The organism is Thiohalocapsa sp. ML1, from assembly GCF_001469165.1.
Taxonomy (GTDB): domain Bacteria; phylum Pseudomonadota; class Gammaproteobacteria; order Chromatiales; family Chromatiaceae; genus Thiohalocapsa.
In genome coordinates this window covers 1-54922 of sequence record NZ_JABX01000040.1, presented here as the reverse complement: position 1 = coordinate 54922, position 54922 = coordinate 1, and the positions used below count along the sequence as shown (strand labels likewise).

49 protein-coding genes and 1 pseudogene are annotated in these 54922 nt (G+C 68.8%); 32 read left to right on the top strand and 18 right to left on the bottom strand.

The genetic code is table 11. From position 1 onward, the window contains the following. Window positions 1-759 (bottom strand): annotated as a pseudogene (locus tag ML01_RS20755) (ISNCY family transposase); the annotation flags it as partial. 730 nt (window positions 760-1489) lie between these two features. On the opposite strand from ML01_RS20755, the gene ML01_RS20750 reads away from it, so the two are divergent. The 7 genes from ML01_RS20750 (at window position 1490) to sbcB (ending at window position 7968) form a co-directional block, all read left to right on the top strand. Then, window positions 1490-2995, top strand: coding sequence for a circularly permuted type 2 ATP-grasp protein (locus tag ML01_RS20750; protein WP_058557297.1), 1506 nt, complete (start codon window positions 1490-1492; stop codon window positions 2993-2995). 177 nt (window positions 2996-3172) lie between these two features. After that, the gene (locus ML01_RS20745) at window positions 3173-4120 is read left to right on the top strand and encodes an alpha-E domain-containing protein (RefSeq protein WP_058557296.1); all 948 of its coding nucleotides are present in this window, start codon (window positions 3173-3175) and stop codon (window positions 4118-4120) included. A 262-nt stretch (window positions 4121-4382) separates the two neighbouring features. Beyond that, window positions 4383-4652, top strand: a complete 270-nt coding sequence (rpsP, locus tag ML01_RS20740) for a 30S ribosomal protein S16 (protein WP_058557295.1) — start codon at window positions 4383-4385, stop codon at window positions 4650-4652. A gap of 73 nt (window positions 4653-4725) precedes the next feature. After that, window positions 4726-5238: a ribosome maturation factor RimM gene (gene rimM, locus ML01_RS20735; RefSeq protein WP_058557303.1), complete on the top strand. Its 513-nt coding sequence runs from the start codon at window positions 4726-4728 to the stop codon at window positions 5236-5238. Window positions 5239-5310: 72 nt separating this feature from the next. Continuing rightward, window positions 5311-6090 (top strand): tRNA (guanosine(37)-N1)-methyltransferase TrmD, encoded by a 780-nt coding sequence (gene trmD / locus ML01_RS20730; protein ID WP_058557294.1) that lies wholly within the window; start codon window positions 5311-5313, stop codon window positions 6088-6090. After that, window positions 6087-6431 (top strand): 50S ribosomal protein L19, encoded by a 345-nt coding sequence (gene rplS, locus ML01_RS20725; protein WP_058557293.1) that lies wholly within the window; start codon window positions 6087-6089, stop codon window positions 6429-6431. Before trmD ends, rplS begins: the two co-directional genes overlap by 4 nt. Before the next feature lie 61 nt (window positions 6432-6492). Then, window positions 6493-7968: an exodeoxyribonuclease I gene (gene sbcB / locus ML01_RS20720; protein WP_254045340.1), complete on the top strand. Its 1476-nt coding sequence runs from the start codon at window positions 6493-6495 to the stop codon at window positions 7966-7968. 1780 nt (window positions 7969-9748) lie between these two features. On the opposite strand, the gene ML01_RS20715 is transcribed toward sbcB, so the two are convergent. The 5 genes from ML01_RS20715 to ML01_RS20695 all read right to left on the bottom strand — a co-directional run bounded on the left by ML01_RS20715 (window position 9749) and on the right by ML01_RS20695 (window position 13454). Continuing rightward, the gene (locus tag ML01_RS20715; protein WP_371258229.1) at window positions 9749-10567 is read right to left on the bottom strand and encodes a DUF2887 domain-containing protein; all 819 of its coding nucleotides are present in this window, start codon (window positions 10565-10567) and stop codon (window positions 9749-9751) included. Between the two features lie 797 nt (window positions 10568-11364). Next, the gene (locus tag ML01_RS20710; protein ID WP_058557292.1) at window positions 11365-11622 is read right to left on the bottom strand and encodes a DUF2442 domain-containing protein; all 258 of its coding nucleotides are present in this window, start codon (window positions 11620-11622) and stop codon (window positions 11365-11367) included. After that, window positions 11619-11876 carry a DUF4160 domain-containing protein gene (locus ML01_RS20705; RefSeq protein ID WP_058557291.1) on the bottom strand — a complete coding sequence of 86 codons (258 nt, stop codon included), beginning with the start codon at window positions 11874-11876 and terminating at the stop codon, window positions 11619-11621. Before ML01_RS20705 ends, ML01_RS20710 begins: the two co-directional genes overlap by 4 nt. Before the next feature lie 418 nt (window positions 11877-12294). After that, the gene (locus ML01_RS20700) at window positions 12295-12600 is read right to left on the bottom strand and encodes a transposase (RefSeq protein ID WP_082674494.1); all 306 of its coding nucleotides are present in this window, start codon (window positions 12598-12600) and stop codon (window positions 12295-12297) included. Further along, the gene (locus tag ML01_RS20695; protein WP_082674493.1) at window positions 12483-13454 is read right to left on the bottom strand and encodes a transposase; all 972 of its coding nucleotides are present in this window, start codon (window positions 13452-13454) and stop codon (window positions 12483-12485) included. Before ML01_RS20695 ends, ML01_RS20700 begins: the two co-directional genes overlap by 118 nt. 90 nt (window positions 13455-13544) lie before the next feature. Here ML01_RS20695 and ML01_RS20690 point away from each other — a divergent pair, with 90 nt between their 5' ends. Genes ML01_RS20690 through ML01_RS20680 form a run of 3 tightly spaced genes read left to right on the top strand, consistent with a single transcriptional unit; the run spans window position 13545 to window position 20005 of the window. Continuing rightward, on the top strand, window positions 13545-16325 hold the full coding sequence (locus ML01_RS20690; protein WP_254045339.1) for a multiheme c-type cytochrome: 2781 nt from the start codon (window positions 13545-13547) through the stop codon (window positions 16323-16325). A 58-nt stretch (window positions 16326-16383) separates the two neighbouring features. Beyond that, the gene (locus ML01_RS20685) at window positions 16384-18303 is read left to right on the top strand and encodes a CRTAC1 family protein (RefSeq protein ID WP_058557301.1); all 1920 of its coding nucleotides are present in this window, start codon (window positions 16384-16386) and stop codon (window positions 18301-18303) included. Further along, entirely contained in the window at window positions 18296-20005 is a 1710-nt protein-coding gene (locus ML01_RS20680) for a tetratricopeptide repeat protein (protein WP_156427887.1), read from the top strand. The genes ML01_RS20685 and ML01_RS20680 overlap by 8 nt, the downstream gene beginning before the upstream one ends. A gap of 92 nt (window positions 20006-20097) precedes the next feature. On the opposite strand, the gene ML01_RS20675 is transcribed toward ML01_RS20680, so the two are convergent. Then, window positions 20098-20424, bottom strand: a complete 327-nt coding sequence (locus tag ML01_RS20675) for a hypothetical protein (protein ID WP_216819243.1) — start codon at window positions 20422-20424, stop codon at window positions 20098-20100. Window positions 20425-20781: 357 nt separating this feature from the next. On the opposite strand from ML01_RS20675, the gene adk reads away from it, so the two are divergent. Together adk and ML01_RS20665 are read left to right on the top strand one after the other, a co-directional pair. After that, a complete protein-coding gene (adk, locus tag ML01_RS20670; RefSeq protein ID WP_058557285.1) occupies window positions 20782-21441 on the top strand; it encodes an adenylate kinase in 660 nt (219 codons plus the stop codon). 102 nt (window positions 21442-21543) lie between these two features. Next, on the top strand, window positions 21544-22653 hold the full coding sequence (locus tag ML01_RS20665; RefSeq protein WP_082674492.1) for a DUF4124 domain-containing protein: 1110 nt from the start codon (window positions 21544-21546) through the stop codon (window positions 22651-22653). 138 nt (window positions 22654-22791) lie between these two features. On the opposite strand, the gene ML01_RS20660 is transcribed toward ML01_RS20665, so the two are convergent. Then, window positions 22792-23241, bottom strand: coding sequence for a hypothetical protein (locus ML01_RS20660; RefSeq protein WP_216819242.1), 450 nt, complete (start codon window positions 23239-23241; stop codon window positions 22792-22794). Between the two features lie 250 nt (window positions 23242-23491). On the opposite strand from ML01_RS20660, the gene cbiB reads away from it, so the two are divergent. Beyond that, window positions 23492-24466, top strand: coding sequence for an adenosylcobinamide-phosphate synthase CbiB (gene cbiB, locus ML01_RS20655; protein WP_058557282.1), 975 nt, complete (start codon window positions 23492-23494; stop codon window positions 24464-24466). Between the two features lie 427 nt (window positions 24467-24893). On the opposite strand, the gene ML01_RS20650 is transcribed toward cbiB, so the two are convergent. From ML01_RS20650 to ML01_RS20640, 3 genes are all read right to left on the bottom strand, one after another. Beyond that, window positions 24894-25367 carry a coiled-coil domain-containing protein gene (locus ML01_RS20650; RefSeq protein ID WP_058557281.1) on the bottom strand — a complete coding sequence of 158 codons (474 nt, stop codon included), beginning with the start codon at window positions 25365-25367 and terminating at the stop codon, window positions 24894-24896. A gap of 50 nt (window positions 25368-25417) precedes the next feature. Continuing rightward, entirely contained in the window at window positions 25418-27676 is a 2259-nt protein-coding gene (locus ML01_RS20645) for a glycoside hydrolase family 9 protein (RefSeq protein ID WP_058557280.1), read from the bottom strand. Between the two features lie 129 nt (window positions 27677-27805). After that, window positions 27806-28840, bottom strand: coding sequence for a polysaccharide biosynthesis/export family protein (locus ML01_RS20640; protein WP_058557279.1), 1035 nt, complete (start codon window positions 28838-28840; stop codon window positions 27806-27808). Between the two features lie 259 nt (window positions 28841-29099). Between ML01_RS20640 and ML01_RS20635 the strand changes: the two genes are divergently transcribed. The 9 genes from ML01_RS20635 (at window position 29100) to ML01_RS20595 (ending at window position 40880) form a co-directional block, all read left to right on the top strand. Then, window positions 29100-29963: a transporter substrate-binding domain-containing protein gene (locus ML01_RS20635; RefSeq protein WP_058557278.1), complete on the top strand. Its 864-nt coding sequence runs from the start codon at window positions 29100-29102 to the stop codon at window positions 29961-29963. 579 nt (window positions 29964-30542) lie between these two features. Further along, window positions 30543-34100 carry a response regulator gene (locus ML01_RS20630; protein WP_058557277.1) on the top strand — a complete coding sequence of 1186 codons (3558 nt, stop codon included), beginning with the start codon at window positions 30543-30545 and terminating at the stop codon, window positions 34098-34100. Window positions 34101-34240: 140 nt separating this feature from the next. Next, complete coding sequence (locus tag ML01_RS20625; RefSeq protein ID WP_082674489.1) at window positions 34241-35689, top strand: Na(+)-translocating NADH-quinone reductase subunit A; 1449 nt, start codon at window positions 34241-34243, stop codon at window positions 35687-35689. 111 nt (window positions 35690-35800) lie between these two features. Next, on the top strand, window positions 35801-37021 hold the full coding sequence (locus tag ML01_RS20620) for an NADH:ubiquinone reductase (Na(+)-transporting) subunit B (RefSeq protein WP_058557276.1): 1221 nt from the start codon (window positions 35801-35803) through the stop codon (window positions 37019-37021). Further along, entirely contained in the window at window positions 37018-37818 is an 801-nt protein-coding gene (locus ML01_RS20615; RefSeq protein ID WP_058557275.1) for a Na(+)-translocating NADH-quinone reductase subunit C, read from the top strand. The genes ML01_RS20620 and ML01_RS20615 overlap by 4 nt, the downstream gene beginning before the upstream one ends. A 28-nt stretch (window positions 37819-37846) precedes the next feature. Beyond that, entirely contained in the window at window positions 37847-38509 is a 663-nt protein-coding gene (locus ML01_RS20610) for an NADH:ubiquinone reductase (Na(+)-transporting) subunit D (RefSeq protein WP_058557274.1), read from the top strand. Window positions 38510-38524: 15 nt separating this feature from the next. Continuing rightward, complete coding sequence (gene nqrE, locus ML01_RS20605) at window positions 38525-39133, top strand: NADH:ubiquinone reductase (Na(+)-transporting) subunit E (RefSeq protein WP_058557273.1); 609 nt, start codon at window positions 38525-38527, stop codon at window positions 39131-39133. Window positions 39134-39400: 267 nt separating this feature from the next. Continuing rightward, a complete protein-coding gene (gene nqrF, locus ML01_RS20600; RefSeq protein WP_216819241.1) occupies window positions 39401-40621 on the top strand; it encodes an NADH:ubiquinone reductase (Na(+)-transporting) subunit F in 1221 nt (406 codons plus the stop codon). A gap of 73 nt (window positions 40622-40694) precedes the next feature. Continuing rightward, window positions 40695-40880, top strand: coding sequence for a (Na+)-NQR maturation NqrM (locus tag ML01_RS20595; RefSeq protein WP_058557272.1), 186 nt, complete (start codon window positions 40695-40697; stop codon window positions 40878-40880). A 108-nt stretch (window positions 40881-40988) separates the two neighbouring features. Here the strand turns inward: ML01_RS20595 and ML01_RS20590 are convergent, their stop codons facing one another. Beyond that, window positions 40989-41288, bottom strand: a complete 300-nt coding sequence (locus ML01_RS20590; RefSeq protein WP_254045338.1) for a type II toxin-antitoxin system VapC family toxin — start codon at window positions 41286-41288, stop codon at window positions 40989-40991. Between the two features lie 44 nt (window positions 41289-41332). Between ML01_RS20590 and ML01_RS20585 the strand changes: the two genes are divergently transcribed. The 9 genes from ML01_RS20585 to ML01_RS29110 all read left to right on the top strand — a co-directional run bounded on the left by ML01_RS20585 (window position 41333) and on the right by ML01_RS29110 (window position 46316). Further along, window positions 41333-41785: a CBS domain-containing protein gene (locus ML01_RS20585; RefSeq protein ID WP_254045337.1), complete on the top strand. Its 453-nt coding sequence runs from the start codon at window positions 41333-41335 to the stop codon at window positions 41783-41785. Between the two features lie 323 nt (window positions 41786-42108). Continuing rightward, window positions 42109-42279 carry a hypothetical protein gene (locus ML01_RS29115; RefSeq protein WP_156427885.1) on the top strand — a complete coding sequence of 57 codons (171 nt, stop codon included), beginning with the start codon at window positions 42109-42111 and terminating at the stop codon, window positions 42277-42279. 82 nt (window positions 42280-42361) lie between these two features. Next, window positions 42362-42655 (top strand): DUF1778 domain-containing protein, encoded by a 294-nt coding sequence (locus tag ML01_RS20580; RefSeq protein ID WP_058557270.1) that lies wholly within the window; start codon window positions 42362-42364, stop codon window positions 42653-42655. Continuing rightward, the gene (locus ML01_RS20575; RefSeq protein WP_058557269.1) at window positions 42652-43191 is read left to right on the top strand and encodes a GNAT family N-acetyltransferase; all 540 of its coding nucleotides are present in this window, start codon (window positions 42652-42654) and stop codon (window positions 43189-43191) included. The genes ML01_RS20580 and ML01_RS20575 overlap by 4 nt, the downstream gene beginning before the upstream one ends. Before the next feature lie 88 nt (window positions 43192-43279). Then, the gene (locus tag ML01_RS20570) at window positions 43280-43507 is read left to right on the top strand and encodes a hypothetical protein (protein WP_058557268.1); all 228 of its coding nucleotides are present in this window, start codon (window positions 43280-43282) and stop codon (window positions 43505-43507) included. Next, on the top strand, window positions 43504-44025 hold the full coding sequence (locus ML01_RS20565) for a zeta toxin family protein (RefSeq protein WP_058557267.1): 522 nt from the start codon (window positions 43504-43506) through the stop codon (window positions 44023-44025). Before ML01_RS20570 ends, ML01_RS20565 begins: the two co-directional genes overlap by 4 nt. Continuing rightward, a complete protein-coding gene (locus ML01_RS20560; RefSeq protein WP_058557266.1) occupies window positions 44022-44264 on the top strand; it encodes a hypothetical protein in 243 nt (80 codons plus the stop codon). The genes ML01_RS20565 and ML01_RS20560 overlap by 4 nt, the downstream gene beginning before the upstream one ends. A gap of 136 nt (window positions 44265-44400) precedes the next feature. After that, window positions 44401-45672, top strand: a complete 1272-nt coding sequence (locus tag ML01_RS20555; protein ID WP_058557265.1) for an ATP-binding protein — start codon at window positions 44401-44403, stop codon at window positions 45670-45672. Between the two features lie 506 nt (window positions 45673-46178). Then, on the top strand, window positions 46179-46316 hold the full coding sequence (locus tag ML01_RS29110; protein ID WP_156427724.1) for a hypothetical protein: 138 nt from the start codon (window positions 46179-46181) through the stop codon (window positions 46314-46316). A 461-nt stretch (window positions 46317-46777) separates the two neighbouring features. On the opposite strand, the gene ML01_RS20550 is transcribed toward ML01_RS29110, so the two are convergent. The 6 genes from ML01_RS20550 to ML01_RS20525 form a co-directional block, all read right to left on the bottom strand. After that, window positions 46778-49153, bottom strand: a complete 2376-nt coding sequence (locus ML01_RS20550) for a Wzz/FepE/Etk N-terminal domain-containing protein (protein ID WP_058557264.1) — start codon at window positions 49151-49153, stop codon at window positions 46778-46780. Then, complete coding sequence (locus tag ML01_RS20545) at window positions 49150-50058, bottom strand: ExeA family protein (RefSeq protein WP_058557263.1); 909 nt, start codon at window positions 50056-50058, stop codon at window positions 49150-49152. Before ML01_RS20545 ends, ML01_RS20550 begins: the two co-directional genes overlap by 4 nt. A gap of 166 nt (window positions 50059-50224) precedes the next feature. Continuing rightward, complete coding sequence (locus tag ML01_RS20540; protein ID WP_156427884.1) at window positions 50225-50668, bottom strand: hypothetical protein; 444 nt, start codon at window positions 50666-50668, stop codon at window positions 50225-50227. Between the two features lie 9 nt (window positions 50669-50677). Next, window positions 50678-51829 carry a glycosyltransferase family 1 protein gene (locus tag ML01_RS20535; RefSeq protein WP_058557261.1) on the bottom strand — a complete coding sequence of 384 codons (1152 nt, stop codon included), beginning with the start codon at window positions 51827-51829 and terminating at the stop codon, window positions 50678-50680. Window positions 51830-52161: 332 nt separating this feature from the next. Continuing rightward, the gene (locus ML01_RS20530) at window positions 52162-53313 is read right to left on the bottom strand and encodes a glycosyltransferase family 4 protein (RefSeq protein ID WP_058557260.1); all 1152 of its coding nucleotides are present in this window, start codon (window positions 53311-53313) and stop codon (window positions 52162-52164) included. Beyond that, complete coding sequence (locus ML01_RS20525) at window positions 53313-54443, bottom strand: glycosyltransferase (protein WP_058557259.1); 1131 nt, start codon at window positions 54441-54443, stop codon at window positions 53313-53315. The genes ML01_RS20530 and ML01_RS20525 overlap by 1 nt, the downstream gene beginning before the upstream one ends. Before the next feature lie 187 nt (window positions 54444-54630). On the opposite strand from ML01_RS20525, the gene ML01_RS20520 reads away from it, so the two are divergent. Further along, window positions 54631-54922, top strand: a 292-nt coding sequence (locus ML01_RS20520; RefSeq protein WP_156427883.1) for a hypothetical protein, incomplete at its 3' end; no start/stop codon positions are given.

Below are 54922 nucleotides of genomic sequence, written 5' to 3'. Positions count from 1 at the left end.
GGTACGCGCGGTAGGTCGCTTGGATCTGCGCCTCGCGTGCAGCGCGCTTGTCCGCGGACTTCGCGCGCGAGCGCTTGCTCTGCTGCGTGCGGCGATACGCGCGATTGAAGCAGCGCCGGTTGTAGGCCGCTTGCCGCCAGTCGCTCAAGTCCTGCGCCTCACACAGTTGCGCGCAGGTGTCGATGACCTTGCGGACTGCGTCGAGCAACAGGTTGGTGTCGGTGGGATAGTGGACATCGGTTTCGACGACGAAAGAGTCAGCGCGGACGTTGAGCGCTTCGTCGGGACTTTTTTTACCAGGGCATGGCCGGCAGCGACGACGACTTGGTTGATGCGATCGAGGATATCCGGGGCGAACAGGCGCAGATTGTCCTTGAGCGTTTGCAGGCCGTAATGCGTGTCGTCTGCCCAGTCGCCGTGGCCGAGCATCTGGCGGATCGTGGCATGCTGGTTGGCCAGTTCCTGAATCCGATCGTAGTCGGCGTTCAGACCCAGTCGCAGCACGCCCAAGACCAGGATCTTCCATTGCTCCATGCCGGGCCGCCCCGTGTCGGGGTTCACGGCGCTCTGCCCATCGGCGCTGCGCGGCAGCACCGCGGCGAGGATCGCAAACACCTGCTCGCGCACCTCGGGCGTGACGTAGATGTATTGCAGACCGCGCAGAATCCGCGGAATGTCGTCGCGCGAGCGGGCGTCGAGCACGATCCGCGAGATATCTTGCTCGCCGAACTTCAGCTGCGGGTCGATGATCTGTCGCATAAGATTGAATGACGAAGTTTATGCGTCCATATTCCGCCGGTTGCGTAGTGGATGTCGAATGAACACCCGACCGCAATTCGACGCGCCCTAAAATCAACAAGTTGCGAGCCGCCGTGCCGCACAGCTCGCCATGACGGCGCCGGGCAGCCCCGCCGCTTCGACCATGGGGCCAGATTCTAAACCCTTGTAACGATGAGATAAAGCGCTTTCTCGGTCAGGCACTAACTATAGCAAGGCATGGGGGTATCACGGAGTTTGGCTCAGGGGTTTTTACCTGCGGTGCGCCGTACTTCGGACGAACGGTTCGCTGGGGCCAGCGAGAGGCCGGGCGGGCGCGGACTGCGCGGCCGGGCCGTGGCGGGTCGGCGGCGTCGGGCTCGCGAGCAGGTTGCAGGGCCTGGCTGCGCCGAGCGCCAAAAAGAAACGCCGCCCCGGCAAGCCGGCGCGGCGAAAGGAGGAGTGGATGGTTCCGCGGGCCAAATTAGCACCGAGGCGCGTGTGGGTACTTGATAATCCGCAACCGCCGGGTTTTTCGTCGGCCGCGGACCTCAGGATGGCGCGCCGGCCGCCCGCCAGCGCAAGTTAGCAATTGAGCAATGCCGTGCTCGGGCTGCACAATGCCCGACGGCGCGACTCGGCTGCCGGCCGCCCCACCGGCGCTGTCGGGGTGGGGCAGGGCGGGGCGTCGCGGACCTTGGCGAGGCAATCAGCAAACGGGCGGCTGTCAAAGATGCAACGAGCTTGGGGCGAGTATTCCTGCGAAGGCTTTTACGACGAGCTGATGGTCGGCCCCGCCTTGCCGCGGGCCGGCTGCGAGGCGCTGGCGGCGGATATCGACGCGTTGGGGCCGGACGAGCTTGCGGCGCGCCAGGAGGCGGCGGAGGCGTCCATCAAGGAGATGGGCATCACCTTCACGGTGTACTCGGAGGAGGGCGGCATGATCGATCGTGCCTGGCCCTTCGACGTGATCCCGCGCGTGATCCCGGAGGCGGAGTGGCGGCGCGTCGAGTCCGGCCTCAAGCAGCGCGTGCAGGCGCTGAACCTGTTCATCGACGACCTCTACCACGAGCAGCGCATCATCAAGGACAAGGTGTTCCCGCAGGAGGTGCTGGCGAAGTCCGTCAACTTCCGTCCGCAGTGCGTCGGTGTGGACCCGCCGCTCGGCATCTGGGCGCACATCTGCGGCTCGGACCTGGTGCGCGACCGCGACGGCACGCTGTACGTGCTGGAGGACAACCTGCGCGTGCCTTCCGGCGTGTCGTACATGCTGGAGAACCGGCTGGTCACCAAGCGCGTGCTGCCGGAGCTGTTCGAGCACTATGCGCCGCTGCCGGTGGACGACTATCCGAGCCAGTTGTTCGACACGTTGGCGGCCATCTCGCCGCGACCCGCGGAGTACCCGGAGGTGGTCGTGCTGACGCCGGGCATCTACAACTCGGCCTACTTCGAGCACTCCTACCTCGCGCAGCAGATGGGCGCGGAGCTGGTGGAGGGCCGGGATCTGTTCGTGGACAGCGACGACTGCTGCTACATGCGCACCGTGGATGGACCGGCACGGGTGGATGTGATCTATCGGCGCATCGACGATCTGTTCCTGGACCCGGAGGCCTTTGTCCCGGACTCCATCCTCGGCGTGCCGGGCCTGCTGCGGGCCTGGAAGGCCGGCAACGTCGCGCTGGCCAATGCCCCCGGCGCCGGCGTCGCCGACGACAAGGTGGTCTACGCCTTCGTGCCCGAGATCATTAAGTACTACTTGGATCAGGACGCGATCATCCCGAACGTGCCCACCTACCGCTGCATGGAGCCCGATGCGCTGGCGTACGTCACCGAGCACATCGCCGAGCTGGTGGTGAAGCCGGCCAACGAGTCCGGCGGCTACGGCATGATCGTCGGGCCGGCGGCGACGCAGGCCGAGCGCAACCGGTTCGTACAGCTCATCAAGAAGGACCCGCGCAACTACATCGGGCAGCCGACGCTCGGCATCTCCACGGTGCCGACGGTGATCAAGCGCGCGCTGGAGCCGCGCCACGTGGACCTGCGGCCCTTCATCCTGACCGCGGACCGGCAGAGCGTCACCATGGGCGGCCTCACGCGGGTGGCGCTGCGCAAGGGCTCGCTGGTGGTCAACTCCTCCCAGGGCGGCGGCAGCAAGGACACCTGGATTATCCCGGAGGGTGCCGGCGAGCAGCCCCGGGTGGAAGCGGCGCAGGCGCAGCAGTCGCAGGCGCAGGGATAGCGACAGGGGGTCTCGGACCGACAAGGGCGGGCATCGAACCCCGAGGGCCAAGGGCCGAGGGCCGAGGACGCTGCCTCGGCCCTCCGACCCTGGCCCTCGGCCCGTCGGCCCTTCGGCTCACGCCCCGCTCGGTCTGACACGTCGCCGCCTCATCAAACATCCGCATAGGAGCCCCGAATGCTCTCCCGAGTCGCCGAGAACCTCTACTGGCTGGCCCGCTATGTGGAGCGGGCCGAGAACACCGCGCGCATCGTCACCGTCAACGCCAACCTGCTGCTGGACCTGCCGAAGGGCGTCGCGCCGGGCTGGCGGCCGCTGGTGGACATCACCGGCGCGAACACGCTGTTCGAGGAGCACTACAAGGACTACGGCGAGCGCCAAGTGGTGCGCTTCCTGCTCGGCGACGAGCGCCATTCCGGCAGCATCATCACCGCGCTGGCGGCGGCGCGGGAGAACTGCCGCACCATCCGCGACATCGTGCCGCGGGAGTTCTGGGAGCAGATCAACGGCCTGCACCTGTTCGCGTCCGGCGAGCTCACGAAGGGCCTGGCCAAGACCGGCCGCCACCCCTACCTGCGCGAGCTGGTGCTGCGCTGCCAGACCCTCGCCGGGCTCCTGGACGGGACCATGCTGCACGACCAGGGCTTTGAGTTTCTGCGCCTGGGTCGCTACCTGGAGCGCGCGGACATGACCACGCGCATCGCCGACGTGCAGTCCGCCAACCTGCTGCCGGACGCCGACGGCGGCCGGCCCTACGACAACATCCAGTGGGTCAGCGTGCTCAAGTCCATGACGGCCTACCAGATGTACCGGCGCAGCGAGCAGATCCGCGTGCAGCGCGGTCCGGTGCTGCGCTTCATCTTCAAGAGCCCGCTGTTCCCGCGCTCCGTGCGCTGGTGCATGGAGCACGCCCGCAGCGGTCTGGAGCGGCTGCCTCGCAACGAGTCCTCGCTGCGCGAGATGGGGCGCATCGCGCGGCTGCTGGACCACGCGGACCTGCCGGCACTGAGCCAGTTCGAGCTGCATGACTTTGTAGACGACGTCCAGCTCGGCATCGCCAATCTGCACAGTGAGATCGCCGCCACCTGGTTCCCGCCGCCGCTCGTGACGGAAGAGGCGGCTTGACTGCACCCGCTCGCCGCGCCCGGCGACGGATATGGCGCGTGGCCGACGGGGCCGGAGATCGGATCGGTCGCGAATGCCTTCATTGGCCCTTCCAGTTTCCGGATGTTCGTGTATGATTGCGGGTTTTCCTGCGCCAGGCCAAGCCCGGTCGGGGCGGTGTCGCACCGCTGCCCGTCCCGCTTCCCAAGCCGGCCTAGGCGAAGCGCTCCAAGCGGACAAAACCGCAGCCGAACAGCCCTCATCACGGAACCCGGAACCTCAGATGGTCAAGATTCGTCTTTCCCGCGGCGGCGCCAAGAAGCAGCCGTTTTATCAAATCGTCGTGGCGGACATCCGCCGCTCCCGCGACGGTCGCAGCATCGAGCGCATCGGCTTCTTCGACCCCTGCGCCCGCGGTTCATCCGAGCGCCTGCGCGTCGACCGCGCCCGCGCCGAGCACTGGCTGAGCCAGGGTGCCCAGCCCACCGAGCGCGTCGCGAAGCTGCTGAAAGAGGCCGCCAAGCAGGCCGCAGCGTCGCCGCTGGAGGCTTGACGCCCCAACGGCAAGCGGCCTAGGACTCCGCGGCGTGGCCACGGAGCAATCCAGCCCGGCGGCGGATGCGGCGCTGGGGCCTGATGCAGGCGGCCAAGCCGACCGGCGCATCGAGCTTGGCCGCATCGGTGGGCCGCACGGCGTGCGCGGCTGGGTCCGCATCGGTTCGGACACCGAGCCGCCGGAGAACATTCTGCGCTACCGGCCCTGGCTGGTCGGCGACGTCGAGATGGTGGTCGCCGAAGGCCGGCGCCAAGGCAAGGCGCTGGTGGCGCGGCTCGTCGGCTGCGATGAGCGCGACGCCGCCGCCGCGCTGACGGGCAAGATCATCGCCGTCCGCCGCCGGCAGTTGCCGCCGCCGCGGCCGGATGAGTTTTATTGGGCGGACCTGGAAGGGCTTGCCGTTGCGACGCCGGACGGCGTCGCCCTTGGCACCGTGAGCCACCTGTTCGCCACCGGGGCCAACGATGTGATCGTCGTCGCCGGGGAGCGGGAGCGGCTGGTGCCCTTCCTTTGGGGTCAGGTGGTGCAGGACATCGATTTCGCGCAGCGGCGCATCGTCGTGGACTGGGACCCGGACTTCTAGCGCTGCCGGCGGCGCGGTGTCGGGCCACGCCGGCGCTCGCCAGCACGAGGCGGCAAGCCGCCGGGAGCCGAGATGCGCTTCGACGTCGTCACCCTGTTTCCGGAGCAGTTTCGGATCCTCAGCGATGAAGGCGTGGTGGCCCGGGCGCTGAAGCGCGGTCTCGCGAGCCTCACGACCTGGAACCCGCGGGACTTCGCGACGGATGCACAGCGCACCGTGGACGACCGGCCCTATGGCGGCGGCCCCGGCATGGTGATGAAGGTCGCGCCGCTGCGCGAGGCCATCGCCGCCGCCAAGCACGCCGCCGCCGTGGCGGGCCATGACAGCCGCGTCGCGTACCTGAGCCCGCAGGGGCGGCGGCTCGCGCAGGCGGACATGCAGCGCATTGCCGCGGCCCCGGGCTGGGTGCTGGTGGCGGGGCGTTACGAAGGGGTCGACGAGCGCCTGCTGGAGGCGCACGTCGACGAGGAATGGTCCATTGGCGACTATGTGCTGAGCGGCGGTGAGCTCGCGGCCATGGTCGTTATGGACGCGGTCATCCGGCTCTTGCCCGGGGCGCTCGGCCACGCGGATTCGGCCGCGCAGGACTCCCACGGCGACGGCCTGCTGGACTGCCCGCACTACACGCGACCGGAGCTGATCGACGGCCGCTCGGTGCCGCCGGTGCTGCTCTCCGGTGACCATGCCGCCATTGCGCGCTGGCGGCGGCAGCAGGCCCTGGTGCGCACTTGGCAGCGCCGCCCGGACCTGCTGCGCGCGCGGGGCCTCGGCGAGGACGACCGGGCATTGCTGGACGAATTCATGCGGGGCCGTGCCGGCACCGCAGCAGAACAGGAGCGGAACGAGACATGAGCAACATCATCGAAGAACTCGAGCAGGAACAGATGGGCAAGACGGTGCCGGACTTCGGCCCCGGCGACACCGTCGTGGTGCAGGTGCGGGTCAAGGAGGGCGAGCGCGAGCGCCTGCAGGCCTTTGAAGGCGTCTGCATCGCCAAGCGCAACCGCGGCCTCAACTCCGCGTTTACCGTGCGCAAGATGTCCCATGGCGAGGGGGTCGAGCGCGTGTTCCAGACCTACAGCCCGGCGGTGGCCGAGATCGCGGTCAAGCGCCGCGGCGACGTGCGCCGCGCCAAGCTCTACTACCTGCGCGGGCGCAGCGGCAAGGCCGCGCGCATCAAGGAAAAGCTCTGACGGACAGGCGGACGGCGCCGCGCGGCCCGAAGCGCGGCTTCGCCCGCCCGGCACAGACACCTTGCCCGCCAGCACCTTGCCCGCCAGCACCTTGCCCGCCAGCTTCTATTGGCACGATTACGAGACCTGGGGCAGCAGCCCCGGCCTCGATCGGCCGTGCCAATTCGCCGGACTGCGCACCGACGCCGATCTCAACGAGGTCGGCGCGCCGCTGGTCGTCTTCGCGCGGCCCGCCGATGACCTGCTGCCGCAGCCGGACGCCTGTCTGGTCACCGGCATTACGCCGCAGCGCGCCGAGCGTGAGGGGGTGCCGGAGGCGGAATTTGCCCGCGCCATTCGCGAACAGCTCGCGGCCCCCGGCACCTGCGGCGTCGGCTACAACAGCCTGCGCTTCGACGACGAGGTCACGCGGTATCTCCTGTACCGCAACCTGCTGCCGCCCTACGCGCACACCTACGAGAATGGCAATTCGCGCTGGGACCTCATCAATGTGCTGCGCCTCGCCCACGCACTGCGCCCGGACGGCATCCTGTGGCCGGAGCGCGAGCCCGGCGTCACGTCGTTTCGCCTGGAGCACCTGACGGCCGCCAACGGCATCCCGCACGCCGCGGCCCACGATGCCCTCGCGGACGTGCGCGCCACCATCGCGCTGGCCCGCCTGCTGAGGCGCGCGCAGCCGAAGCTCTTTCAGTACGCACTGACGCTGCGCTCGCGCCAAACGGTCGAGAACCTCATCGACCGCGGCGAGCCATTGCTGCACGTCTCGCAGCGCTTCCCGGCGGCGCAGGGCTGTATCGCCCCCGTGGCCATCGTCGGCACCGCCGAGGACAACCCCAAGCAGCGCTGGTGCTTCGACCTGCGCGCGGACCCGGCGGTGCTGCTCGACCTGCCCGCAGAGGACATCCGTGCGCGCGTGTTCGTCGCCAGCCAAGACCTGCCCGAGGGCGTGGAGCGCATCCCGCTCAAAGGCCTCAAGACCAACGCCGTGCCCATGCTGGCCCCGCTGAAGACGCTGACACCGACGGCCGCCGAACGCTGGTCCATCGACCCGGCCCGGGTGGTAGAGCGCGCCGCCTTCGTCCGCCACCATGGTGCGGCCATCGCCGCCAAAGTCCGCGACGTGCACCGCCGCGAGCCCGAAGCGGGCGGTGCCCCGCCGGACCCCGAGCGCATGCTCTACGGCGGCGGCTTCTTCACCGATGCTGACATCCGCACCATGGCCCGGCTGCACGGGCTCACGCCCCAGGCGCTGGCCGCCGAGCAGCCGCGCTTCCAAGACGCCCGGCTGCCGACGCTGCTCTTTCGCATGCGCGCCCGCAACTGGCCCGACACCCTCACCGAGGCCGAGCGCGAGGACTGGGACGCCTGGCGCTTCGAGCGCCTGACGGACCCCGAGCGCGGCGCCTCCCTCACCGTCGACGCCTTCGAGGCCCGCCTCACCGAGCTCGCCGCCGAGCACGCGGGCGATCCAGAGCGCCTGCGGTTGTTGACGGCGCTTGGCGCGTGGGGCGAGCGGGTAATGGACGCCGGCCTTTGAGGCCGTGGCCAGGGGCGCATCACTCAGAACGTTCCAGATTGAGATCTTCCGCCCGACATATTTGATTCTTATCGAGGCCCGCTCGCGACACCGCTTCAACGATGTCGCGCGTTTGCGGGCGCTCTGCGCCCTGGTGCGGTGAGGCGAGGACGGAGGACAGGGCATGCTGATTTGGGCCGCACGGATGGGGTCTCCCGGTTAAAAGGGCTCTGACCCGAATGGCGCTAACTTGACAGCTAACTTTTTCAGAATCAGTACCTTAGGGCCGTCCTGCGTCGCGAAACCGCGAGATCGCAGGACGCTCAGGTGGTGGAATCGGGCAAATACGGCGCCGGGGGCGGTCTGACGCTAGAGTTTCCTGCCCCGCAAGTATCTGATTGGTATAGGCAAACGGCTTAAGTTAGCGCCATTCGTCTCTGACCCCTTATTCGTTATTAGACCCCTTTCTCGTTACTGGCGAGCTTGGTCTGTGAAAAACGTGGTCTGTCCCCGTTTCTTGCCGCGTTTCTTGTGTGAAAAACGTGGTCTGTCCCCGTTTCTTGCCGTGTCCCCGTTTCTTGCCGTCCCCGTTTCTTGCCTGGTCTGTCCCCGTTTCTTGCCATGTGTGAAAAACGTGGTCTGTCCCGAATGGCGCTAACTTAAAGAGCCGACTTTCTAAGAATCAGTAACTTATGCCCATCCCGCGTCGCGAAACCGCGAGATTGTAGGGCGCTCAGGGAGAGGAGTCGGGCGGAAACGGCGCCGAGGGCGGTTTCCCGATCGAGTTTCCTGCCCCGCAAATATCTGATTGGTATGGACAAGCGGCTTAAGTTAGCGCCATTCTGGTCTGTCCCCGTTTCTTGCCATGTCCCCGTTTCTTGCCCGGCGGCTGTAGGGCCGAGGGCCGAGGATGGCTCCCTCGGCCCGCGGCCCTCGGCCCTCGGCCCTTCCCCCAGGTGTGGTCGTACACTTGACTCATCTGCAAACTCTCAAACTGAGGTATGCCCGACAAGCGGGCTCGAGACCGCGCCGGCGCCGACTGGGAGCGCCGGCTTTCAGCCGGCTTCGCGTGCCGGGGGCTCGATGCCCCCGGCGCGCGATCTGCGGCGCGGGAGCCGGGCGGTTGCCCATGCCGCGCGGCCGGCCGGACGAGCGCGCATGTGCTCTCTGATCGGCCAGGACGCCGCCGACGCGGCATCGAGCCGCGCTGGCGGCGAGCCGGCTGGAAAGCCGGCGATCCCAGCGCAGTAGTGTCCGCTGTGCGAACCGCTTGCGTGCGGCAGGCGATGTGGCCGGCACGATGATCGAGGCCCGCTCGCGACACCGCTTCAGCGGTGCCGCGCGTCTGCGGGCGCTCTGCGCCCTGGTGCGGTGAGGCGAGGACGGAGGACAGGGCATGCTGATTTGGGCCGCACGGATGGGGTCTCCCGGGTAAAAGGGCTCTGACCCCTTATTCGCTGACCCCTTATTCGCTCTTATTCGCTGACCCCTTATTCGCTGACCCCTTATTCGTTAGACCCCTTATTCGTTATTAGACCCCTTTCTCGTTATTGGCGAGCTTGGTCTGTGAAAAACGTGGTCTGTCCCCGTTACTTGGTCCATACTCGCGGCTGGCCGGAGTGTCGGCCTCCCGGCCGACACGGATCAGCCCGAGGCCAACTCGTGACACCGCTCCAGCGGTTTCGCGCCTCGAAGGGCGCTCTGCGCTCCGATGCGGTGAGGCGAGGACGGCGCCCGGGGCTGGATACGCCCAGCGGGTGCAACCAGGCGCCGCGCCGGCCGCAGCTCGGCGGCAGGCGGCCTAGGGTGCCGGGCCGAGCAGTTCCTCGATGCCGTCAATGTCGAGGACCGCGTCCAGCCAAGCGTCAAGCTGTGACAGGTTGGCGGCGGCGATACGCGCCGACGCCCAGTCCGGCAAGGGGCCGAAGCGGTGGCGCAGGAGTCGCTCCAGAGAGTCGGCCTTGCCCTCGGCCTTGCCCTTGCTCTCGCCTCGGCCAAAGATGATCTTGTAGGAGCGGGTCTCTTCCAACGGGGTGAGCTGATGCAGCATCGCAAAGACCTCCTCGGGGGTCAGGTCGCGGAAACGTTCCATGAACCAAAATTCCAGGACTTCGGCAAGATTGAGCCGATCGGGCTCCGGGATATCCGCGGATTGCAGCGTCCGCCAGAGCCGCGGTGCCTGCGCCCTCAGCGCCTCGTCGCGCTCGACGACCAGCGGGGCGAAGACGACCACATAGGGGTTGTCGGGCTCCTGCGCCAGCAGGTCCGGCAGGATCCGGTTGAGATAGACCGCTCTGAACGGTGCGCCGGGCGTCGTGATACCCGTCGGGTGCGGGGGATCATCGCCCTCGTGCAGAAAGACCAAGATGCCGACGATCTCGCCGCCGCCGAGCTCCTCGCCGATCAGGCCGACCTTGGTCATCAGGTTGTACCAGGCCGTGTCTTTGGGCTGGGCTTGGAATTCGACGACGTAGCTCGCGCCGCGATTGCCCGCGTCGGGCTCGCAGACGCCGTCCGCTCGGCGCTCGATGGCCTTGAAGGTGATCGAGCGAAACCGGTACGGACCCGACAGCCGCAGCCCCCCGGTCAGGATGCGGAACGCCTCGGCGCCCGTGCGCAGGTAACTGTAGATGGCTTAGTCGGGCTTCATGGGCCAGGTCGGTCGGAGGTTGCCATGGCGATTGTAAGCGCCGACGGCGGGCGATGGCCTCCCGAGGCTTTGGCGGAGCTTGGCGGAGCTCTTCCGCCTGCAATGTTTGCCCTTTATCGAGGCCCGCTCGCGACACCGCTCCGGCGGTGTCGTGCCTCGAAGGGCGCTATGCGCCCCGTTGCGGTGAAGCGGGGACGGATGACAGGGCATGCTGATTTGGGCCGCCTGGATAGGGTCTACCGGTCAAAAGGGCTCTGCCCCCGCCCCCAAAAAAGGTGGTCTGTCCCAATTTTTACGTTCCCATTCAAAAAAGGTGGTCTGTCCCCATTTTTTTATTGTCCCCATTTTTTTAAAAAGGTGGTCTGTCCCCATTTTTCCGCGCTCGCGACACCGCTCCGGCGGTGTCGTGCCTCGAAGGGCGCTATGCGCCCCGTTGCGGTGAAGCGGGGACGGATGACAGGGCATGCTGATTTGGGCCGCCTGGATAGGGTCTACCGGTCAAAAGGGCTCTGCCCCCGCCCCCAAAAAAGGTGGTCTGTCCCCATTTTTACCCCATTTTTACCCCCCATTTTTACCCCTTTTTTACTTCGCTCGCGCGATCTAACCTTACTCGTTGGGCCATTCCATCAGTCTTCACTCGCAAGGACAAGTCGCGGGAGCGAAAAAGAAGGGCAACCAAAAGCGTACACGAGAAAACGTGGTCCGCCCCCGATTTCCGCTCTTCGTGCCGGTTGATGCGATGGCCTTGGTCCCTGAGGTGCCCCTGGTTAGGCGCTCTCTTTGAACATGGAAGGCGCATGCCGAACGCCCAAGAGGCCATCAATGGATATATCTTCATCGACTCGGGGCCAGTGAATCCCATACCCCGAGGGCGATACCTCGAAAATTGCAAGTTCGTCGTCGCTCGCCCTCTCCAGAGTGGGAGACAGCGTGCGCAGGTCAACGGAAAGGGACCTTCCGTCTACCACAGCGGCGAGCGTGCCTTTAGAAACAGTGATTTCTGTGATGTCGTGTTGCTTGCTCATGGTAAGCGCTTCGCTTGGAACTCTTGCCATTGTTCCACGATGTAGTCGAAGTGGGTGAAAATGATCTTTCTTATTTCCTTTCTCGCGCGCGGAGACATGTTGTATGAGTACGCGAGCGCAATATCAAATGAATTCACGTCAATCCAGTATTTACATTCCATGTCGCCCTTTTTGGCGTGGACGTGAATTGGCTCATTACCTTCATTTGCGTAGAAGAACAGTCGCCAACCAAGAAGAAGCAGAATGGTCGGCATGAGAATATAACCTCCGATCGGCGCCTAACGTTTTGGATAGCCGGCGCCCGCGGTGGAGACGATGAGCCTCGCCGCCACGCTTGCGCCGGCGTCGTGAGCTGGCGCTGCGGTGCATGACGATCCGCGGGCGTCCGCGCTGATCCACTTGTTGAACTTCGGCGCGATCCGCCCCTTCCGACTATGGAATTTGCCCCTGATGGATGGCCGTTGTCAACGACGAGCGCGTGGAATCGCGGGACGGGAGGTCGCCCTGTGGCCGGCTTACGGGCCGTCGGGCGGGCGTCGCCGGGTCTACGCGCGGGCCGGAGCGGGGCTGTCGGTGCGGGTGCAGTGGCGGATTTCTGCGCGTGGGCAGGGGGCGGCTGTCCCTGCGGGCAGGGCGTGCAAGTCGCCGGCGGTCTGCGTGCGGGCTGGTCATTCAAGCGGCGGCGGCAAACGCCGCCGGTGGGTCGTGGCAGGAGAGGAATTCGCAGACGGTGCGCAGGCGGCCTTGCCCGCAGGCGGGGCAGAGCATCGGATCGATGCCCTGTTTAGCGAGGCACTCGTCGAGGTCGGCGATGTAGGACCGCTCCGGGTCGTCGAGCCCGAGCAGGGCGCGGCAGCGGGTCAGGTTGGCCTTGCGCCGGCCGCCGGCGAGCAGGCCGTAGTAGCGCACTTGGTGGAAGCCCGGCGGCAGCACGTGCTGCAGGAAGCGGCGCAGGAATTCCGCGCCGGGCAGGCGCATGCGTCTCTCGGCCGCCGGCTGTGCGGGTCCTTGCAGCGGTTGTCGCGGTAGCGGAAGGTCACCCGGCCGTCGTCGAGGTCGAGGATGCGGTGGTTGGCGATGGCAACGCGATTGACGTAGCGCCCGAGGTAGCGGATGAGGTGCTGCGGGGCGTCGAAGGGGGCCTCGGCATGGACGACCCAGTCGTGGCGGTGCAGGCGGATCAGCAGTTGCTTCCAGTCGCCGTGGTCGGCCAGCTCGGGCGGGCCGCCGGCGAGGGTGCCGACGGCGCGCAGGTGCTCCAAGGCGCGCAGGAAGATGGCGCGGAACACCGGCGAGAGGGCGAGCGTGGGGAAGCGGAAGTTCTGCGGTGCCCGGACGAAGGCGCTGCCGTCGCGCTTGAGCGCGCCGCCGGTGACCAGGCAATGCACGTGCGGATGCAGTTGCAGGGTCTGCCCCCAGGTGTGCAGCACCGCGACGATGCCGAGATCCCCATCCCAGCGCTTGCGGGCGAAGGTCTGCAGTGTTTCGGCGGCGGCGCGCATGAGCGCCGCGTAGACCGCGCTCGGGTGGTACTGCACCAGGCGGTCGAGGGCGTCGGGCAGGGTGAAGACGAGATGGAAGTACTGGATCGGCAGCAGCTCCAGCTCTCGCGCATCGACCCAGGCGGCGCGCTGGTGTCGGCGGTGTCGAGTGTCCGCCCGATCCCGAGCCCCCGCCTCGCCGCCAGGTCCGCCGACTCCGCCGCCAGCGCCCGGTCCAAGGCGGCAGCGCCGCGCAGAGCCGTGCCGAGCCACAAGCCCCTCGGCATGAGGGAAATCCCGCGGCGTGTTCGTGCAAACCCCGCATTCCATCGGGTTGGCTCCAATCGGCATCGGGGCCTGCGCTATAGTTTGCCGCGTCTCGGCCACCAGCCCCGTGAACGTCAGTCAACGCCGTAGTTCCACTCGCCGGTCCTGATCGCCATGGCCGATAGCGCCCCCCGATCCGCCCGTTCCGCCGTTTCCGCCGTGCTGACGCCCGCGTTGCGTCGGCTGCTTGTGCTGGTGCTGCTCGGCGGCGGGCTGATGGCGGTGAGCTCGGTGCATCTGTTGGCGGTGACGCTGGTGGAGCGATGGAGCGGGGCGGTGCTGCAGGATCGGCTGTATCTCACGCTGTTCCTCGGGCACGTGGTGCTGGGGCTTCTGCTGATGGTGCCGGCGCTCGCGTTCGGGGCGCTGCATTTCCGCCGCGCGCGGCTGCGGCCGAATCGCTATGCGATCGGTGCCGGCGTGGCGCTGTACCTGTCGCTGGTGGCGATGTTCTTGTCCGGCGTTTTGTTGACGCGCTTCGGGATTTTCGAGGTCAACGACCCCGCTCTGCGCAATATGGCCTATTGGGTGCATGTGCTCGCGCCGGTGCTGGTGATCTGGCTGTTCGTGGTGCATCGGCTGGCCGGGCCGCGGCTCGACTGGCGCGCGGGCGTCGCCTGGGCCGGGGCGGCGGCGGGCTTCGCGGTGCTGGCGCTCGGGCTGCATGCCGTGAAGCTGCTGCAGGAGCCTGACTGGGTGCGCGCCTTCGAGCCCGCGCTGGCTATGACCCCGGGCGGGGCGCCTATCGATCCGGCGCGGCTGATGCAGGACGACACCTGCGCCGAGTGTCATGCGGACATCGCGGCGCAGCACGCGGGCTCCATGCACGGCATGAGCTCCTTCAACAACCCGGCCTATCGCGCCGCCGTTGACGAGACCCGTGCGGTGCTCCTGGCGCGCGACGGCGATGTGACCGTCGCACGGCTCTGCGCCGTCTGCCACGATCAGGTGCCGCTGTTCTCCGGCCGCTTCGACGACCCGGCCTACGACCCGGATACGGACCCGGCCGGCAGTGCCGGCATCACCTGCCTGGGCTGCCATGCCATCGCCGCCGTGAACAGCCCCGTCGGCAACGGCGACTACAGCCTGGCACCGCCGCCGCGCTATCCGTTTGCGGACAGCGACGGTGCGCTGGGCCGCTTTCTGCACCGACAGCTCATCCGTGCGAAGCCGGCGTTTCACAAGGCGACGCTGCTCGCGCCCGTGCACCAGTCGCCCGAGTTCTGTGCCGCCTGCCACAAGGTGCACCTGCCGCCGGCGCTCAATCACTATCGCTGGCTGCGTGGGCAGAACCACTACGACAGCTTTTTGATGAGCGGCGTGTCCGGGCATCGGGTGGACAGCTTCTACTATCCGGCCCGGGCCGAGACCGGCTGCAACGGTTGCCACATGCCGGAGGTCGCGTCCGCCGACCCGGCGGCGCGGCGGCTGGACGGGCCGGGCGGGCTTGCCGTGCACGATCACCTGTTCGCCGCCGCGAACACGGCCGTGCCGAGGCTGCTCGGCCGCCCGGCTGCGGAGAACGCCGCAAGGGTGGATGCCATGCGCAAGGCGGCGCGCGTGGACATCTTCGGCCTCAAGGCGGGCGGCGGCATCGAGGGCACGCTGCACGCGCCGCTGCGCCCGGACCTGCCGGTGCTGACGCCGGGCGGGCGCTACCTGCTGGAGGTGGTCATCCGCACCACCGGCATGGGCCATGCGCTGACCCAGGGCACGGCGGACTCCAACGAGGTCTGGCTCACGCTGACGCTGCGCGCGGGCGACCGGGTGATCGCCCGCTCCGGCGGCCTGCATCCGGACGGTGCCGTGGACGACTGGGCCTGGTTCGGCAATGCCTATCTGCTGGACCGCGTGGGCCGCCGCATCACGCGGCGCAACGCGCAGGACATCGTCGTCGCGCTCTACGACCATCAGATCCCGCCCGGTGCGGCGGCGGTGGTGCACTACGCCTTCGACGTGCCGCCCGGGCTCACCGGGCCGCTCACGCTGGAGGCGCGGCTCAACTACCGCAAGTTCGACACCCGCTATGTGCGCTTCATGCAGGGCGACGGGTTCCGGCACAACGACCTGCCCATCACCACGCTGGCGTCGGATCGGCTTGCGCTGCCCATCGCCGGCGGCGAGCCGCTGCCGCCGGCCGCCGCGACCCCGCTCGACATCCCGCCCTGGCAGCGCTGGAACGACTACGGCATCGGCCTGTTTCGAGAGGGTCCGCGCGGCGAATCGCGCCAAGCGGAGGCGGCCTTCCGCGAGGTGGAGCGCCTGCAAGCCGGGCAGGGCGGCGACGGCGCGCTGAACCTCGCCCGCGTGCTGCATCGCGAGGGCCGGCTCGACGAGGCCGCCGCCGCGCTGGCCCGCGCCGCGGAGCAGGGCGCACCGCCCTGGGTGGTGGCCTGGTACACGGGGCTCATCGCACGGGATCAGGGCGATCTCGACCGGGCCATCGATGCGCTGACGGCGCTGGCCGAGACGCGTTTCAACGCCGCCCGGGAGCGTGGCTTCGACTTCGGCCGCGATTACCGGATGCTGACGGAGCTCGGCCGCACGCTCTACGAGCGCGCCCGGCGCGAGCGCGGCGACGCCCGCCGCGAGGCGCGCGCGGGCTACCTGGAGCAGGCCCGCGCGCGGCTGACGCAGGCGCTTGCCATCGATCCCGAGAACGCCGCCGCGCACCACAACCTGAGCCTGGTGCTCGCCGAGCTCGGCGACGCCGACGCGGCGGGTCGGCACCGCGCGCTGCACGAGCACTACCGCACCGACGACAACGCCGTGGAGCGCGCGGTCAGTCTGCATCGCGCCGAGAACCCGGCCGCGAATCATGCCGCGGAGCCGGTGGCGATCTACGTCGTGCAGCCGGTGGAGGAGGGCGCGCAGGTTGCCGATGCGGCGGAATGACGCGGCGCTCGGCGTGCTGCGATGGGTTGAACAGATCGACACCAGCGGAGGCCCAGAGATGAACACCGAGCAGCGACCCGCTCCCGGCGCCAAGCCGGTGCCGACCCGCGGCGAGGCACGCATCCGCCGGGCCTTGCTGGTCTCGCTGGCGGCGCTCGCCGTGGGCGTCGTGCTCGCGGGCGTCGGCTACCTGCTGACCCGCCCGCCCGCGTCGGTGCCCGTCGCGGAGGCGGAGATCGCGCTGCCGCAGGTGGCGCCGGCCCCGGAAGCCCCGGGCGCCGCGGCAGCGCCGACGACGCCGCCGACGGTGCTGTTCACCGACATCACACAAGCCGCCGGCATCGACTTCGTGCACGAGAACGGCGCCTACGGCGAGCGGCTGATGCCCGAGACCCTCGGCAGCGGCGCCGCCTTCTTCGACTACGACCGCGATGGCGACCAGGATCTGCTGCTGGTGAATTCGCGCGAATGGCCCGGCCACGAGACGCTGCCCGAGCAGCCGACCATGCGGCTCTACCGCAACGACGGCAGCGGCAGCTTCGAGGACGCCACCGCCGGCAGCGGGCTCGACTTCGCGGACTACGGCATGGGGGTTGCCATCGGCGACGTGGACGGCGACGGCTGGGACGACGTCTATCTGACCTCGCTCAACGCCAACCGCCTGCTGCGCAACCTGCCGGCGCCGGGCGGCGGGCGCCGCTTCGAGGACATCACCGACGCCGCCGGGGTCGCCGGCCGCGACGACGCCTGGTCCTCCAGCGCCGTCTTCTTCGACTACGACAAGGACGGCGATCTGGATCTGTTCGTCGTCAACTACGTCAAGTGGTCGCGGGACATCGATCTGGCCATCGACTTTCGCCTGACGGGCCTGGGCCGGGCCTACGGGGCGCCGGTCAACTTCATCGGCACCGACAATCTGCTGTATCGCAACGACGGTTTGGGCGACGACGGAAACCCGCGCTTCACCGATGTGTCCGCCGCCGCCGGCATCCGCGTCGCCGACCCCGTCACCGGCAACCCAGTGGGCAAGGGGCTCGGCGTCGTGGCGCTCGACTACGACGGCGACGGCTGGCAGGACCTCGTCGTCGTCAACGACACGGTGCGCAACTTTCTGTTCCGGAACTTGGGCGACGGCCGCTTCGAGGAGACCGCCATCCTCGACGGCGTGGCGTATGACCGCAACGGCAAGGGCACCTCGGCCATGGGCGTGGACACGGCGCATTTCCGCAACGACGCGGAGCTCGGCATCGCGGTGGGCAACTTCGCCAACGAGATGGCCTCGCTCTTCGTCACCACCGACGGGCGCCCGCCCTTCGTGGACGAGGCGGTGCTGGAGGGGCTCGGCCCCGCGTCGCGCATCCCGCTCACCTTCGGGCTCCTGTTCTTCGACTACGACCTGGACGGCCGCGAGGACCTGCTGCTCGCCAACGGCCACCTGGAGCACGAGATCGACAAGGTGCAGCAGAGCCAGCGCTATGCGCAGCCGGCGGCGCTGTTCTGGAACTGCGGCGACGCCTGCGGTGCGAGCTTCGTGTTCGTGCCGCCGACGCCCGCCGCCGTCGGCGATCTCGCGCAGGATCTGGTCGGTCGCGGCATCGCCTATGCGGACATCGACGGCGACGGCGATCTCGACGTGCTGATCACGCAGAACGGCCGCCGGCCGGCACTGCTGCGCAACGATCAGGCCCTCGGTCACCACTGGCTGCGGCTGGCGCTGATCGGCCGGCCGCCCAACACCGGCGCCATCGGCGCGCGCATCGAGCTCACCGCCGGCGGCACGACGCAGGTGCGCGACGTGCGCCCGACCCGCGGCTACCTGTCGCAGGTGGAGCGGCCGGTGACCTTCGGGCTCGGCGCGCTGGCCGACCCGGCGGCGGTGTCGATCCGCGTCATCTGGCCGGACGGCAGCGAGCAGACGCACACGCCGACGGCGCTGGATACGACGCTGACGCTTCGGCAGGGTGGCGGCGATGCTTGAGGGCGTGCTCCGGGGATTCCGTCAACGCCGGCGGGCTGCCATCGTCGGCGCTCTCGGCCTCTGCCTCCTGCTGGCGGGTGAGGCCCGCGCCGACCTGGTCGCGGAGCCGCCGCAGACGCACGGTGTCGCCCTCGCGCCGGTGCCGCTCGCCGATTGGAGCGGCGCCGAGCCGCTGATGCAGCAGGCGCTCACCGCCGCCCGTGCGGAGCTGAACGTGCTGTTGGCCGAGCCGGCGCCGGACGCCGCAACCATCGCGGCGGCTTACGGGCGCCTCGGTGCGCTGCTGATCCTGGTGGAGGTGGAGGCGCAGGCCGATGCCTGCCTCGCGAACGCCATGGCGTTCCAGCCGGAGGAGCTGCGCTGGCCCTACTACGCGGGCTATCTCGCGATGCTCGCCGGCAACCTGGAGGCCGCCGTCGGCCACCTGGAGCGGGCGCGGGACATCGCACCGGACTATGCGCCGCTGTACGTGCGCCTCGGCAAGGTGCACCTGGACCGCAGCGCGCTGGCCGAGGCCGAGGCGGCGCTAACCCGCGCCGCGGCGGAGCCGAGCCTCGCGGCCCCGGCCAACTACTACCGCGGCCAGATCGCGGTGCTGCAGCGGCGCTTCGCGGACGCCATCGGGCTGCTCGACGCGGCGCTCGCCGCGAACCCGGGCGCCACCGAGGTGCACTATCCGCTGGCGCAGGCGCATCGGGCGCTCGGCAACACCGAGGCTGCCCGCGCGCACCTCGCGCAGTTCCGATTGCGCGAGCCGGCCATCGCCGACCTGCTCATCGACGAGCTGCGCGCGGCGACGGACCACGCGCTGCCGGCCTTCAAAGAGGCGCTGCATGCGGTGCGCGGCGGCGACTACGACACCGCCGTACGGCGCTTCGCGGACGGGCTCGCCGTGGCACCGGACAACGCCGACGCGCGCATCAGCTACGCCCGCGTGCTTTGGCTGACCGGCCAGCAGTCCGCGGCGGAGTCGGCGCTTGCGCAAGTGCTGGCGGCGGCGCCGGATGCGACCTTCGCGGTCTTTCTCGACGGTGTCGTCGCGCAGGCGCGCGGCGATGTCGATGCCGCCGCGGCGCGCTACGCCCAAGTGCTGGCGCAGGCGCCGGAGCACGCCGGCGCGCTGTTCGCGCTCGCGAATCTGGACTTCCACGCCGGTCGCCATGCCGCCGCGGCGGCCGGCTATGAGCGGGTGCTCGCGGCCGATGCCGGCGTGGCGCCGGCGCGGGTGCTCGCGCAGGTGGCGGCACTGCGCGGCGGCGCGGCGGAGGCGGACGTGCTCGCCACCGTGCGGGGTCTTGCAGAACGGCATCCGGATGATCCGCAGCTCCGCTACGCACTCGCCCGGCTGCTCGCGGCGGCCGAGGACGCATCGCTCCGGGAGCCGGCCGCCGCCCGCAACCTCGCCGCCGCGCTGCTTGCCGATCCGGCCGCCGGCGGTCCCATCCCGCCGCACCAGCGCGCGCTGGCGCTGGCCCGCGCCGCCGGCGGCGACATGGCGGGTGCGAAGGCGCTGCTGCAACCGCTCGCCGACGCGGCCTGGATGCTGCCGCCGGCCGAGGCGGCGCTGGTCGAGGCCGAGCTGGCGGCCTACGCCGACGGCCGACTGCCGCAGCCCTGGCCGGACGGGGATCTGCTGCTCGCGCCGCCGCCCTTCAGCGCCGATCAGCTCATGCGGGATTATCCGGCGACGAAGCCCTACTGAGCCGCGCTGCCCCGCCAACGAAAAGGGGCCGGTTGCCCGGCCCCCAAGAAGCGTTCCCAGCGGGACACCGCCCGCCGGGTCTGCGTCGCGCCTTAGCGCTCGCTGCCGCTGTCCTGCGGTGCCGACGGCGTCACCGGCTGCGCATAGCCGCCGTAGGGATAGCCGCCCCAGCCGTAACCCGGGTAGCCCCAGCCATAGCCGGGGTAGCCCCCGCCATAGCCCGGAGCGCCCCAGCCGCCGCCGTACGGATAGCCGTAGCCGCCGTAGTGCGGATAGCCGCGGCCGTACCAGGGGCCGCCGTGCCATGGACCGCCGTACCAGGGGCCGTCGCCCCAGGAACCCCAAAACGCCTGGGCCGGCGTCGCCGCCAGCGCGGCAACCAAGGCACCACCGGCAGCGCCGATCAGCAAGTTCTTCATCATTGCCTCCTCGCCTTCGTGTTCAAGTTGCCGGGATCAATCCCGCAGCCAGTATAGCGGCGTAAACATCTGTTGCGATAGGGGTTTGTACCTGCTTGCTTGACGGCGCAATGGGGGAAGTTTGAAGTTTGAAGTTTGAAGTGCGAAGTGCGGAGTGCGGAGTGCGAAGTGCGGAAGGAAGCTTCCTCGGCCCTCGGCCCTCGGCCCTCGGCCCTTGTCCCGCCGGCGTCGCGGCTGATGACAAAGCCGCAGCATAAGCCGTGGTTATCGGCACATCCGAACCGCGGAATTGCCGCTCGGTCCGCGCTGTGGCAGCCTGCGGGCTCCGACGACCATCATTAGAACGAGGACACCTCCATGCGCGTCATCCTGCTCGGCGGCCCCGGGGCCGGCAAAGGCACCCAGGCCAACTTCATCAAGGAGCATTTCCAGATCCCGCAGATCTCCACCGGCGACATGCTCCGCGGCCACGTCAAGGCCGGCACCGAGCTGGGCATCGCGGCGAAGAAGATCATGGACGAGGGCGGGCTGGTGTCCGACGACATCATCATCGGCATGGTCCGGGAGCGCATCAAGGAGCCCGACTGCGCGAACGGCTTCCTGTTCGACGGCTTCCCGCGCACCCTGGCGCAGGCCGACGCGATGAAGGAGAGTGGCATCTACGTGGACGCCGTGGTGGAGATCGACGTGCCGGACGAGGAGATCATCCAGCGCATGTCCGGCCGGCGCGTGCATCTGGCCTCCGGCCGCACCTATCACGTTGTCTTCAACCCGCCCAAGGAAGCGGGCAAGGACGACGAGACCGGCGAGCCGCTGGTGCAGCGCGACGACGACAAGGAGGACACGGTCAAGGCTCGCCTCAAGGTCTATCACGATCAGACCGCGCCGCTCATCGACTACTACTCGACCTGGGCGGAGCAGGGCGGCGAAGGCGCCCCGCGCTACATCAAGGTGGACGGCGTCGGCGGCGTCGATGCGATCCGCGAGAGCATCATCGGGCGGCTCAGTCAGCCCTGAGTAGGGCCGAGGGCCGAGCCTCTGCCTCCTCGGCCCTCGGCCCTCGGCCCTTCCACATGCGACAATCCACGCCTTTCAATCGCTGCTCCTTGCGTACAGGCCATGTGGATTAGGCATTGTTTGCTGCTGCTGTTGCTCTGCGGTGCCCAGCCCGCCGTCGCGATGCACAAGTGCGTCGATGCCGATGGCAATGTGACCTATTCCCAGACCGCCTGTGAGGAACCCCGGGGCCGGGCGCCGTCGCTTCCCGAGGTGCCCGGCGGCGGTGCTCTTGCCGCCCCCGCGGGCGACGTGCTCTGCGACCGGGTGCAGGCCTTCGCGCTGGAGCTGGCGCACGGCATGGTTGCCGGTGTCACCCTCAACCGGGCCATGGCGGTGCTGGGCGGGCGCGGTGGCAGGGATGACCGGAGCGGCCACGCCGCCTTGGGCAGCCGCGGCATCGTGGGCGACGATGCGCTGGAGATCATCAACCACGTGTTCGCCTTCGCCGGCCGCGGCGAGCTGGACCCGGAGCGCATCGCCGCGTCGGCGGCGGAGCAGTGCCGGGGCGGGGGCTTCGATTTCGAGCGGGGCGCCCCCGGCGGTGCGGAGGGGCTGCGGCGCATGGCGGGCAGCGGCATCCTGCTGAATCCCCAGGGTGTCCTGCTGACGGCGGACAGCGTCATTGCCGAGTGCGGCGGGCTGCGCAGCTTTCGCGGTGGCGGCTGGCACGACACCCGGGTGCTGCGCCGCGACTCGGCGCTCGGCCTCGCCGTGCTGGTGGCCGACGGCCTGCACGGTCGCCCCGGCGTCTTTGCCGAGGGCGATGCGCCGCTGCCGCCGACGCTGCAGGCCGTGAGCCTGCCGCTGCGCGGGGTGCTGAGCGGCGAGCCGAGCATCGCCGAGGCGACGTTGCAGCCGCCCGCGGCCGATGTGGTGGGGGCGTTGATTGCCGCCGTCGTGCCGGATGCGGCGGCACCGCTGCCGCTGTCCTTGCCGCCGGGGCCGGCACTGTCCGGTGCGCCGCTGATCGGCGATGGCGGGCTCATCGCCGGCATTGTCCTGCCAGCCGCGGACGGCGGCTTCGAGGTGCTGCCGACCGCGGCCGTGCGAAGGTTTCTGGCCGCTGCCGACGTGTCGCACTTCGGCGCGGCGGCACTCGGCCGGCTTACGCCGCAGGAGACTCGCCGCCGGGCCGCCGGCTTTACCGTGCACGTGGAGTGCGTGCCCTAGAGGGCTAAGGGCTAAGGGCCAAGGGAGCCCTCCACCAGCCGTCCGTTCTCTAGGGAGGCGTCGCCTGACCGACAAGTCGTGCTCCCGACGCGCCTCGCCGGTCCGACGTCCAGTTGCAACTTGACTCATCGGTAAGAGCTAGGCGCTGTCAAGCAACGAGCCAGCCGCAAGCATCCAGCCCCCGACGCTCGGGTTTAACGCCAGCGCGAACCCCGCCGCCGTGCGCGCCCCGGGGTCGAGCAGCAGCACCGGCAGGCCGATCTGCGCGGCGGAGAGGCAGGCGCCCACCAACATCGCGGTCAGCGCGCCGCGCCTGGCCAGCTCAGGGTAGGCGCCCGGTGGATTGGCCGTCAGCAATGCGCTGTCCGGGTCCGCGTTGGCCGCGGTGGCGAGCGCGATGGCCCGGGCGCCGTCGAGGTAGAGCCGCTCCACCGCGTGCCGGCCGCGGCTCAGCGCGACGTCGAGGGCGTGTTTGTCGAGCGCGCCCGCTGGGTGCTGCGGCGCCAGTTCCAGCCGGTGTGCGCGGAGGTTGCCGGCGGCGGGCGCGGGTCGCCGGGGGGCTGCCGGGATCGCGAGCCAATCCGGCATCTGCATCTGCCCTGTCGGCAGGACCGCAGGTCGGCACGCGGGCGCGCAGGGCGCTTCGCGGCGTGGAGCAGGCGCCCGCGGGGCCAGCCGCGGCGCGATCAGGTCGTGGGGTCGCATGGCCCGGCAGCATACGGTGCGCGGCGCGGCGCGTCATTGCGCGCGGCGGCGTCGCGGCGCCGGCATCCGGTAAGATGCCGCGCCGCGTCGGCGGCCGACTCGTCCTCAACGCAGCCAGCAGCCAGCCCCGCCCATGGAGCCACAACTCGTGCCGCAGCTTGAGCCGCAACTGGTCTTGTTGCTGGCGGCGGTGCTGCTGGATGCGCTGCTCGGGGACCCGAGCTACTCGCTGCATCCGATCCGGCTTCTGGGCCATGCGAGCATCGCATTGGAGCGCTGGCTGTTCGCGCGCGGCTGGAACGGGCGTCTTGCCGGTGTGCTGCACGGGCTCGCCGTGACCCTGGGGGCCATCGCCGCGTGGTGGCTGGTGCGGCTCGTGCTTGCGGCGGCGCATCCGGTGCTCGGCTGGCTCTGGGATCTGTTCATCGCTTACAGCCTGCTCTGCACCCGCGATTTGCTGGACCACGGTCGGCGCGTGCTGATGGTGCTGGAGGACCTGCCGACGGCGCGTGGACGGCTCGCCTGGCTCGTCAGCCGCGAGACGGCGGAGCTCGATCGCGGCGGCGTCGTGCGCGGGACCATCGAGAGCCTGTCCGAGAACCTCACCGACGGCGTGCTGACGCCGCTGTGGGCACTGGCGCTGCTCGGGCTGCCGGGGCTCATCGCCGTCAAGGCCATCTCCAGCCTGGACTCCATGGTGGGCTATCGGACCGAGCGCTACCGGCGCTTCGGCTGGGCCGCCGCGCGCACCGATGACCTGATCCACTGGCTGCCGGCGCGGCTGTCCGTGCCGCTGCTCGCCGCCGCGGCGGCGCTGACGGGTCTGCACTGGCGGGCGGTGCTGCCGGCGGCGCGGCGCTGGCACGGCGTGCTGCCGAGCCCGAACTCCGGCTGGAGCGAGGCCGCCGCGGCGGGGGCGCTCAAGGTCCGGCTCGCCGGACCCGCGCGCTACCACGGGGAGTGGGTGGAGCGGCCGTGGATCGGCGCCGATGATTGGCCGGCGGACCTGACCGGGGACGATCTGCGCCGGGCGCTGTGGCTGGTGGGCGTCGCCGCCGGGCTGGCGACGGCGATTGCCGCTGGGTTGTGCCTGGCAGCTTGGCGTTGACGGTCGAAGGCTACCGAGGCGTCGCCTCAGACCGACGAGTTGTGCTCAGTGCTATCAGCCAAAGGGCCGAGGGCCGAGGGCCGAGGAGGGCTCCCTCGGCCCTCGGCCCGTATGCCCTCAAGCGGTTTCGCCGTGAAAGCTTGACTCTTCGAGGCAGGCGACGGCGGAGACTCGGCAGCGAAGCACTTGCCCGCCCGTAGCCGAGCCGGAGCCGGGCCGGAGAGCCGACCTCCCGGTCGGCTCCGCACTCGCGAGATCTGTGCATCCCGCTCTGTCGCCGTGTTGACCTGGAGGTCAACACTCCAGTCAACATCCGTCAAAACCGCGCAACGGCAACGGCAACGGCAACGGCAATGACAACGACGAAACCCGGTCTCAGGATTTCGGCAGCGAAGCACTAGCGCGCAGCAGCGAAGCAGTGCGCCGTCTACAGCAGTTTCACCAGCGCCGCGATGGCCGCGATCTGCGCGAACATCAGCGGCACCAGCCATTTCAGCAGGTCGATCTTGAAGCGGGCGATGTCGCCGCGTAAGCGCTCGATGTCGATCTCGATCTGGCCGCGGAGCTGCTCGATGTCGGTTGCGACCTTGCCGCGGAGCTGCTCGAGCTCGGTCGCGATCTGGCCGCGGAGCTGCTCGATGTCGGTTTTCAGCTCGGAGCGAACCTGTTCGATCTGAAGCTGCAGATCGGCCCGCAACTGCTCGATCTCTTTGCGTACCTGCTCGATCTCCTTTTGCAGCCGGAGCTCGCTTTCCCGCACGTGACCCTGCGTGGCGGCGTCTTTGAGGTGCGGATAGCGCTCATCCAGGCGCTCGAAGGCCTCCGCGATGAGCTTGGCGCGGGTCGTATCGTCGGGCGCGCTGCGCAGCGCCTCGTAGAGGTCGATGACGGACTGGGTCATGGGCGCAATCTCGCACCGTTGCTTGGCTTGCGCAAGCGGCCGGGGCGGGCTCAATCGCGCTGCTTAAAGCGCCGGCGGATCTCCTCCCCGACGCCCGGCCGGCGCAAGAGCCCGTAGGCGACGCCCACCGCGGCATAGTCGGCCACCGTCGGCTCCGTCATGTGCGGCAGGTAGTCGGCATCCGTGAACCGGCGCAGCGCCGGGTAGGCGCGCCGGTAGTCGGCGTCGGACTCGGGCCTGCGGCCGCCCGGCTCGCTCGGCGGGTCGTAGGCGGCGTTTAGGCTGCGCATCTGCGGCGAGACCGCCGGCACGTGCCAGTGCGGGCCGAGCACCGGGATGCCGCCGAGCGGCTCGGGGTTGTCGTCGTACTGCGAGAGCTTCGACAGCGGCCAGCGCGGCGCGCGCGCGCCGAAGCCCGTGACGTAACAGAGCGCCTGCGGGTTGCCGCCGAGCTGCGGCGTCGGCGACTGCCAGGCCCAGTCCAAGAGCTCCGGCTCGCCGGACAGTGCGTAGGCCTGCAGCAGCGGCAAGGTCGCCCGCGTGGACAACGCGAAGCTGCCCCAGCCGACGAAGCCGATGTGGTGATGCACCGGCGCCCGCCATGGGTGCTGCGCGGCCATGCGCGCGCGCCAGCGCCCGGACTCCAGCACCGCGTTGCGGGCTTGTTTCAGCAAGGCCGGGTCCTTGGCGCCGTCGGCCATCACGTAGGCCCAGAGTGCCGCCATGGCCTGCTTGTCGTAGGACACGGGATTGGTCGGGTCGATCGTAACCTTAGGCGCAAGCGCCGCGTAGGCGCGGCGGTAGCGCTCCGCCCCGGTGGTGCGCAGCAGCTCCGCCGCGGCCCAGAGGCGGTTGTCGATGGCGGCGGCGTCGGCATACTCGCCCGCGTGCATGCCCGGCGGGTTGCGATAGCGCTCGCCCTCGGCGGGCCATTGCGGATGGCTCTCGATGAAGCGCCAGGCGGCCTCGGCGGCGGCGAGCACCTGCTTCGCCCTGGCCCCATCGAAGGGCTGCATCAGCCGGGCATGGATGGCCGCCGCTGCGGCGAAGGACGCCGTGGCGTGGGTGGTGCGCTCGCCGATAAGCCGGGGCTTTGTGATGCGATGCGGCAGGGACTCATCCCAGCGCTCGCTCGCGATGCGAAAGTGCACGCCGCCGTCCGGGTCCTGCATGGCAAGCAGCCAGCGCATGCTCCAGTCCAGCTCGTCGAGCACGTCCGGGATGCCGTTGCCGCGCTCCGGGATGCCGAGGTCGCCGTCGCCGAAGCGCGCCGGCGCCAGATCCAGCGCGGCACCGACGCTGAACCATACCGGTGCCGCGTTCGCCACGTACTGGCCATAGTCGCCGGCATCGAACCAGCCGCCGTGGACCTCGCGCCGGTCGCAGCCGCGGCTGCCGCAGCCCAGTGCCGAATCCTGCACGCTCGGGTGCAGCACGCCGTCGAGCGCGCTGGGCACGCCGCCTTGGGGCCGGGCGTGGCCCGGGTCCGCGTGGCGGGCGTCGATCGGCATGCCGTTGCGGCTGTGGAAAAAGAGCCGGAACACGCCGCGGTAGAGCGGCGCGTAGACGTCCTCGGCGATGGTGAACGCATCGGAGGCCCCGAGCCCGACCATCTGGATGCGATAGCGCCCGGGCCGCCGCAGCGCTGAGAAGTCGAGCGACAAGACGCGGTTGCCGCTCCAAGGGTCGTGGGCGGCGATCAGCTCCGCCGCGCCGCTGAAGGCGACTTGGCCGCTGTTCGTGTCGATGACATCGAAGCGCGTCGGCGCAACCGGCAGCGGCCCCGCGCTGCCGAGCCAGTTGCCGGCGAAGGCGCGCTTGGGCGCATGCGGCGCATAGCCCACCTGGCTCGCCTGGATGGAGCCGGTGACGCTGTGAGACGCGAAGCCGAGCGGCAGGGCGGTGCCGTCCGGCAACTGCAACTGGTGCCGCGTGCCCGGTGTCAGCGGGGTGTCGAAGAACAGGTGCGCCCGGTTGCCGACGATGGCGCGCGCCTCGGCATCGAAGCCGATGATCTGCCGGTCGCGGCCCACGCGCGCGGGCGCCTGCGCGGTGCCGTCGGACCGCAGGAGCCGGATGCGCTCGGCGTCGAGCGCGGGCGACTCGCCGTCCGGGCCGGTCACAACGAGCGTGAGCGCGTGTGCCGAGCGGATCTCGAGGGCGCGCACCGCGCCCTCGGCAAACACCTGGGCCTGCATCTGGCGCAGTTGCTCGGGGTCGAGCCCGAGCGGCGTCGTGACGCCGAGCCGAGCGCCATCGGCGGCGGCGCCGCTGCCGGAGCCGGCCGCGAGGAGCGTGCCGAGCAGCACGACCGTCGCCCGCTGCCCTGGTCGCCGGGCCCACGGCCCTTGGCCCTTGGCCCTCGGCCCTTTCGCCGGCAGGCGCCGTTTCGTCGTAAAACTTGACTCGTCTGCAAACATTCGGCGCCGTCCAGCAACCTAGTTGCCGTCGCTGCCGACGGTGTTGCCGAGGATGATTCCGGTCTGGATCGCCGTGATGGTGGGCACGATCTGGTTCAGCATCTGCGACCACTGCGATAGATAGGTCGGCGGCACGTAGACGATGTCGTTCGGCTCCAACTGCACGTCCTGCGCGTTGCCGTTCAGCACCTGCTTGAAGTTCACGACGATCAGGCTCGGGTTGCTCAGCGCGCCGCGCACGATATGCACGCGGCTCAGGTCCGCTTCGCGCGTGAAGCCCTCGGCCAGCGCTAGGGAGCGCGACATGGGCATGTCCTCGCGGAACGCGAACTGCGCGGGCTTGTTCACCTCGCCGACGATGTAGACTTCCTGCGACAGGCCCGACGGGATGCTGATGTAGTCGCCGTCCTGCAGCTCAATGTCGAAGCGCAGATCCCCCTGGCGGAACAGCCGCGTGAAGTCCACCGGTAGCACCCGCCCCTCGCGGGCGATGAAGGCCGTGGACAGGTCTGCCACCTCCACGGAGCTGGAGCGGAACTGGCCCTGCTTGAAGCCGCCGGCGTGGGCGATGGCCTGGGTGAGCCGCACGTCGGTGACGAGCGGATAAACGCCGGGCTTGGTCACCTCGCCGTTCACCGTGTAGTTGAGGCTGTTCAACTGCGTCACGATCACCGCGACCCGCGGTGCGATGACGAAACGGGCCAGGCGCTCGCTGATGGTTGCGGTCAGCTCGTCGACACTGCGCCCGGCAGCCGCCACGTCGCCGATGAGCGGGAAGGAGACCATGCCGTCCGGGCGGATCGGCACACTCGCAATGCCGAGATCCGGCTCGTCGTAGACCGAGATGCTCAGCACGTCGCCCTTGCCGAGGGTCGGCATGACGCGGGTCTCGGCGACCACCCGGGCAAGCTCGGCGAGCTGCTCCTCGGTGGTGAGGCGGCGCGTGATCTGCTCCGGCGGCTCCTTCAGCGACTCCGGGCGCACCAGCGGCGGCGGCTCGTCGAGGTAGGGCGGCGGTGTCTGTCGCGGCGTGGTGGCACAGCCGGCGAGCAACGCCAGCGCGAGCAGCAGCCATGCTGGCGGAAAAAGCCCGAGCGCGCGGCGCCAAGCGGTGCGAGCAAGCGCCGCCTGTCGGCCCTCTGAGCCGCTTGGTTCCGCTACAATGGCTCCACTCGCGCGGTTCCGCCGTAACCGCCCGTTGCGGTCTCCGTACTGTTCAACTCGCATCTGCCCGGAGGTGTCGATGATCTCGTTTCCGCTGGTCCGCCGGTGGGGGCGCTCTGCTGCCAGGCACCGCGTCGGTCTCACTGCCATGCTCCTCGCTGTCGTGCTGGCGCCGCAAACGCTGTGGGCGAGCGCCGATGACAGCGTTGCCGCGATCAAGGAACGCGGCATCCTGCGCCATCTAGGCATCCCCTACGCGAACTTCGTCACCGGCGCGGGTGACGGCATGGACGTCGAGCTCATGCAGGGTTTCGCCCGCTGGCTGGGCGTGGATTATGAGTACGTGCAGACGGATTGGTCCAGGGCCATCGGGGATCTCACCGGCAAGGAGGTCAAGTCCATCGGTGATGACGTGCAGATCGTGGGCGATGTGCCGATCAAGGGGGACATCATCGCCAACGGCATGACCGTGATCCCGTGGCGCGAGAAGGTGGTCGCCTTCGCCGAGCCCACGTTCCCGACCCAGGTGTGGCTCATGTCGCGCGCGGATACGGCAGTGTCGCCGATCCAGCCCACGAATAACCTGGTGGACGACATCGTGCAGACCAAGTCTGTGCTCGCCGGCAAGAGTTTGCTCGGCAAGCTCGACACCTGCCTCGACCCCGCGCTTTACGACATGGAGAGAACCGGCGCCAAGATCTCGCTCTTCGACGGCACGCTGAACGAGCTGGCGCCGGCGCTGCTCGCCAACGAGTCGGAGTTCACGCTGCTCGACGTGCCGGACGCGCTGGTGGCGCTGCAGAAGTGGCCCGGCGAGATCAAGGTCATAGGCCCCGTCAGCGAGCCGCAGGACATGGCGCCCGCCTTCCGGCCCGAGGACAAGGGGCTGCGCAACGCCTTCAACACCTACCTAGCTGAGCTGCGGGCGGACGGGTCCTTCGATGCGTTGACGTTGAAGTACTACCCGTTCGTGGTCGAGTATTTTCCGGACTTTCTATCCGCGCAAAACTGAACCGCCGCCGCCGCCGCCGTCCTCGCGGCGGGGCGGCCGATATGTGGGAGTTTGATCGGGTTCCTCGTTCGCAGATGCGCGCCGACGCGACAATGGCGAACAGCCCCGCTCCGACACTCACGTTGCGCCAGCCGTTGTAGGGATCGAAATCGAAATCGGGATCGAAATCGAAATCGAGATTCTCGCCCAACCGCATTTGGCTCAAGTGGCGTCGAAGTGCGAAACCCTAGCGAGGCAGAGCCTCAGACCGACCAGGGCACGGCGCCTCGTCTTGCGCAGCCCGCTCGTCGGCGCATTGGGCCAAGGGCCAAGGGCCAAGGGCCAAGGGCCAAGGGCCAAGGGCCAAGGGCCAAGGCGGGCTCCCTTGGCCCTCGGTCCTCGGTCCTTTTGCCTGCAAGCGCCTTGTCGTCGTGAAACTTGACTCATCTGCAAGCATTCGGCGCCGTCAAGCAATCTAGTGTCGTGCGATTCGCTGACCGTCGATAGCGATAGCGACGCCCAACTTAGGGTCTGCTGCGGCGAATTGAATCTTCACGAAGGCCCCAAGCTCACGCTTCCCCAGCATAGCGACCCCGGCCCATGAGCGATCACGCAGACCGAGCCCCGGCACAGTCGTCCGGCCTCACCTTCTGGACGGTGTTGATGGCGCTGTCCCTGGTGGGGCTCATGGGCTATCTGCTGGTGGATAACTACCGCAACGCCATGAGCCTGCAGGACACACTCGTGGACCGCATCCGCGGCGCCGCGCAGAGCCGCAGCACGGCCATCGAATACTTCTTCGACGAGAAGCGCAGCGATCTCGACAACCTCGCCCGCGCCCGCGAGGTGTCGGTCTATTTCGAGAACCGCGCGCTCGGCATGAGCGAGCGCTTCGGGCTGAAGCAGAGCCTGATCCCCATCGAGCGGCTGTTCGCGGAGCTCATGGATCGCAAGCGCGTCGCGGGGCAGCCCATCTACCAGCGCATCGTCCTCGTGGATGGTAGCGGCAGTGCGTTGGTGGACGTGTTCGCGCCGAATGCCGACGAGCCCGGGCGACAGAAGGATCTGCGCGCCTGCTTGCGGCCGACGGACGAGGGCGTGCTGGTGCGCACGCTGGAGGGGGGCGCTGCCATCGTCGTCTCGGCGCCCTATCGCTTCAAAGGGGAGTACGCGGGCCAGCTTGTGGCCTGGATCGACCCGGAGCTCCTGCATTCGAGCCTGCTCGACGCCGGCGGCAACGGCCAGGCACTGGCCTTTGCGCTGGTGGAGGATGCCGGCGCGGGCCGCCAGTTGGTCGGCGACGGCAATATGGGGATCTGGTCGGAGGTGTTCCGGGTGCTCGCGGACGCGGCGCCGCCCGGGCAGAAACTGGACCTGAGCGAGCCCGTGCGGTTGCTCCTGCCGGAGTCGGGCTTCAATGTTTTCGTTTCGGAGGTGCCGGTCGCGGGCACGCCGTTTCAGCTCATCGAGCTGAATCGCGTGGACACTGTGGAGAGCGGCCTCAATCCTTGGCTGCAGGCCTCGGCCATGGCCGTGCTCGCGGCCATCGTGCTGGCCGGGGTCGTGCTCGTGTTCCGCGCCAACCTCGGGCAGGCGGCGCTGCAGGCGCGGCTCGACGAGGCAGCGCGGCGCGAGCGTGTCATCGAGGCCAAGAACGTTGCACTGAACCGCGAGATCGCCGAGCGCCGGCGCGCCGAGGAGGCGCTGCGCGCCAGCGCGCGGGAGTTCCGTGCCATCGCCGACTACACCTACGACTGGGAAGACTGGACCGATCCGGACGGTAAGCTCCTGTGGGTGAACCCCGCCGTCGGACGGGTCAGCGGCTTCAGCGTCGAGGAATGCCTCGCGATGCCGGACTATCCGCTGCCGGTGGTGCACCCCGAGGACCGCCGCGCGTTCCACCGGCAGGTGGAGCGGTTGCGGGCGGGGGACAGCAGCGAGCACGAGTTCCGGCTGCTGCATCGCGACGGCAGCCTGTCCTGGGCCGTGCTCACGGGTCAGCCCATCTGCGACGCCGACGGCACCAAAATGGGGCTGCGCTGCAGCATCCGCGACATTACCGAGCGGCGGCGCGCCAGCCAGGCGATGCTGGACGCGAAAGAGGCCGCCGAGGCGGCGAGCCAGGCGAAAAGCGACTTTCTCGCCAACATGAGTCACGAGATCCGCACCCCGATGGTGGGCGTCATCGGCATGACGGGGCTGTTGCGCGACACCGAGCTGAACGCCGTGCAGCGCGACTATGTCGAGACCATCCACAGCTCGGGCGAGGCCCTGCTCGACGTCATCAACGACATCCTCGACTTCTCTAAGATCGAGGCCAAGCGCATGGAGCTGGAGATCACCGGCTTCGATCTGCGCGCGACGCTGGAGGAGGTGGCGGACATCCTGGCGCTGAAGGCCTTCGAGAAGGGGCTCCAGTTCAACTGCCTGCTGCCGGAGGACATCCCGGTACGCCTGCGTGGCGATGCGGGGCGCCTGCGGCAGGTGCTCGTGAACCTGACCGGCAACGCCATCAAGTTCACGGAGCACGGCGAGGTATCCGTGGACGTGAAGCGCCTGGACGCCGACGCCGACGCCGAGCACTGCCTGCTGCGGTTCGAGGTCAGCGATACCGGCATCGGCATCGAGCAGGGGCGCCAGGGAAACCTGTTCCAGTCCTTCTACCAGGTCGACGCCACCACCACGCGCCGCTTCGGCGGCACCGGGCTCGGGCTTGCGATCTCCAAACAATTGGTGGATCTGATGGGCGGCTGCATCGGCTGCGACAGCCACGTGGGTGTGGGCTCCACCTTCTGGTGCGAGATCCCGTTCCTGCTCGAGTCCGACGCGGGCCTGCCGACGCCGCCGCCGAACGACGTGCTGGTGGGCAAGCGCGTGCTGATCGTAGACGACAACGCCACCAACCTGCGCGTGCTCCACGAGTACCTGACGGCCTTCGGCTGTGTCATCGATCAGGCCGACGGCGCCGCTGCGGCGAAGCGGCGACTCGGCGCGGCGCGCGCCGCCGATCGGCCCTACGACATTGTTGTGCTAGACATGATGATGCCGGTGGTGGACGGGCTGACGCTGGGCCGTGAGATCCGCCGCAGCGGCGAGTACGGCGAGCCGAAGCTCGTGATGCTGTCCTCACGCGACCAGCGCGGCGACGGCCGCGCGCTGGAGCAGGCGGGCTTCGACGCCTTCTTGACCAAGCCTGTGAAACGCCACGCGCTGCATCGGCTGCTGATGCGGCTGTTCGAGGCCCGCATCGACCAGCCGACGGCGCCGTTGGGCGACGAGATTGCCGATGACGCGACGCCGCTGCGTGTCCTCGTCGCCGAGGACAACCCGACTAACCAGAAGGTCGCACTGCGCATGCTGCAGCGCCTGGGCTATCGCGCCGATGCTGTCGCCAACGGCCGCGAGGCGCTGAAGGCGCTGCAGCTCATCCCCTACGACCTGGTGCTGATGGACGTGCAGATGCCGGAGATGGACGGCCTGGAGGCGACCCGCCGCTTCCGCGCGCTTGAGGACGGCACGGGCCGCCGGCTGCCCATCGTCGCCATGACGGCGCACGCGTCCACTACCGATCGCGAGCGCTGCCTGGCTGCCGGCATGGACGACTTCGTGACCAAGCCCGTGCAGCGCGATACCCTGGGGTGCATCATCGGACGGCTGTTTGCGTCGCTGGCCGCCGACGCGAAGCCGAAGGGCGATGCGGCTGGCACCGCGCCGCCGCAGCCCACACCGCCTGCCGTCGGCTCGGGGGCCGAGCCGGCCAGGCCGCTGCCGGCGGAGCCGGTGGCCGTCGTCCCGGTGCCCGAGATCGCACCGCCGGCAGACGGCAACGGCCATTTCAGCGTCGAGGTTATGGTGGAGCGGCTCGACAACGACGAGGAGATCGCCCGCGAGATCGCCGGTATCTTCGTGGAGACCTCGCAGGCGTTGCTCACGGAGCTCGCCGACGCCATCCCGGATGGTGACCCGGACGTCGTGCGCACGCGAGCGCACTCCATCAAGGGCTCCGCCGGCAACATCGGCGCGGTGGCGCTGCAGGACCTGGCCGCGGCCATGGAGCACGCCGGCCGCGACGGCCGGCTCGATGAGGCCGAGCGACTGCTGCCCCGGTTGCAGGCAAGCCTGGATGCGGTCACCGCGGTGCTGGACGAGTGGGCCTGACGGTCTAGTGGCCAGTGGCTAGTAGCTAGTGGCTGGAAGGGCTGTGCTATCGTAGCCACGCTCATCGAGCTTCATCCGGGGGTCGGCAAGGCCGGGCCGCGGCTGATTCCTGCAGGTGGTATCGCAGACGGGCCGTCAGCTTGTTCGTACGCAATCCCGAAGAGTTTCAGGCACCAGGCTCCGCGCGGCGGCGGTACGTCCGGCTGCGCAAGGGTCTCGACATCCCGTTGAGCGGCGCCCCGGCGCCCTGCGATCCGGCGAACCTCGAACAGGCCAGGCCCGTGACCCGCGTCGCCTACGTCGGCCTGGACGTGCGCGGGCCGAAGCGCCTGCCGACGCTGGAGGCGGACGTCGGCGACCGCGTGCGCCTCGGCCAGCCGCTGACCCGGCGCAAGGCCTACCGCCAGGTGGTGGGCACGGCGCCCGGCACCGGTGTCATTGAGGCCATCCATCGCGGCCCCAAGCGCGTGCTGGAGACCATCGTCATCCGACTCGATGACCCCGCCGCCGACCCGTCTGCTGCCTCGCAGGAGACCTTCAACGCCTACGGCGCCGCCGAGCTCGCCGGCCTGAACCGCACCCAGGTCATCGAGAACCTCACCGCGTCCGGGGCCTGGCTCGCGCTGCGCACCCGCCCCTTCAGCATGATCGCGGACCCGGGCCGGCAGCCCGACGCGCTCTTCGTCACGGCCATCGACACGCAGCCGCTCGCACCGGACCCCGCGCCGTTCATCCACGCCGCGGGCGAGGCCTTCAGCGACGGGCTCTGCGTGCTCGCCAAGCTCACCGATGGCCCGCTCTGGGTCTGCACGCGGCCCGCCGCGGCGCTGCCGCTGCCCGCGGCGGACACCTGCCGCAACATCGGCGTCGCCGAGTTTGCCGGTCCGCACCCGGCCGGTCTGGTCGGCACGCACATTCACTTCCTGCGCCCGGTGAGCCTCAAGCACGAGGTGTGGCACTTGGGCTGGCAGGACGTCATCGCCATCGGCCGGCTGTTTCGCACCGGGCGCATCGACCCGCGGCGCGTCATCTCGCTGGCGGGGCCGATGGTCGCGCGGCCGCGGCTGCTCTGCACCCGCGTCGGCGCCAGTACCAACGAGCTCATCGACGGCGAGCTGAAGGGTCGGCACGAGGCGCGCGTCGTCTCCGGCTCGGCGCTGAGCGGTCGCCAGGCGGTGGGCACGAGCGCCTACCTCGGGCGCTTCCACAACCAGATTACGGTGCTGCCGGAGACCCGCGAGCGCGAGTTTCTCGGCTGGCTCGCCCTCGGGCGTGGGCGCTATTCGGCGATGAACCTGTTCTGGTCGCGCCGCCACGGCGAGCAGCTTGAGCTGGGCACCTCGCTACAGGGCAGCCCCCGGGCCATGGTGCCAGTGGGCGCCTACGGGCGGGTCATGCCGCTGGATATCCTGCCCATGCAGCTCCTGCGCGCCCTCTTGGTAAACGACACCGAGACCGCCGAGGCACTGGGCGCGCTGGAGCTGGACGAGGAGGACGTGGCGCTCTTGAGCTTCGTGGACTGCGGCAAGCACGACTACGGCCCGGCTCTGCGCCGGAACCTGGAGCTGATCCGCAACGAAACGCTGTGACGCGGCACCTTGCGGCCGCGTGACGGACCCGGCCCGATCCGCGTTCGGCACGTGCCTTGCCTCAGAACGGCACACTCGGCAGCAGGCAGCAGCACCCAACAGGCGATACCGATGAGTCAGCGCCTTCGCGAATTCCTCGACCGCCAGGAGCGGCACTTCCAGCGCGGCGGGCGGCTGGAGCGCTTCGGCGCCGTGTTCGAGGCCCTGGACACCTTCTTGTACACGCCTTCCATGGTTACCGCCCGGGCGCCGCACGTGCGCGACGGCATCGACCTGAAGCGGGTCATGATCTTCGTCTGGTTTGCGGTGCTACCGTGCGCGCTGTTTGGCATGTACAACGTCGGGCTCCAGGCCAACCAGGCCATGGCCGCGATGGGCGTCATGGGCGTCCCCGGCTGGCGCGGCGGGCTGCTCGCGCTGCTCGGCGCCGGCGGCTATGACCCCGGCAGCCCGTGGGACAACTTCTGGCACGGGGCGGTGTACTTTGTGCCCATCTACGCCGTCACCATGGCTGCCGGCGGCTTCTGGGAGGTGCTGTTCGCGAGCGTCCGCAACCACGAGGTCAACGAGGGCTTCCTGGTCACCTCCATCCTGTTTGCGCTGACGCTGCCGCCGGACATCCCGCTGTGGCAGGTGGCGCTCGGCATGTCCTTCGGCATCGTCATCGGCAAGGAGGTCTTCGGCGGCACCGGCAAGAATTTCCTGAATCCCGCGCTCACCGGCCGCGCCTTCCTGTTCTTCGCCTATCCGGCGGACATCTCCGGCGACAGTGTCTGGACCGCCGTGGACGGCTTCAGCGGCGCCACGCCGCTGATGCTCGCGGCCGAAGGCGGGGTGGAGGCCATCCAAGCCGCGGGCGTGACCTGGTGGAGCGCCTTCTTCGGCACCATCCAGGGCTCCATCGGCGCCACCTCGACGTTCTTCATCCTGATCGGCGCGGCCTTCATGCTGTTCACCGGCGTGGCCTCCTGGCGGATCATGCTCGGCATGCTGGTTGGCGTCATCGCCACGGCGCTGCTGTTCAACGCCGTCGGCAGCGAGACCAACCCAGCCTTCGCGCTGCCCTGGCATTGGCATGTGGTGCTCGGCGGGCTCGCCTTCGGGCTCGTGTTCATGGCCACCGATCCCGTGTCCGCGGCCATGACCGAGACGGGCAAGTGGATCTACGGCGCGCTGATCGGCTTCATGACCGTGCTGATCCGGGTGCTGAACCCCGCGTATCCGGAGGGCGTGATGCTGGCCATCCTGTTCGGCAACCTGTTCGCGCCGCTGATTGATTGGTTCGTCGTGCAGGCGAATGTGCGCCGCCGCCGGCAGAGGGACGCGGCATGAGCACTGATCTGCTGGCCCCCGTGCGGGCGCGCTTCGACCTGCCGAACGAGGACCCGCGCAAGATCTTCGCCGTCGCCGTCGCGCTCTGCCTGGTCTGCTCCGTGCTGGTCACGGCCACGGCGGTGACGCTACGGCCGTTGCAGGAGCGCAATGCCGCCCAGGCGCTGCGGCGCGAGGTCGTGCAGGTCTCCGGGCTCGGCGGGCGGGGCATGGACCTCGACGCCGCCTTCCGCCAGATCGAGACCCGGCTCGTGGATCTCGATAGTGGCGAGCTTGTGGAGGCCGCCGATCCCGACACCTATTCGTACCGTGACGCCGGGAACGACCCCGCCCGCAGTAGCGCGCTGGTCGAGGACCCCGCCGGCATCCGCCGCCGCCCGGACCTGATGCCGGTGTATCTGGTGCGGCAGCAGGGCCGGCTCCGCCGCGTGATCCTGCCCGTCTACGGCCAGGGGCTGTGGTCCACCATGCATGGCCTGCTGGCGGTGGCGCCGGACGGGCGCACGGCCAAGGCGCTCACCTTCTACGAGCAGCGCGAGACGGCCGGGCTCGGCAGCGAGGTCGCGAGCCGGAAGTGGCTCGGCCAATGGACTGGCAAGACGCTCATCGCGCCGGACGGCGAGCCCGTGATCGCCGTGGCCAAGGGCAACGTCGAGCCGGCCTCACCGAACGCGGACCGGCGCGTCGATGGCCTGTCCGGCGCCACGCTCACCAGCAACGGCGTCACCAACCTGATGCAGTTCTGGCTCGGCGAGCGGGGCTACGGGCCCTTCCTTGCCCGGCTGAACGCGCTCTGAACCGATTCGCCGCCGTCCCGAGGCCGCCATGGAATACAACCAGCGCAAGCTGCTCTTCGAGCCCATCGTCGACAACAACCCGATCACGCTGCAGATTTTAGGCATCTGCTCGGCACTCGCCGTCACGACCAAGCTCGCCCCGGCCATCACCATGAGTATTGCGCTGACGGCGGTGCTGGTGGGTTCCAGCGTCATCATCAGCCTGATTCGGCAGCATATGCCGAGCAGCATCCGGATCATCATTCAGATGACCATCATTGCGTCTTTGGTCATCGTCGTGGACGAGGTGCTGAAGGCCTTCGCGTGGGAGCTGTCGAAGCAGCTCTCGGTGTTCGTCGGGCTGATCATCACCAATTGCATCGTGCTCGGGCGCGCCGAGGCCTTTGCGTCGAAGAACCCGCCCTGGCCGAGCTTTCTGGACGCCCTCGGGCACGGCCTCGGCTACAGCCTGATCCTGGTCTCCGTCGCCACCATCCGCGAGCTGTTGGGTTCCGGCTCCCTGCTCGGCGTGCAACTGCTGCCGCTGGTGGAGGACGGCGGCTGGTACGTGCCGAACGGGCTCATGCTGCTCGCCCCCGGTGCGTTCTTCATCATCGGGCTCATGATCTGGGGCCTGCGGACCTGGCGCACGCAGCAGGTGGAGCGGGCGGAGTACCGCATCCGCGTCGTGCATCGCACCGATGCCGGCTGACGGAGGCGGCACGCGATGGAGCATTACCTATCTCTGCTGTTCAAGGCGGTCTTTGTCGAGAACCTGGCGCTCGCGTTCTTTCTCGGCATGTGCACCTTCCTCGCCATCTCCAAGCGCATCTCGACGGCCATCGGGCTCGGCGTCGCGGTGATCGTGGTGCAGAGCATCACGGTGCCGGTGAATGCCGTGATCCATCAATACCTGCTGCAGGATGGCGCGCTCGCGTGGCTGGGCTTAGGCGAGCTGGACCTGTCCTTTCTTGGGCTCATCACCTATATCGGCGTCATTGCCGCCATGGTGCAGATCCTGGAAATGACGCTGGACCGGTACTTTCCGGCGCTCTATCAGGCGCTCGGCATCTTTCTGCCGCTCATCACCGTCAATTGCGCCATCCTTGGCGGCTCGCTGTTCATGGTGGAGCGGGGCTACGACATCGCCGAGAGCAGCGTCTACGGCTTCGGCAGCGGGCTCGGCTGGGCGCTGGCGTTGGTGCTGCTCGCCGGCATCCGCGAGAAGCTGAAGTACAGCGACGTGCCGGACGGGCTGCAGGGGCTCGGCATCACCTTCATCAGCACCGGGCTGATGGCGATGGCATTCATGTCGTTTTCGGGTATCCAGCTCTAGCGCCAAGCCATGAACAGCTCATCGGGAAAGCGGCTGCGGCGCCGAGCGATAGTGACCGGATTGGGATTGGGATTGGGATTGGGATTGGGAGCGGGAGCGGGAGCGGAATTTGGGATCGGCGATCGGTAGCGCATTTTCGCTGGGAATACCGGTTCCGATACCGATACCGATACCGATACCGATCCTGATAGCGATAGCAACCTGTAACCGTACAGCTTTTGTTTGCGGCACTTCCGTGGTTAACTTCTCAGCGCGAGCCCAACACCCATGCTGACGCTGTTCCTCGGCATCCTGATCTTCACCGCCGTCGTGCTGCTGCTGGTGGCGGTGATTCTGGGCGCGCGCAGCCTGCTGGTGCCGAGCGGCGCCATTCACATCAACATCAACGACACCCGCGACCTTACCTGCGTTGCCGGCGGCAAGCTGCTTTATGCGCTCGCCGATGGCGGGCTGTTCGTGTCGTCGGCCTGCGGCGGCGGCGGTACCTGCGGGCAATGCAGGGTGAAGGTGCTGGAGGGCGGCGGCAAGCTCCTGCCGACGGAGACGAGCCACATCAACCGGCGCGAGGCGGCGGAGGGGTGGCGCCTGTCCTGCCAGGTCGGGCTCAAGGACGACATGCGCGTCGAGCTGCCGCGGGAGGTCTTCGGCGTGCGCCGCTGGCACTGCCGGGTGCGCTCCAACCGCAGCGTGTCGACCTTCATCAAGGAACTGGTGCTGGAACTGCCGGAGGGGGAGGCGGTCGCCTTTCGCGCCGGCGGCTTCATTCAGATCGAATGCCCGCCGTATCACATCCAGTTCAGTGACTTCGACATCCCAGCGCATCTGCGCGCGGATTGGGACAAGTACAACCTCTGGCAGCTCGAAGCGGGCACCAAGCAGCCGGTGACGCGCGCCTATTCCATGGCGAACTACCCGGGCGAGCAGGGCATCATCATGCTCAATGTCCGCATCGCCACACCGCCGCCGGACCGCCCGGGGGCGCCGCCCGGCATCATGTCCAGCTACATCTTCGGCCTCAAGCCCGGCGACGAGGTGACCATTTCCGGGCCGTTCGGTGAGTTCTTCGCGAAGGAGACCAATGCGGAAATGATCTTCGTCGGCGGCGGTGCCGGCATGGCGCCGATGCGCAGTCACATCTTTGACCAACTTAAGCGGCTCGACAGCAAGCGCCGCATGAGCTTCTGGTACGGCGCCCGCAGCAAGCGCGAGATCTTCTACCGGGAGGACTTCGATGCCCTGGCCCGTGAGCACGCCAATTTCACCTGGCACATCGCGCTGTCCGACCCGCTGCCGGAGGACGACTGGCAGGGCGATACCGGCTTCATCCACAACGTGCTGTTCGAAAAGTACCTCAAACAGCATCCGACCCCCGAGGACTGCGAGTATTACCTGTGCGGTCCGCCGATGATGACCGCCGCCGTCATCGGCATGCTCCAGGGTTTGGGGGTGGAGGACGACAACATCCTGCTCGACAACTTCGGCGGGTGATGCTGGTCCAATCTCGCATTCGGCGCAGCCTGCGCCACGCGGCAGCAACTGCCGATGCCCGGAGAGACTCGCAATGGCCGAACTGCTGTTTGCCCTGATTCTGTTCCCGCTCGCCGTCGGCGGCCTCGCGCTCAAGGTGCTCGCCGGTCGCCCCGGCATCACCGGAAGCTGCGGCGGCCTGAACCAGATCCCTGGCGTCGAATCCGACTGCGGTGGTGCCTGCCGGCGGCTGGGGCGCAGTTGCTCGAATCGACCGTAGCATCGGCAGAGCGTAGCCCGCCGATCATCCCGCGGGGCTCGCCGTCGTTGTCGTCATCGACCCTCGGCGCCGCGCACCACAGCGACGACGATACGACAACGGGATGCGTCACGAACTCTCCCAGTCTGCCACGCGCAGGCCGATGATTCGCTTGAATTCGTCGGTGTTGTTGGTGACGACCGTCAAGTCATGAATGCGAGCGATTGCGGCAATCATCAGATCGTTGCTGCCGATCGGTGTCCCGCGGCTGGCGAGGTCGGCCCGGAGCAGCCCGTAGTGCGCAGCACAGGCGTCATCGAAGGCTAGGCTCGACATCGGCGCGAAGAAGCTCTCCAGACGTGCCAGATGGTCGGCGAAGTAATAACGAAGCGATAACGAAGCGATAACGAAGCGATAACGGCACGACAACGCCAGCGACCCCGATCCCCGCGCGCCCCGCCGCAGGTCTATCCTTGCCGGTCTGCATCCACCCGCCGACGGAGGAGACCGTGCTCGAAACCAAGACCGCCAGAGACGCCATGTCCAGGCACCTCATCACGCTGAATCCGGACATGGATGTGCTCGAAGCGCTGCGCATCCTGGTGGAGGAGCGCCTCTCCGGCGCCCCGGTGCTCGATCAGGTCGGGAACCTGATCGGCATGCTCACCGAGCGCGACTGCATGGGCATCGCCCTCGGCGCCGGTTACTTCAGCGAAGACGGCGGCCGCGTCGCCGACTTCATGACCGCCGACGTCACCACCATCGAGGCTCACATCCCGATTACCGAGATCGCCGAGCTCTTCGTCAACAGCCACTTCCGCCGCATGCCCGTCATGGAGCAGGGCCGCCTCGTCGGCATCATCAGCCGCCGCGATGTCCTAAAGCAGCTCGAAGCCTCCTGGCAGCCGGACCGACAGCGGATTTGAGTGAGGCGCGCAAGCGCACAGTTGGCGATGGGTCGTCTACGCACTACCGTCTCTCCCCATGACAAACGTCAGGGTTGGCCTGAGGCGGGCAGGTCAAGTCGGCCGGGGCGCCCCGCATCCGCGGTGGGAGTGCAAGGAGATGATCACCGAAGACGTCCGGGCGGACCCGGCCACATGCCCACAGGCGCTGGTCGAGCCAACCTCATCCCCGGCAAGCGCCGGTATCGGTGTTGCCACCGTCCAGCCGAACACGACCGTATGACGCCCTCAAGGCCACGGCCTTCGTCCGCAACCAGGTCGGGGCGCGCTACAACGTCACAGGCATGGCGATAGCCGACGCCGAGATCGAGGAATTCGCCCGCCTCGCGGTGGCGCTTGCCGGGACCCTGAGCTGCGCCGCCTGCGGCCAGATCCCCAGCAAGGGCATCGGCAGCCACTACGCCTGCAGTTGCCCCGAGCCGGGCGGCGTCCGCATGCTGCCGTTACAGCTCTAAGCGCCGGGACTGACGAGTGTCGCCTGCGTAAAGAGAGCGTCGTTACAGCAATGTTAGGATGCGTGCAACACCGGAGACCGACATGACAAGACCCACCTCGGAGATACCGACCAAGCGCGAGAGCCTCAATCTGCGCGTTCCGCCGGATGTGCGAGCGCTGATCGACCAGGCGGCGCGGGCGCTGGGCAAGAACCGCACCGAGTTCATTCTGGAGGCGAGCTGCCGCGCGGCGGAGGACGCGCTGCTCGACCGCGCGCTGCTGCGGGTGGACGCGGATGCGTTCGCCGCCTTTCAGGCGCGGCTGGATCGGCCAGCCGCGCCGAACGACCGGCTGCGCAAGACCATGCAGGCCCCGGCCCCCTGGGACAGCGAGTGACCCTGCGTGCCCCGGTGGCGCTGACGCCGGCGCACGCCGGCTCGGGGTTCGACTGCGGCCGGCCGTCGCTGAATCAGTGGCTGGCCCAGCGTGCGCTGCGCAACCAAGCCACCGGGGCCTCCCGCACCTATGTTGTCTGTGAACTGGCGCCGTCTGGTGGCGCGCGGATTGTGGGCTACTACGCCTTAGCGTCCGGCGCGGTGGCGGCCAAGGCCGCGACCGGCCGGTTGCGGCGCAGTATGCCCGATCCGATCCCCGTCGTGCTGCTCGCGCGCCTCGCCGTCGATCTGCGCCATCAAGGCCGCAGCCTCGGCCGTGCGCTGCTCAAGGATGCCGCACGGCGGGTCCTGACCGCGGCCGATGCCATCGGCATCCGTGGACTGCTCGCTCACGCCCTGGACGATGCCGCGCGTGGCCTGTACGAGCATTTGGGCTTCGATCCTTCCCCGCTGGACCCCTTGACCCTGATGATCACGCTCTCGGATCTCCGCGCCGAGCTGGGTAACGGTGCGAATCCTGACCCGAGCGGAATCTGAGCGATCACCGCGCCCATGACCACAAAGCAGAACCTGGAGCTGACCTGGATCGGCAAGGAGAAGCGGCCGAAGTTGGAAGGGCCGTTCCTTGCTCGTGCTGTGCAGCGCCTGCCGGGGTGTCGGCGGCGATGCGGCCGCCGAGCGCTGGCCGAATCTGACGCTGATGAAGATACCGCGCGTGGTGCTCGCCCGCTGCGAGTGGGGCCGCGACGACTACAGCCTGAACGTGCAGAACCTGCCGATGGCGGCGCCGGAGGCAGTACGCCGGCCGGCCAAGCCCGCGCAGGGCTCGCCGTTCGATGAGGTGGACCCGTGACGCAGCCCCGGGTTTTGGTCATCGCCGGTCCGAACGGGGCCGGCAAGACGACCTTCGCTCGCGAGCTGCTGCCGAACGAGGCGCAGTGCCTGGCCTATATCAACGCGGACCTGATTGCGGCGGGGCTGTCTCCATTCTCCCCCGAGCGCGCTGCGGTCAAGGCCGCCCGCCTGATGCTCGATGCCATGGACGCTCACGCGGCGAGACGGGAGAGCTTCACCCTGGAGAGCACGTTATCCGGCCGTGGTTACGAGCGCCGTTTCCGCGACTTGAAAGCTGCGGGCTACCGCTTGTCCATCTACTTCCTGCGCCTGCCCAATGCGCAGATGGCCATTGCTCGGGTCGCGGAGCGTGTCCGGCAGGGCGGGCATGCTGTGCCGGACTCGGTGGTGCGCCGCCGGTTCGTGTCGGGTTGGCAGAATTTCGTGCAGGTTTATCGGCCGATGGCCGATGAATGGGTGCTGCTGGACAGCAGCGATACGCCGCCGAGCGTCATCGATTGGGGTGAGAGCCAGTGAACACCAAAGACATCTCCGAAGCACGCGATCCGCTCCTGGCCGCGTCGGTGGCCGCCATGCGGCGCGCCGCCGAACAGGCGCGCCGACAGGCGGTGATGACGAAGACGCGGCTGGTGGTCTGGCGCGACGGGCAGATCCGCTACCTCGATCCGTCGGTTCCGGACGGCGCCAAGGACGCGGCAGACGCGGCCGATGGCTCGGCCGCCGTGCATCGCCCGACCGAGCGAGAGTCGCCATGACCGCGTGGCGCGTACGCAGGCCCGGGCCCGTGCAAGGCAACTCGGTCCGCATGACGACCGACGCCATGGCGGATGCTGCCGGACGTGCCGGCCCGTGTGCCGGAGCCGGCGGCCCGAGCCCTGCGAGGCCGGCGCCATGAACCTCGGGGCGTTGCAGCAGCGCATCCGCCTCGGTGAGGACTCGACGCTGGAGCTGATGCGGGTTTCGGTCAGCGCGGCGGGCAAGGTGCTGGCGCCCCATGCCGATGGCTTGTCGGATGAGCTGGCGGCCATGGCCAATGCCTCGGGCGGGACGCTGGTGCTCGGTGTGGAAGACAAGACCCGAGCCGTCACGGGCATCCCATTGCCGCACATCGACGCTGTCGAGGCTTGGGTGACGGCCATCTGCACGGACCGGATCAAGCCGCCGCTGGATGTCTCGACCCGCCATGTGGAACTGCCCGACGAGACCGGTGCGGTCCACCCCGTGATCGTCCTGGAGGTGCCGCGCAGCCTTTGGGTGCATCAGAGCGCGAACGGCTATTTTCGGCGCGTGGGGCATGCCAAGCGCGCGCTGCCGCCGGATGCGCTGGCGCGGTTGTTTCAGCAGCGCAGTCAGGCGCGCATCATCCGTTTCGAAGAGCAAGAGGTGCCGGGTCTGCGCTTTGACGACTTCGATGCGCTGCTGCTGCGGCGCTTCCTGAGGCCGGGGCAAGGCGACGTCACCGCGCAATTGCATCGGCTGCATTTGCTGCGCGACACCGATGGGGTGGACGTACCGACCGTGGCGGGCGCCTTGCTCTGTACGCTGGCGCCGTCGCGTTGGCTGCGCAATGCCGAGATCATTGCGGTGGCGCATCACGGCACCAAGAACAATCCGGACGAGCAGATCGACGCCCGCGACATCGGTGGCCCGTTGGACCGCCAGGTCCTCGATGCCTTTCATTTCGTCGAACGGAACATGACGACGGCCGCGCGCAAGCCGCTCGGGCGCATCGATTACCCGCAGTACGCGGCGATCGCCGTCTTCGAGGCGATCGTCAACGCGGTGGCGCATCGAGACTATTCCTTGCATAGCCAGCGCACCAGGCTCTTCATGTTCCGCGATCGGCTGGAGATCCATTCCCCGGGCGGGCTGCCCAATACCCTGTCGCTGGAGTCCATGACGCGGCTTTCGGTACCGCGCAACGAGGTGCTGGCGAGCCTGTTCGGGCGCTATTATCCGGTGGAGGACCCGCGACTCGGCCACAGCTTTTTGATGGAGCGGCGCGGCTTCGGGGTCGAGACCATTCTGCGCGAGAGCGAGCAGTTGTCAGGTCGCCGCCCGGTCTATGAGCAGATCGACGATCTTGAGTTGTGCCTCACCATCTTTGCTGCCGTGCCGCCCGAGCGAGAGGGAGCGCCCACCGGCGAGACCGGCAAGCAGTGAATCAACGCGGCGTCAGCGGACCAATGGGAGCGGCGGCCGTTTGACACATTCATTGTGCAGTATACATAGGCTTGCCTTCGTTGAGATGCAGCCAGCCCTTAACGATGCGGTAGAAAAACCAGACCAGATCGGCGATTAGCACAAACCAGCCTATGACAATTAACATTGTAACGAAGCGGCATTGATCATCACTCCGACCAGCGCGCGGGGGCTGCTACGGAGCGCGGCGGCTGTAGGGCCGAGGGCCGAGGATGGCTCCCGCGGCCCGCGGCCCTCGGCCCTCGGCCCTCGGCCCTTCCCCCAGGTGTGGTCGTACACTTGACTCATCTGCAAACTCTCAAACTGAGGTATGCCCGACAAGCGGGCTCGAGACCGCGCCGGCGCCGACTGGGAGCGCCGGCTTTCAGCCGGCTTCGCGTGCCGGGGGCTCGATGCCCCCGGCGCGCGATCTGCGGCGCGGGAGCCGGGCGGTTGCCCATGCCGCGCGGCCGGCCGGACGAGCGCGCATGTGCTCTCTGATCGGCCAGGACGCCGCCGACGCGGCATCGAGCCGCGCCGGCGGCGAGCCGGCTGGAAAGCCGGCGATCCCGGTCCGCCGCGCCGGCGGCGAGCCGGCTGGAAAGCCGGCGATCCCAGCGCAGTAGTGTCCGCTGTGCGAACCGCTTGCGTGCGGCAGGCGATGTGGCCGGCACGATGATCGAGGCCAACGAAGCCAATGACACCCCACGACAAGCGAAACCAGAAGGTACGAGTTTGCCAACGAAAGTGGCTTTCTAGGTAGGTGCCTGCAACAGGGTGCGGCCTCCGCATAATGTCCATCAGATCGTGCCATGTCGCGCAGACGGCACAAGACAAAGATGACTCGCGCAGAGACGCGGAGACGCGGAGACGCAGAGACGCAGAGACGCAGAGGCGCGGAGACGCAGAGACGCAGAGACGCAAAGGCGCAAAGGCGCAGAGAAGAAGAGAAGAAGAGAAGAAGAGAAGAAGAGAAGAAGAAGAGAGGACAAGCCCGCGGCGCGGAATCCGGAGCTCCCTGGCAGTCTAGGCCGGCACCGACACCCGCGGCGTCGCCGTCACGCCCAAGCCCCACCAGCACCGCGCCTCAAATCGCCAACAAATCGTCCTCCACCACCAGCGGCTCCTTCTTGTGCTTGTCCTTGCGGCCCGGCTTCGGCGGCGGCTCGTCGCGGTAGGTCGGCTTGCCGGCGAGGAGGCGCTGTGGGACGCCGGTGACGATGACGGCGCGGATGGCGATGTCGCGGGCGGTGAGGGCGGCGGCGGCGGCCTTGAGGTCGGCCCGGCGGGTGTGGCCGCTTCTTGCGACCAGCAGCACGTTGCCGACGGCGGCGGCGGCCTCGATCACGGACTCCATGGCGTTGACGGGCGGCAGGTCGTAGAGCACGTGCGTGCGCTCGCGCTTGAGGCGGCGCACGAGGTCGCGGAAGCTGCGGTTGCCGAGCAGCAGCAGGGCGCGGTCGTCCTCGTAGTCGCCGGCGCTCAGGAGCTGCACGAAGGGGTTCGTAGTCGGCGCGAAGGCGTCCTCCGTGGCGGCGGTGCCGTTGAGCACGTCCGTGATGTCCGCCGCCGCGTGCAGCGCCTCGACGCCGAGCAGGTGCTCGGGCCGCGGGCCGGCGTCGGCGCGCAGGTCGGCGTCCACCAGCAGCGTGAGCTCATCCTTGAGCGCCAGTGCCGAGGCCAGGTTCACGGCGATGAGCGAGCGACCGCTCGCGGGCTCGGCGCTGGTGATGGCGAGGCTGCGCCACTCTTGCGGTTCGAGTGCCGTGGCGATGTCGTTGATGATGGTGCGGAACAGCACGGACACCGGCGCGGTCGGCACCACGTGGTCGATGATGGCGTCGTCGGGGTGCGGCGCGTCCTGAAACTCGAAGGCGAGCCCGCAGCCCACGCTGCCCTCGGCATCGCGCGCGGTGCGCACGAGCGGGTCCAGCAGCTCCAGCGCCAGCGCGACAAAGAGCCCGAGCCCACCGCCCAAGATGACGCCGGCGATGGCGACGAGCTTGCGCATCGAGGGCTCCGGCAGTATCGGCGCGGCGGCGCGCTCCAGGATGCTGAAGCCGGGGTCGTTGCGCAGCAGTGTGACCCGTACCTCGGCGACGCGCGCCGCGAGCTTGTCGACGAGCTTCTCGGCCTCGGCGAGCCGGGCGGTGAGGTCCTGATAGCCGGTGCGGGCGACGGTGAGCGCGGCGAGCCCGGCGCGGGCGTCTTCGAGGGTCTCCTTGACGGCGCCGGCGCGGGCCTCGACGACCTTGATCTCGTCTTGCAGCTCCGTGGCCCGCAGCGACAGCTCCCCGCGCTTGGGGTTCAGCCGGTATTCGTTCTCGGGCGCCACCTCGTCGCCGCTCTCATTGATGAGCTGCTCCAGCGTCTCGATGCGCTTCTGGATGCGCTGGATCTTGGGGTTCTCCTCCGTGTAGCGCGTGCGCGCCTCGCGCAGCTCCCACTGGTACTCGGACAGGCGCTGCTTGAATGGGCTGTAGTAGCGGGAGATGGCAACGACCATCTCCGGCTCCGCGGCCATCTGCGCCTCGATGCCCGTCAGCGCCGCGCGCAGGGCGCCGGCCTCCGCGATCGTGGTGCGATAGTCGGCGTCGAGCGTGGAGACCTGGCCCACCAGGACCATGAGCTGGTTGTCCAAGCTCGCGATCTGGTGTGCTTCTTCATACGCGAGCACCTCGGTGTTGATCTGCTCCAGCGCGACCCGCGCCTCGCGCAACTGGGTGCTGTAGTCGTTGAAGGTCTGCTCGGTGTTCTGCCGGCGGAGGGCGGCGGCGTTCTCGATGAAGAGGTCGGCGACGATGTTGGCGATGCGCGCGGCGGACTGCGGGTCGTCCCAGGTGACGCTGATGGAGAAGAGCTTGGAGTCGCGGCCGACGCCGACGCCGATGGCCGCGGCCATGGTCATGCGCAGCACCGAGATGCCGGCGCGTTGCATGGTGGCGTCCAGCGAGCTTGGCAGCTTGATGGTGTCGATAAAGGTCTGGAGCTCGTAGTCCTGCTGGCGAAACGGCGGCACGTCGCTGATCTGGAACGGGTCCTGGTGCGTCTCGCTGATCAGCGTCACCGACGCCCGCCATGTGTGCGGCAGCGACAGTGCGAGCAGCAGGAACAGCAGCGTCATGATGATGGCGATGGCGACGACGATCCACTTGCGCTGCCAGACGCCGCGCACGAAACGCATGATGTCGAGCTTGGGCCCGGCGGGCGCTGGCTCGGGCTCGTCGCCGAAGCCCGGCAGCGGCGCAAACGCCGGTAGCGGCGGGGCGGCGGCGTCCTCGTCCGGGTCGTCCTCGGGTGGGTCCAGGCGGCGCGGCGGTGATGGGCGCGCGGGTGGGGGCTCGGCCGCAGGCTCGGCCTGGTTCGGCAGGTCCCAGGCGGCCTCGCCGGCGTCGGCGTCTGCGGTGGCCGGCTCGGCAGCGCGGCGCGTCAGGCTCGCGCCGATGTCGAGCGGCTCGCTCACCCCAGCCCGTCCGGCCCGCCGGGCAGCGGTTCGTCCAGCACCTGCGGCAGCGCGCCATGGCGGCGCAGGTCGGCCACGACGACGCCGACGGCGGCGGCATCGAGGCTGGGCAGCCCGCGCGTGACGGCGTGCTCCAGGGCAAGCTTGCAGAGGCGGTTGATCTCCCGCGGAATGCCGCGGCTGGCGCCGTGCAGCAGCGCCACGGCGTCTGCGGTGACGGGCGGCTCGCCGGCGAAGCCGGCGGCATTCAGCCGATGGCGCACATACGCGCCGGTCTCGGGTGCCGTCAGCGCGCCCAAGTGAAAGCGCAGGCTGATGCGCTGCTCCACCTGCGGCAGGCGCGCCAGGCGCTCGCGCAGCTCCGGCTGGCCGATGAGGATGAGGGTGAGAAAGTTCTGCCGCTCGGAGGCGATGTTGGTGAGCGCTTTCAGGGCTTCCAGCGTGTCGAGATCGAGCTGCTGTGCCTCGTCGACCAGCACCACCAAGTGCTTGTTCTCTGCCGCCACGAGCTCCGACAGGGCGCGCTTGAAAGCGGCGAGCCGGCTGTAGCGGTCCGGCAGGTCCGCGCTTTGCAGGCGGGCGCCGCGCATCTGGCTCAGCATCTCCAGCAGCAGGCCGTCGAAGTCGAGCAGGCTGTTCTCGATGTTGACGCGCAGGTGCTCGGCCGCGGATAGCTGCGCGTAGAGCAGCGTGCGCAGCAGCGTCTTGCCGGCACCGATGTCGCCCGTCAGCAGCCCGATGCCCATGTTGCGGTCGCGCGCCAGGAACAGCAGCCGGGACAGCGCCTCCCCGTGGGCGGCGGACGGAAAGTAGAAGCGTGTGTCGCGGGTGTTCTCGAACGCCGGCCGCGGCGGGTTGTGCGGGCCGAGGCGGCCGGGCGCTGCGCCGGACTCTGCTCCGATCACGATGGGTCTGGGGACAGGCTCTACGGACATGGCGGGGACGCGACCTTTGTTGGCGCAGTATAGGCCAGCCGTGCGCCCCGATCGGTGAACAGCGCAGCGATTCGGCAGGGGATCGACCGATGTCATCGGTGTGGGAACGGCCTCAGCCGCGACAGGGCAGGGACGGTCACTGACCGATCTGTGGCTCCCCGTTGTTCATGAAAAAGGACACCCGCGTCGGCAGCGGCGGCACGCGGATCAGCCGCTCCTGCTGCGCCTGACCGGGGTAGAGCGGCACCGCGACGATGCTGAGTGCGCGGTCCTGGCTGTTGAAGGCCATGGGGTAGCGCATTGGGCTGTAGCCGATGAAGCGGCCGTTGACATAGATCGCGGCGGCGGTGGGTGCGGAGTCGATATCGACCCACTGGCGTGTCTCGCCGTCGGCGACGGTGAGGGGGCGGCGGCTCCGCGGCATACAGTCGGGCGCGAACGCGGAGCAGTCCGTGCTCAGGGTCGGGCGGGCCGGGCCGGTGAGCTGGCAGCCGGCGAGCAGGGCTGCCGACAGCAGGGCCATCGGCATGGCGCGCAGCCATGGGCCACCGGCCGGGCTTCCGATACTTGCGGGGCTCATCGGCCTGCCTCAGCGGCCGGGTTGGGCGGCCAGCGCATCGAGCGCTTTCAGCACCGCCGCCGCGGCGCGGTCCCAGGTGAACTGCTGCGCACGGGCGAGCCCGCGCTCGATGAGCTGCTGCCGGAGGTCGCGGTCTTCGAGCAGCCGGGCCATGGCCGCGGCGATGGCGGCGGGGTCGGCGGGATCGAACAGCAGCCCGGCGTCACCCACCACCTCCGGAATGCTGGAGGTATCCGCGGCGCAGACCGGCGTGCCGGCGGCCATCGCCTCCAGCACCGGGATGCCGAAGCCCTCGAACAGTGACGGGAACACGAAGACCTCGGCGCCGGCGTAGAGCGCCGGCAGCAGCGCGTCGGGTACGAAGCCAGGAAAGATCACGGCCTCGCCGAGGTCGAGCTCCGCGACCTTCGCGTCAATGGCCTCTGCGCCGCTCCAACGCCCCCCGGCCAGCACCAGCCGGTGCGGCAGTGCCTGGCTACGGCGCAGCTCGGCGAAGGCCTGCAGCAGCCGGACGTGGTTCTTGCCGGGGTGCTCCAGCCGCGCGGTGTAGAGCAGGTAGGGGCCGTCGATGCCGAGCGCCGCGCGCATGGCGGCGCTGGCGCCGTCCGGCAGCGCGGGCGTGAACCGGGTCAGGTCCGCGCCGTTGTGGATCACGCGTACGCGCTCGGGCGGCACGCGGGCGAAGGACTCAAGATCGCGGCGCGTGGATTCGCTGACGGCGATGACGCTGGTGAGACGGCGCATCATCGCCGGCAGCACGCGCATGATGTAGGCCATGCGCAGCGCGTCGTACTTCTGCGGCACATGCAGTTGCGAGAAGTCGTGCACGGTGCCGAGGCTCGGCACGCCGTAGGACCAGGCGAGGCGCCGGTTCGCGGCGGGCATGAACACGGCGTCGCAGCCGTGCTTGCGCAAGGTCGGTTGCAGCCGTAGCAGATGCCAGCCGATGCTGGCGATGGGATGCGCGGTCCAGTTCGGGAACACGACGACATCAAGCCCCGGATGCCAGGACCTCACCCAGTCCGCGTCCGCCGCGCCGACGAAGGCGATGAACTGATGCCGCGGGGCGGTCTCGACCAGCCGGCCAACGATGTTGGCCATGTACTGGCTGATGCCGGACTTGCCGCCGTCGCCGGCGAAGGCGGAGATGCCGATGCGCATGGGTCTTGGGGTTTCCTGGAGAGGAGGCGGCTGTTCGCGTTCGTTGATGTGTCCTAGCGAGGCCGAGGGCCGAGGGCCGAGGGCCGAGGAGGGCTGCCTCGGCCCGCGGCCCTGTTTCCACTCGCGACGCCGCTCCCGCGGTGTCGCGCGTCTGCGTGGCGCTCTGCGCCCCGGTGCGCCGTGGGATCGAAGTAGAAATCGAAATCGAATCTCCGCCCCAACCCCATGGGCGCAGCCGACGTCGGATTGCAAATCGTGGAATGTCGCTCACCGTCGATAGCGATAGCCAAGGGCCGAGGAGGGCTGCCTCGGCCCTCGGCCCTTTCTGCGCCTCACCCGGCCTCATCCACCGCCTCCCGCAGCACCGCGGTGAGCTGGTCCAGGCAGGCGTCGGGGCGGTAGCGCTCGCGCACGCGGGCGGCGGCGCGGGCGCCGAGCAGGGCGGCGAGCTCCGGGTCCGCGAGCAGCCGCGCCAGGTACTCGGCCAGTGTGGCGGTGTCCGCCTCGCGCGCCAAGAGGCCCGTGACGCCGTGCTCCAGCCAGTCCGGGATACCGCCCACCGCGAAGGCCACCACCGGGCGGCCGCGGGCCATGGCCTCGATGCCGACCATGCCGAAGGGTTCCGGCCAGCGCGAGGGCACCACGCCGACCGCGGCGCGGGCGTAGTACGGCGTCAGCTCCGTGTGGTCCACCCAGCCCGTGAAGGTGATGCGGTGCGCGATGTCGAGCTTCGCGGCCAGCGCCTTGCATGCGGGCAGGTGGTTGCCGGTGCCGACGACGGTCATGTGCCAGTCCACACCCTGCACCTGCGCCAGCGCCTTCAGCAGCAGGTCCAGGCCCTTGCCGCGGATGACCTGGCCGACAAACAGCACCTCTTGCGTCTGCGCCGGCGGCAGCACCTCGCACGCCGCCAGCGACCGCGGCACCGGCGGCACGATGCGGATGCGCGACGGCGCCAAGCCGTTGCTGCGAAGCTCATCACGCATCCAGCGGCTGCCGACGATGAAGCGCCGGACAGCCGCATGGGCGGCGATGCCGGCGTGAATGCGAGCGGTGCCCTTGAAGCTCACCGGCAGCGGCCCGCCGTGGGCGCGCTGCACGCAGCACAGATGCGTATAACAAGCGCTGCCGGCGGGCTTGTCGCAGACGCGGTTGCCGATGGGAAAGTACTTGTGCCGGCGCAGGCACACGAGGTCGTGATCGTGCACCATGCGCGCCGTCGGCAGTCGGTCCGCGAGGCGCCGGACCCGGGCCGGGTCCTCCACCTTGTGCAGCAGCAGCACGTCGGGTCGGAAGCGCTCGATGAGGGCCTCGTCGGTGCCGCTGTTCTCGAACACGCCAAGGTAGTCGCGCCGCGGGCTCGGGTCCGCATGCAGCAGGCCCTGCGGCAGGCCGCGGGCAGCGAGGCCCACCGCGATGTCGTGCAGGATCTGCTCGACGCCGCCGTAGAAGCCGGCGCGCTCGTGTACGTGCAGGATGCGCATCAGCCGGCGAGCCCCAAGCGGGCCAGGATGTTGCCGATGTGGTCCACTAACCGGCGCTCGCGGTAGTAGCTCACATAGGCCTCGCGGGCGTTGTCGGCGATGCGCCGACGCTCGGGCTCATCGTCGAGGTAGCGCTCGCACTGCTCCAGCAGGTCGCTCATGTCCCATTTGAGCGGGACGTAGGTCTCTCCCGGGAAGCACACGTCAGGCTCCGTCTTGATGTGCTCCAGCGCGGGTTTCAGCAGCAGCGCGCCGAAGTACATGGCCTCGTAGTCCTTCGGCGTGTATTCGCACCAGCCGGACGGCGAGACGAAGATGCGCGCCTGCGCCATCTCGCGGTAGTACTCCGAGAAGCTCACCTTGGCCGTGGACGAGACGACGGCGCGACGCTCCGCGAGCTGGTTCAGCGTGGCGATGGTGGATTCGCGGTGCTTGCGGGTCCAGCCCTTGTACAGGGTTGCGCGGCAGTAGATGTCGATGGTCTTGGTGCGGCCGCGCAGCGCATCGACGGCGGACTTGGCCTTGGCGACGGCGAAGTTCTGCGGCTTGTCCTTGCCGAGCAGGACCATGTCCGGCTTGCCCTCGGCGACGTAGATCATGCGTTTCCAGAGGCCGAAGTTCCAGCCGAGCATGAGCTTATGCTCATGCTCCGCCGGCAGCTCGGACTGGAACAGGTCCGTCCAGACCTCGGACAGGATGCTGTCCTCGGCCATGCCGATGCCGACCAGATACTCGATGAACTTGGACCCACCGAGGAAGCGCCGGCGATAATCCCCCCAGTCCGTGTTCAGATACTGCTTCAAGTACAGATCGACGAAGGGCAGAATGCCGAAGTGCGGCGATTGGTTGCCGTCCGCGTAGTCGAAGTGGACGAGCTTGAGCTCCGGGCGGTCGCGGCGCAGCTCCCGGTAGAAGTCCGCGAGCTTGTGGCGGTCGGTGTCCCAGGGCACGGAGATGACGATGAGCTCGCCGCCGAAGGCGCGGGCGTCGATCAGCTTCTGCTGCAAGCTGTCCCCGACGATCTCCTGGCTGGTCAGCCCGAAGCGGGACTCGAGGTCCTCTCGATAGTGGATGAACGGATACAGCGAGCCGTGGCCGAAACCGGTATTGGACAGGATCAGCGCCTGCACCTCGTCCTCCTGTGTCGTTGTTGTTGGTGGGGCTCGCGGACGTCATGCAAACCCTTAGGTGCCTGATGGTAACCAATGCACCACGGCTTTGCCATCGGCCAGTCCGGACCGCCGCCGGAGCCCCGGCCGAGCGCCGAGCTGACCAGCGAGTCTGACAACGAGTCTGACAACGAGTCCGACGCCAACGATGCCATTGCCACCCGAGCTGTTTCCCGAGGCGATCAGTTTCAAGCAGATCGTGTTCGTGGTCGCGACCCTGGGCTTCCTGGCCGGCGCCATCCCGGCGGCGATGAAATTCCCGTGGATGGAGAAGGTCTGCATCTTCGGCATCCTGTTCATGACCATCAATCCGGTGGACGTGACCTTCTTCAGCCATACGTTCTACCGCGGCGACATCCGCGGTATTGAGTTCGGCGTCACGGACTGGCTCATGATCACGCTCGTCGTGACCATGCAATTCTCGCCACGCTGGAAGCGGT

What these genes read in the sequence shown, in the direction of transcription:
- ML01_RS20750 (WP_058557297.1), top strand. Translation starts at nt 1,490, where the DNA reads ATGCAACGAGCTTGGGGCGAGTATTCCTGCGAAGGCTTTTACGACGAG.
- ML01_RS20745 (WP_058557296.1), top strand. Translation starts at nt 3,173, where the DNA reads ATGCTCTCCCGAGTCGCCGAGAACCTCTACTGGCTGGCCCGCTATGTG.
- rpsP (WP_058557295.1), top strand. Translation starts at nt 4,383, where the DNA reads ATGGTCAAGATTCGTCTTTCCCGCGGCGGCGCCAAGAAGCAGCCGTTT.
- trmD (WP_058557294.1), top strand. Translation starts at nt 5,311, where the DNA reads ATGCGCTTCGACGTCGTCACCCTGTTTCCGGAGCAGTTTCGGATCCTC.
- rplS (WP_058557293.1), top strand. Translation starts at nt 6,087, where the DNA reads ATGAGCAACATCATCGAAGAACTCGAGCAGGAACAGATGGGCAAGACG.
- ML01_RS20710 (WP_058557292.1), bottom strand. Translation starts at nt 11,622, where the DNA reads ATGAGCAAGCAACACGACATCACAGAAATCACTGTTTCTAAAGGCACG.
- ML01_RS20705 (WP_058557291.1), bottom strand. Translation starts at nt 11,876, where the DNA reads ATGCCGACCATTCTGCTTCTTCTTGGTTGGCGACTGTTCTTCTACGCA.
- ML01_RS20700 (WP_082674494.1), bottom strand. Translation starts at nt 12,600, where the DNA reads ATGCGCCTGCCCGGCGCGGAATTCCTGCGCCGCTTCCTGCAGCACGTG.
- ML01_RS20695 (WP_082674493.1), bottom strand. Translation starts at nt 13,454, where the DNA reads ATGCCGATTGGAGCCAACCCGATGGAATGCGGGGTTTGCACGAACACG.
- ML01_RS20690 (WP_254045339.1), top strand. Translation starts at nt 13,545, where the DNA reads ATGGCCGATAGCGCCCCCCGATCCGCCCGTTCCGCCGTTTCCGCCGTG.
- ML01_RS20685 (WP_058557301.1), top strand. Translation starts at nt 16,384, where the DNA reads ATGAACACCGAGCAGCGACCCGCTCCCGGCGCCAAGCCGGTGCCGACC.
- ML01_RS20680 (WP_156427887.1), top strand. Translation starts at nt 18,296, where the DNA reads ATGCTTGAGGGCGTGCTCCGGGGATTCCGTCAACGCCGGCGGGCTGCC.
- ML01_RS20675 (WP_216819243.1), bottom strand. Translation starts at nt 20,424, where the DNA reads ATGAAGAACTTGCTGATCGGCGCTGCCGGTGGTGCCTTGGTTGCCGCG.
- adk (WP_058557285.1), top strand. Translation starts at nt 20,782, where the DNA reads ATGCGCGTCATCCTGCTCGGCGGCCCCGGGGCCGGCAAAGGCACCCAG.
- ML01_RS20665 (WP_082674492.1), top strand. Translation starts at nt 21,544, where the DNA reads ATGTGGATTAGGCATTGTTTGCTGCTGCTGTTGCTCTGCGGTGCCCAG.
- ML01_RS20660 (WP_216819242.1), bottom strand. Translation starts at nt 23,241, where the DNA reads ATGCCGGATTGGCTCGCGATCCCGGCAGCCCCCCGGCGACCCGCGCCC.
- cbiB (WP_058557282.1), top strand. Translation starts at nt 23,492, where the DNA reads ATGGAGCCACAACTCGTGCCGCAGCTTGAGCCGCAACTGGTCTTGTTG.
- ML01_RS20650 (WP_058557281.1), bottom strand. Translation starts at nt 25,367, where the DNA reads ATGACCCAGTCCGTCATCGACCTCTACGAGGCGCTGCGCAGCGCGCCC.
- ML01_RS20635 (WP_058557278.1), top strand. Translation starts at nt 29,100, where the DNA reads ATGCTCCTCGCTGTCGTGCTGGCGCCGCAAACGCTGTGGGCGAGCGCC.
- ML01_RS20630 (WP_058557277.1), top strand. Translation starts at nt 30,543, where the DNA reads ATGAGCGATCACGCAGACCGAGCCCCGGCACAGTCGTCCGGCCTCACC.
- ML01_RS20620 (WP_058557276.1), top strand. Translation starts at nt 35,801, where the DNA reads ATGAGTCAGCGCCTTCGCGAATTCCTCGACCGCCAGGAGCGGCACTTC.
- ML01_RS20615 (WP_058557275.1), top strand. Translation starts at nt 37,018, where the DNA reads ATGAGCACTGATCTGCTGGCCCCCGTGCGGGCGCGCTTCGACCTGCCG.
- ML01_RS20610 (WP_058557274.1), top strand. Translation starts at nt 37,847, where the DNA reads ATGGAATACAACCAGCGCAAGCTGCTCTTCGAGCCCATCGTCGACAAC.
- nqrE (WP_058557273.1), top strand. Translation starts at nt 38,525, where the DNA reads ATGGAGCATTACCTATCTCTGCTGTTCAAGGCGGTCTTTGTCGAGAAC.
- nqrF (WP_216819241.1), top strand. Translation starts at nt 39,401, where the DNA reads ATGCTGACGCTGTTCCTCGGCATCCTGATCTTCACCGCCGTCGTGCTG.
- ML01_RS20595 (WP_058557272.1), top strand. Translation starts at nt 40,695, where the DNA reads ATGGCCGAACTGCTGTTTGCCCTGATTCTGTTCCCGCTCGCCGTCGGC.
- ML01_RS29115 (WP_156427885.1), top strand. Translation starts at nt 42,109, where the DNA reads ATGGCGATAGCCGACGCCGAGATCGAGGAATTCGCCCGCCTCGCGGTG.
- ML01_RS20580 (WP_058557270.1), top strand. Translation starts at nt 42,362, where the DNA reads ATGACAAGACCCACCTCGGAGATACCGACCAAGCGCGAGAGCCTCAAT.
- ML01_RS20555 (WP_058557265.1), top strand. Translation starts at nt 44,401, where the DNA reads ATGAACCTCGGGGCGTTGCAGCAGCGCATCCGCCTCGGTGAGGACTCG.
- ML01_RS29110 (WP_156427724.1), top strand. Translation starts at nt 46,179, where the DNA reads ATGTGCTCTCTGATCGGCCAGGACGCCGCCGACGCGGCATCGAGCCGC.
- ML01_RS20540 (WP_156427884.1), bottom strand. Translation starts at nt 50,668, where the DNA reads ATGAGCCCCGCAAGTATCGGAAGCCCGGCCGGTGGCCCATGGCTGCGC.
- ML01_RS20535 (WP_058557261.1), bottom strand. Translation starts at nt 51,829, where the DNA reads ATGCGCATCGGCATCTCCGCCTTCGCCGGCGACGGCGGCAAGTCCGGC.
- ML01_RS20530 (WP_058557260.1), bottom strand. Translation starts at nt 53,313, where the DNA reads ATGCGCATCCTGCACGTACACGAGCGCGCCGGCTTCTACGGCGGCGTC.